This window comes from Candidatus Goldiibacteriota bacterium (assembly GCA_016937715.1).
In the GTDB taxonomy this organism is placed as follows: Bacteria; Oederibacteriota; PGYV01; order PGYV01; family PGYV01; genus PGYV01.
Genome location: JAFGWA010000059.1, coordinates 1 through 45,042, shown reverse-complemented (window position 1 = coordinate 45,042; position 45,042 = coordinate 1). Strand labels below are relative to the sequence as shown.

Sequence of the window (45,042 nt, the reverse complement as noted above, 5' to 3'; positions counted from 1 at the left end):
TAAACATAAAACAAATATCGAGAATTCGAAATTGGAAGATTAGAAGAAAAACACAGGGGTTGGGTGTGTTTTTTCAGTGCGTGCCGCGTAAGCATAGTATGTAAACGGCATAACGGATTTAATGCCACGCCGGCAAATCCGGTTGTGCCGCGGGTTCCCGATTGCCAATGAATTAACACAGTATAGATTTCAAGGTTGTTTGAATACAAGATTACCAATTTGCGGCGCGCACTGAAAAAATATACACAACACCTGGGAAACTGGATGCTTGGAGGCTTGGACGCTTAGCTGCTTGGAAATAAAAGCAAACAGCAAATACAACTGCCGCGGGCTAAAGACCCGCGTCTACCGGTACAAAACAAACAACCAAACAACGCGCCCTAAAAGGGCGCGGCTGCCAAGACAAAAATAAAAAAAGGTTATGTGTTTTCAGAAAAGCTTTACACTAAAAAACACATAACCCCTGTAAATTTTACGAAAGTATCATTTCCCATTCACTGACTTTGTTATCGCCAAAAAACAGATACCCTTTATTCATATAACTTCCGTCCTGCCTGAATTCAAAGGTTTCAAAACCGGTATATTTATTGTCCGTGGAGATGTATGTGGAAACTATATAGGTACCGGCTATTAAAAACTTTCCCTTAAAATTCCCGCTGGTAGGGTTTTTTGATTCCCATTCAGTTTCGTGTTTCCCTTTTTTAACCGGTTTCACCGTATAGCTGTTTTTTAATTCCAGCACTTTATTTAATTTAACCGGAAGCCTCATAGTGCTTTCAATCGTAATTTTTCCTTTTTTAAACAGCACTTCTGTTTCCCCTGTCGCCTTTATCTTTCTGCCCTTGTCGTCAACATACGTGCCTTTCGCGCTCCAAAGCCTCTGCTCTTCAAGAAAAATCCCAGCCATTGTACCCTCCTTATTATATTCTGTCTGCTTTTTTAACTATCTCTTTAATCTGCCCGTTTATTTCCAAAGACAGCATTTCTTCCAGCGAAAGCGGCATTACAATTGACCAGTTGCTGTTATCAACGCTGCCCGGTACGTTTATCCTTGTGTCGCGGATGTCCCATTTATCAAAAACATTTCCCAGCGACAGCCAGTCCACAATAAGCTGTATGGAAAATACGGACACGGTTTCATTGGCTTTTACAAGCGCGGCTTTTACAAGTTCTTTTTCAGTGGAATTATCATTACATCCCGTAAAGTACATAAACTTCTTTTTTTCAAACGCGGCTTCATTGAACATATCATAAAACATCCACGCTTTATCGCGCGAAGCATTCAGCGCCGACAGCACGTCTTCCGCGCTTTTAAGTTCTGTCTTAAACCTTATCCTGGCGGCGTTCTTTGCGGCCGGCTGAAAAAGCGCCTTTCTGACAGCGCCGGTTTCAAAATTATTCTCTTCACACAGTTTTTCCACAAGCAGCGCGTCCACTGTGCCGCACTCTTCTTTCCACCATAAAAGAAACGGGCTTGTGTCGTGGCTGGAAATTATGGCGGATGCGTTTACCCTGTACTGACCGGGATTTTTATAATCATAGGAATTTCCCCAGTCGCGCGTCCAGCGCTGCACATCCATTCCGGGGATGCCGTATTCCAGAAGCGTTTCATAGGAACACACCGGCACCACTCCCAAATCTTCCGCGCACGGAAGCATATCGCAGCTGTTTATCATTGCGTCAAGAATCTTCTGCCCCGCTTCTTTCCATTTGTCCTCTTCCGGCGGGTCAAAAGCCCCGTTTAAACCGTAAGTGTTGTCCGGCTCATCCGTGCTTATCGTCCACAGCCTGAAAAGACCCACAAAATGGTCAATGCGGAACATATCATAAAAGTTTTCGGAATATTTTACTTTTTCAATAAGGTAGTCAAAACCGTGTTTTTCAATGCGCTCCCAGTTATACGGCGGCATTCCCCATTTTTGGCCCTTTGCAAAGTACATATCAGGCGGCGCGCCGGAACTTAAATTTAATTTAAAGTAATTCTGGTTGGCCCACACATCCGCGCTGTCGCGCGACACCAGAAAAGGGATATCACCCTGTAAAAACACACCCTTATCATTGCAGTACTTCTTGGCATCGGCAAACTGCAGGTAAAGTTCATACTGCAGCCACCTGTAAAATTCAAAAGCCGCGCTTTCCTGTTCGCAGAAAAGTTTTACCGCGTCCTCTTCCCTTAGCCTGTAAACTTCTTCCCAGTCTGTCCAGCTTTTCTGTTCGTATTTATCCTTAAGCGCTTTGTATGCCGCGTAATCATCCAGCCAGAATTTATTGGCACTTTTAAATTTTTTATACTCCTTATTTTCAATATCAAAATCAGAGAAGATATCAAAGAGAATCCTTAATTTTTCGCCCTTTACCTTATAATTTACCCTTTTAGCGCCGGCCGGAAATTTAACTTTAAGTTTTACAATTTCAGCTTCGTGTTTTTTATTGCCTTTTATTTCATCTATTCTAAGATACATAGGGTCAAGCGCAAATGTGCTCTGGCAGTCATAAGGGGTAAAATTAAAACCCGCGTCATTCATCGGCAATAACTGAATTACGCTTAAACCCGCCTGTACGCACCAGTCAGCCAGCAGTTTTATATCCGGTATCTCGCCAATGCCCGTGCTGTTTTTGGAATATAAGGAGAATAAAGGAGCTAAAACTCCCGCCCTTCTTTTGGCGCCGAACCGTTCCCATTTGTCAGCTGTTTTCGATTTTAAGAATAAACCATACGTGTCTTCCGGGTATAAAGGCATATAACCTCCATTAATGATATGTCATACAGTGATATTATACAGAGCAGGCGGGAATTTGTATATTATTAATTCAGGCGGGTTTGTATTCTAACGTAGAGACGCAATACATTGCGTCTAAGATATTAAAACAAGACGCACCCTGACGCGTCTTTACATAAAATTATTAAAAATACAGCCGGTAATTTAAAACCGTCTCTTTTTTATCCCATCATTTTATCTATTAAATTATCCCATTTATTGTGAAGGGCATCCATATCTGATAACCTGTAAAAATCCCTGTTATACAGGTGATAAAGGCGCATTTTTGTTTTTTCCCTTAAATTATTCTCATGCGCGGCCTGTTTCTGCCTTATTACCGCGATAATAGCTTCCGCCGTTACCCCGCATATCTTTTTCCCTGAAAAATCCATAATCGTCATGTCAGCACCCTCTTCCTGCGTTATGCCTGTCTTTTTTATTTCCTGTCCACTTTTTTCATCCTGTCCATTGCGTCCCTTATATATTCCAGGCCATATTTCCATTTCTGCTGAAACATATTCAACCCGGTTAACCTTTCTTCAACATCTTCCAGCCTTTCTTCACTTAATGATTTAGGGTGATTTTTGTCTTTTCTTATTTCCGCCTGCGTTCTGTAGAATCCCATGGCCTTCACCTCCTATTTCAGCTCTTTTTACATACTAATTATACCCTTTAAAAACGGCAATAGCAAACAAAGGGGCTGTACAGGCATAAAACTGCGGGCTGATTTAGAAAGGGAAGTCCCCTCCCGAGGATTTTTTTTCATTTTTTACAGGTGTTAATTTCCATTCACCCGGCCTGTGTGCTTTTACAGGGTCGCCTGCTTTGACCTGCTTTTTTAAACCATCCACAAAAATGGCTTTATGCGGCACTGCGGGGCACACGTATTCGCAGGCGCCGCACCCTATACAGATGTCAGGGATTATTTCCGGCGCCGCCACATTATTATGAAGCACGGTGTAAACCGCCTTTGTGGGGCAGTGTTCCGTGCATACCGTACAGGGTTTGCCGTCGCTCCACGAAATGCAGTTTTCTTTTATAAGATGTACCCTGCCAAGCTGAACTGACTTTTTTTCTTTTATTGAAACCGGTTCAAGGGCGCCTGTCGGGCAGACTTTTGTACATTCATTGCAGCCGTACAGGCAGTAAGAAACCGAATAGTTCATAACGGGCTGCATAAGTTTTAACACGCCAAATTCAGCCATATTTGCCCCTATAACTTTTTGAGGGCATGCCGTCACGCAGGCGTGGCACGCGGTGCAATGGCTGTTATAATGATGAACAGACCCGGCTCCGGGAGGCAATACCGGCACGCTCTTTTTTACGGGAATTGCGGATTTAAAAGCAAAAATTTCTTTTGTAAAAAGCGTAAGCCCTGCCGCCGCAGCCGTAAAAACCGCCAGTTTTTTTATTGTCTTTCTTTTGGTATTATCCTTTTTTTTAACAGATACTTTTTCATAACCTATAGCATCATCTTTACACGCGCTTATGCAGTTAAAACACCCCACACACCTTTCAAAATCCACTTTTAAATTTTTATGGTCAATACATACGGCTTTGCACGCGGCTTCGCACCTGTTGCAGTGAGTGCATTTATCCCCGTCTATTTTTATCTTATAAACAGATTTTTTAGCGATAAGCGCAAGCACCGCGCCCGCAGGGCACAGCGTATTGCAGAAAAGCCTGCCTTTAAAAAACGCGGCAGCCGCCATAAACAATACAAAAAATACAGAATACCAGAAAACGCCGGCAGACACGGCAGAGCGCGATAAAAACGAAGCCGCGCTTCTTGATGCCGCGCTGTACGGTTCCAGAACCGCCATTACCGACACCACACCCGCCGCATATGTAAGAACGGCTGCAGCCAGAATTACGAGGTGAAAACCAAAGTACCCTTTTGAATATTTAAATTTATTTTTTGGATTAAATTTATACCTTAAAAATATAAAAAAATCCTGAAATATGCCCAGCGGGCACACATAGGAACAGTATACCCTTCCAAAAAACAAAGCCGCTAATACGGTTATAAACACCGCCGCAAAAGAGGCAATGGTGATTCCTCCTATGCTTTTTAAAAGCGCGGGCATAAACTGGCTTTTTGGCACAAACTGAAGCAGCGCGTTGTATTCATGCACCGCACCGGAAAAAAACACAGCAAAAAGCGCGCCGTAAATAAGCGATATTATTATTCTTGCAGGCTTCAAAGGGTTATCCTTCTTATATTTATTGAATCAAGGTTCATGGTGCCTATGCCCTTGGCATCGGCAATTTTTATATATTCAATACCCTCCGGGTCCGCCCCTGCTATCTTTGCGGATGCCGCGTCAGCTGCCACCATATCTTTGGACATTATAAGGGTTTTCATCAAAACCACATCTTCCTTTGATACCCCCCTTGGCCCGTTGGCTTTCATCACCCTGTAACAGTCCACAATATTCAAATCGGGTTTTCTGTACGCCGCAAAATCCGCTATGCACTGATGAAGGCCCGTGGCGTGCCAGCTCCAGCGGTTCCACACTATTCCCATAAGATTTTTCATTGCAATGGTAAGCCCGGAAGAACCGTGATTTTTTAACACCGGCACGTTTATAAAAACATCACTTTCAACCGCAAGCTTGTGCACCTTTGTTTCTTTAAGGGTTTTACCGCCCGGCACTTTCACATTAACATAATCCGACTCTGATGCCGCTGACACCACAAGCGCGCCCGCTTTCTTTGCCGCGTCTTCAATCCCGCTTGTCTTATATGTTTTTTTCCAGTTATCGCAGGTATGGTCAAACACATACACTTTTTTAGCGCCGGCATCAACACAGCTTTTTACCACCGCTTCCACAAGCTGCGGATTGGTATTGCCGCCAAGTTCCGGCGTTACATCCCAGCCTATGTTGGGTTTAACAACCACCGTCTGCCCCCTGCGGACAAACTGCGAAATACCGCCCATTGCAGCCAGGGCGGCGGCGTACATTTTTGCCGGTGTTGAATTTTTTACCGCCACAAGGTGCGGCGGTGTTTTGCCTTCAGCCGCGGCGCCGAATAATTTTGACGCCGGAAGCATTGTATACGCGCCCGCGGCGGCGGCCGCCTGAATTGATTTTTTTATGAATTCGCGCCTGTTCATTTTTTCACCCCTTAATATTTAATTTTTTAAAGCCCTGCCCGCAAGCAGAGAGATTTCAAAAAGCAGATATAACGGTACGGCAACAAGCATCTGTGATATCACATCCGGCGGGGAAAAAACCGCCGCTATAATAAATATGGCAATTATTATGTACGCCCTTGCCTTTGACACCATTTCATATTTAAGTATACCCGCTTTCATCAGCAGAAGCATGACAAGCGGCAGAAGAAAGACAGCTCCCGTTACCATAATTACCGATGATAAAAAACCAAAATAATCTGTCACGCCCCACACAGGCTGTATATTATCCTGCCCGGCAAACCCGGTAAAAAAAGAAAACGCCGCGGGAAGCATCACTTTATAGGCAAAAAAAGCTCCGCCATAAAAAACAGCAGGCGCGGCAATAAGCCCCCACGCGAAAAAACTTCTCTCTTTGCTGTCAAGCGCGGGTTTCACAAACCCCCACAACTGCATTAAAAAAAACGGCACCAGAAAAAACAAAGCCGCTGCCGCGGACACTTTAAGATAAGTTGTAAATTTCTCGTACACCCTGAAGTAATAAAGTTTTTCCGCCGCGCCGGCAATAGGGCGCTGAAGAAATTCCATTATCGCGCCGCAGTAAAAAAAAGATATAAAAAAAGCGGTTATAAAAAAAACTATAACCGCTATTATCCTGAAACGCAGCTCTTCAAGGTGTAAAACAAAATCCGGCGGATTTTCAGCCGCCGTTTTTTTATTTATCTTTTTTTTCGCCGCTCTCTTCATCTTTAATGTCCTTAACGCCTTTTTTAAATTCCGTCACGGCCTTTCCCATTGACTTCCCGATTTCCGGCAGCTTTTTCGCTCCAAAAATAACAAGCACCACAAGCAGTATAACTATAATCTCTCCGAATCCTATATTCAAAGCACACCTCCGTTATTGTTTTTCATTTTTTACAAAAAGAGTCTGTGTTGGGTACGCGAATTCTATCCCTTCTTTTTCAAACGCTTCATAAATTTTAAAATTTATAATCTGGTTAATATCCATGTATTTATTATAATCGTTTCCTTCCACATAGTATACCACTTCAAAATTAAGCGAGAAATCGCCGTACGCCGAAAAATGCGCCCTGTCAAACCTTGCCCCGCTTATCGCGGTTATTATCCCGCCTATTATTACCGGTATCTTTTCAAGTTTTTCTTTCGGCGTGCCGTAAACCACCCCAAGCCCGAAAAGCACCCTTCGTGTAACCATTTTTTTATAGTTTTTCACCTTTGAATTGGTCAGCGCGGAATTTGAAACAACTATTTCCTCCCCGCTTAAGCTGCTTATGCGTGTGGTTTTTATCCCCACATTTTCCACCGTTCCCATGACATCATCAAATATTATAAAATCTCCTATCTTGAAAGGCTTGTCAAACATAATAGAAATATAACTGAACAAATCCCCCAGAACCGCCTGCGCGGCAAGAGCTACCGCAATACCGCCTATACCAAGCCCGGCTACAACAGCCGACACTTTATACCCCAGATTATCCAGAACAAGGATTATTCCTATAATCCATATAACCGTTTTTATAAGCCCCATAATGCCTTTCATGCTTTTTGCCTTTATCTCATCATCTTCACCTTTAATCGCAACTTTAATAATCATAAAATTAAGCACCATAATAACAGCGCGTATTACAAAAATTGTAACCACTATTATGCCGGTTTTGTTGACTAAAGCTTTATATTGCCCGGCAACAGATAGGTTATTAAAAGCAAGAAAAAACAGCCCGACATAAATAAGGGGATATATTATCTTTTCAAAAAGGTCAACGGCAAAATCATCAACCTTCCAGGAAGATTTACTTATCCATTTCTTTATCCTTGAAACCACAAACTTATTAAGGGCAAACAGTAAAACCGCAGGCAACAGAAACATGCCGATAGACACCAGATACCTTAGCACCGTATTTCCCATAATCACTTTATCAAGAAAACTTTCCTGCTGAAAAAAATCAAACATAGTATCCTCCTTAAATCATTAATATAAAGAATTATAAGATAATACCCTGAAATGTCAACCTTGCAACGCCGGAAGATTAAAACGGCGCCTTTATCTAAGGCAGGCCGCCTTACCGAAGATATGCACTTTTTCATCCCTGCCTGACACCGCCTGTACACGGTATATATACAGCCCGGACGCCACAGGCTTTCGGTTTTTATTCCTTCCATCCCATAAAAAACTGTTTACACCCCGCAGCCCTTTAACAGGCTGTGATTCAAAAACAACTTCCCCGGATACTGTGTACACTTTCACCGTTACATCAGCTTCCGCGGTCAGATAGTAAACTATCTGCGCCTCTTTTATAAAAGGGTTGGGAAACGTACCCTTGCCCATAAGCATAAGCACGGGAGGTGTGGGCGTTGCAGTGGGTGTAATTGTCGCCGTCAGAGTGATTGTAGGTGAAACTGTAATGGTGCCTGTTGCGGTCACTGTCGGTGTAGCGGTTGTAGTGGCGGTTTTTGTGGGATAAAAGACATACTCTGTATCAGACGCGGTCTCTGTTACGTTATCAGCGGAAATATACGCCGTATTGCTTATAAATCCCGCGTAAGCGCTTGTTATTACAGAAGGAAAACATACCGTAAACGGCTGGCCTTTTCCCACACTGCTGAAAGTCCAGATTACCTGGCCGCCTGTATAACTGCCGCCGCCATAAGGTGCAACAGGCATTAATTCCGGCGGCAGCGGATCCCTTATAACAACATTTGAATAAGTGCTTATTGCTGTTCCAAGCGCAACCAGAAACGCATCCCAATCAGACGAAGGCGTCCAATAATCCAGCCATATGCCTCCGGTAAGTGACGGCAGGTCTTTTGGATTGGAATATGGCGCGTAGCTTCCCATATCCACGCATATCGCGTCAACCGTTATACCGTCATCAGTCAATGATTGGGCTGTATAAGTCAAAGAATAAACCCCGTTGCCTGTATCAATTGTTTTAACCTGAGCGTCGGTTACAAGTATTATTGTTTTTGAAGCGTCAGCCCTCCATGCGGATGACTGCGCGGACAAAAGACCTTCAAGCCCGCTTTCCGGGATATCTCCGCCTGACAGAAGCGAAATTCCGTTTATTGCCGACATAAAGTCCGCGTCAGACGGCATAAAACCATAATTGGTAATTGGCTCGCCTATATATACATCGCTGTACGTCACAAGGCCCTGCCTGTAATCAATGCCCTCCGACGCAAGCTGGCTTGTCATATAATTTATATTATTTTTAATATTGGATATCCCCGAACCCATGGATGCGCTTATATCTATAACCCACACTATATCCGCTTTGGGAACAGATGCCGAAGCTTCAATTTCCAGGCATACGGTGACTGTATCCCCTATAAAACCCACGGAAGGTTCAATGGATTTTTTAAGCGTTAACGGCCCGGAATATCCCGCAGCGCAAAAAAGTAAAAAAACAATAAAACTGAGAAAAAACTTTTTCAACTTCCCTCCCGTTTATCAACTCGCCTTTTGCCTGCATTATAAGTGCAGGAAGTTTTCTTATGCTATGCCGTATTCCTTTATCCTGTACAAAAGAGTCCTTCTGCTTATGCCAAGAATCTCCGCGGCTTTTGTCCTGTTGCCTTCGGTTTTTTCAAGCGCCTGCCTTATAAGCGACACTTCCGCTTCCACCTTTTTATCCTTGCCCGCCCTGAACATAAGGCTGTTGTCCGTTTTGCATTCGGCCTTGCTTAAATATCTTGCGGCAACTTCTTTTGTAACCACCGCGTCTTTTTCCATTATAAGAAGCTTCTGTATCACATTTTCAAGCTCCCTGATATTTCCCGCGAATTTGCATTCAGATATGTATTCAACAGCGTCTTCGGAAAACTTCTTCTGCTCTATTCCGTACTCGTCCGAATATTTTTTATTAAAGAAATTTATAAACAGCCCCGCATCCTCCCCGCGTTCCCTTAAAGGAGGCACGGCAAATTCCACCACATTAAGCCTGTAATACAAATCTTCCCTGAACGTCTTTTTTTCAATCGCCTCTTTAATATTAATATTAGTGGCGGCTATGACACGGGCGTCAATTTTCACGGGCTTTGTGTCGCCCAGCCTGTTTATTTCTTTATCCTGTAAAGCGGCAAGCAGTTTTGCCTGCAGTTCATTTGGAAGTTCGCCTATTTCATCAAGAAAAATGGTGCCGCCCGCGGCAAGTTCAAATTTACCGGGTTTGTCCATTGCAGCGCCGGTAAAAGCGCCTTTTCTGTATCCAAACAGCTCCGATTCCATAAGGGTTTCCGGAATCGCCGCGCAGTTAACCTTTATAAACGCTCCCTGCCTTCCGCTTTTTTCGTGTATTATTCCGGCCAAAAGCCCTTTCCCGGTTCCTGTCTCCCCGGTTATAAAAACAGGCCCCCCTGTTGTAGCCACGCGGTCAATTACACTGTTAATTTTTTCAATTTCCGGGTGGCGGGACTGAAAAAATATTTCATCTATTCCGCCGGAATACTGTATTTCCATATTGGAACTGCATCTTTCCGATACAGCCTTTTTTACAGTATTCACAAGTTCGGATTCGTCAAATGGTTTTGATATAAAGTCATATACCCCGCTTTTAACCATATTGACAGCGGTCTCTATTGACCCAAAAGCTGTAAGTATTATAAAAACAGGCCCCAGTTTTTTTGCCTTTTCAAAAAGGGTTATACCGTCCATTTTCGGCATATTTATATCGCTGATAACAAGGTCAATTTCATTGTCATTTATTTTTTCAAGCGCTTCCACTCCGTCAGCGGCTTCTATGATATCAGTAAACCCGTTTCTTGCCAGAAGCTGTTTTAAGACCTTTCTTATATTGTCCTCATCATCCACAATCAGCAGTTTTGCCATTATTTCCTCCCCCGGAAATTCCGGTTTTTATGACGGAAGCGAAACAGTAACTTCCGTAAAAGTCTCCCCGTCGCTGTCTATAATTAAAATCCCGCCGTGCGCCTTAACCAGTTTTTCTGATACAGGCAGCCCAAGCCCGGAGCCTTTAGACTTGCTTGTATAAAGCGGTTCTTTCACTTTTTCTATAAGCGCCTTATTTATGCCGCACCCGTTGTCCCTTACTTTTATTTCCACCGACTCTTTCTTTTTTACCGTCTCTATCTTTATCACCGGATTCTGCCTGCCTTCCATTGCTTCAACAGAATTTAATATCAGGTTTAATAAAACCTGTTTTAACTTGTCAGTATCAGCCATGACGTTTACAGGGCGGTATGTGCAGGCAAGCTGAAAATCAACTGCCGCGGCCTGCGGCTGCAGTTTGGAAAGTTTTACGCATTCATCCGCCAGCGCGCATAAGTCCGTCTGTTTAAGGTCAAGCCTGACCTCTCCCGAAAAGTCTTTCCACGTGTCCAGAATTCCCGTAAGCCGCCTTACTTCTTTTCTTACTATTTCCACATTTTCACGGTCGTCTTTTCTGTCAGGAATAATAAGCTGCACGGCGCCCCACAGCGCCGCAAGGGGATTTCTAATTTCATGAGCCATCTGTTTTGCCAGAAGCCCTATGCGCTTCATGTTCTCTTCTTCCAGAATTTTTTTCTTAAGGCGCATCGCGTTTAAAAGAACGGAAGTTTCCATAGCCGCCATATTAAACGCTTCACATTCATCCTGCGTAAAAGAAATGTCAGCGGTCTGTTTTTTGCCCGTAATAATACCCGTAACTTCCCCCCCGTGCTTAAGGGGCGATGCAATATCAGCGTTTAAAATATTCAGGAAGTTTTTCTCGGTTTCGTCCGATAAACCATATCTTACAGCCACCCTGTCAGGGACAGCCATCGCGTTCAGAACAAGAGGAAATCTGCCTGCTTTTTCCGGCTGAAGTATCGTGAAATACTCGCCTTCTTTTACATAGGAAACTGTTTCCGTTTCAAGATACTTTTCAAGCACGCCCTGTATGTAAAACAGTTTTTCTTCCTCATCCGCCTGCATGGTTTTTACGGCTTCAATGTGTTTTACCACAATTCCGGAAGGAGGGGTTCCGGAGGCCTGTTCAAAAAAATCCGAAAAAGAGTTTCTGGTGCGCGCCGAAAAAAACACAGCGCCGAAAGACAGGATGACAAAAACCGAAGCCATTGCCTTCCACTCGCTGTTAAGCATATGCTCCGCGGCAAGAAATAAAAAAGAGACAATAAGCGCCACAATGACGGAAGCCGCGAAATTTCTTATTATAATTCCCGTATCCAGAAGCCTTAATTTAAAAATGGCAAAAAATATCATTAACCCGTAAACCATATTGGATACTATTCCGGCGTGCTGTATTTTATGAAGGCCAAGGCCGCCTGTCAGATCAAGCATACCGCCGGCAAAAAGCACAAGGAAAGCGGAAATAACAATGCCTATTTTTATCCGCTCCTGCCGGAATTTAACAAGCCGGTAATTGCTGATAAGCACGTAAAACACGAAAATAAGCGCCGCAAAAATATACACCATGATGCCGGTCTGATACAGCATGGATTTTTCAAATTCTTCAAATACCGGATTGAAAAAAACCATCAAAGCCGCCCCTGCAAGGACAAACGCGGGCAGCGCGACAATGGATGTGTACTGAATTGTTTTTCTGTTTTCAAGACGGTAAAGCGCGCAGGTAAAAAACATACCCGCTGCCGGAATAAAGGACGTCACTATCCTGTTTATTATTTCAAATTCTTCAACGCCGTAATGCTGCCAGAAAAGCACGCAGCCTGCCCATCCGGAAAGCAATAAATTCAAAAGCGCAAAAGAAACGCTTAGCGGGTTAATTCCTTTTATAAGGGCTATTATTGCCAGAATGGCGTTAACAGCCGCGGCTATCGCAATAATATTATAAATCATTATAAATAACAATTTATCACCGCTTTAAGTAATTATCAAGGATAATAAAAGGCAATGTCACTCCATAAAAAAAAGCAGCAGGCCGGCATTTCTACCGGTCTGCTACACCCCTCGGACCCTGAACTGTGTTTCTTTATTTTCTGTATCGCCTCACTCCGGCTATTACTAAGCATAAAACATACCAAAAATTACCCTTTATTTTATTAGGTTTTCCAGGATAGCCGTTGCGCAATTTTATGCGCATTGCACACTTTTGGATTTTTTTTGCGCAGCAGGATGTTACTTTAATTATAAGGAATTTCTATCTTTACCTCTGTATAAGTGTTTCCATCACTTTCAATAATAAGCGTCCCATTATGAGCCGTCACAATTTTATCAGAAATAGAGAGCCCAAGCCCCGTTCCCTTTGCTTTTGTCGTAAAAAGCGGCTGTTTTAACTTTCTCATTATTTCGGGATTAATACCCGTACCATTATCCTTTACTTTTATCTCAAATGTTTTCTCTTTTTGAATAACCATAACTTTCACCAAAGGCAGGCGGCTTTTTTCACAGGCATCAGCCGCGTTTAACAGTATATTTAAAACAACCTGTTTCATCCTGTCTTTATCAAAATTTGCCATAAGAGAAGCCGCGGTCTTTTTAAAACTGAACTCAGCGTTTTTGCCTGTAAGGCGCGCCATCTTAACGCTGTCTTCCACAAGAGCTATCACATCACCGGAAAACTTTTCCACTCTTATATTATCTGAAAAATCTTTCCATGATTCAAGTATCCCCCTTAACCGGTTAATTTCATCCCTGATTATGGAAATGTTTTCCGCGTCAGTTTCGTTTTTCGGGTCAAGCAGCTGCGCAGCGCCCCAAAGCGCGGTCAGCGGATTTTTTATCTCATGCGCCATCTGCCTTGCCATAAGCCCTATGCGTTTCATGTTTTCTTCCGCGTCAAGCGTGCGCCTTAAAAGATAAGAATTAAGGCAGGCGGATATTTCTGCCGCGCCGTCCGCGAACAGGGATATTTCATTTTCCATAAAAGAAATATCAGCTGTCTGTTTTTTTGCGGTTATGGCCCCTTCTTCATCTCCCGCGTATATAAGCGGCGCCGTTATATCCGCTCCAAAAATTTTAAGGCTGCCGTCTTCCGCTATGGTTTCATACTTAAGCGTTATGCCGCTTAATTTACCGCTGTACTCCACGGTCACTCCCGCATCCGGCCCTATGCTCCATGACGGCACATAATAATTACCTTCTTTTATATAGACAATAACATCCATTTCCATTGTTTCAGACAGCAGCGCTATTATAGCTTTTATTTTTTCTTCATCGTTTATCTCTGAAACCTTCAGTTTTTTAAGCTCCCGCGCGGCCAGTTCGGTGCCGGACGCGCCGCTTACGGAATCAACAAAAAGTTTTATCACCCCGTGAAGAAACCTTGCATAGTAAAAAACGGCAAAACTGAGGATAAAAAGCGCCATCACTCCAAAGAACCTGTCTTTGCCGTAAAAGTAAGCGGCTATGGCATAAAAAACTGTTGCAGCGCCGGCGGCTATGGAATAAATAATAAGATTTTTCAGCACCACTCCGGCATCAAACAGCCTGTGCCTGAAAATAGCGCCAAACAGAATCAGGCAATATATGGCATTTGCTATATTCGCCATATGGTTAAACCTGTGAATCCCGATAGCGCCGGTAAGTTCAAAAAGAGCTCCCGTAAAAAGCACGACAAACGCGAATATAACGTATTTTATCTTTATCTTTTCCTGCTTATACTGCACTCTGCGGTATTTAAACAGAAGCACCATAAACCCCGCAATACTGAAGACAAAAATGTGCATAAGCACCCACACTTTAAACGGCGGCGTATTATAAAAAGAATCAAGCGCCGGCGAAAAAAACGTGGATATACTGTACAGCGACAGCAGCGCGGAAAAAATCAGCGAGACTTTCAGCAGGGAAACGCCGGGCCCTTTTGTGATTTTGAAAAAAGTAAGTATCAGAAAAATTCCGGCAGCCGGTATGAAAGCAACCACAACCGCGTTAATTTTTTCAAGATATTGTATCCCGCCGGGGCCCTGCCATAAAATTACAAGGGCATTCCACGCCGCAAGCAGTATACTTAGAATGGCAAATGAAATATTAAGCCTGTTTTTGCCTTTGGTCAAAGCCAGGATACCAAGGACCGCGTTTACAGCGCCTGTTGCCGCGATAAGATAAAAAATTGTGCTGTTATATGATTCCACCATTGTGTTCATGTCCATACTTTATCACCCCTTATGCCTATTTTCAAGTTAAAGTAAAAAGGCGGGGATTGCCCGCCCCGCCCTTTTACATCCTTTAGTTTTAGAACCTTATTGAAGCCAGAACCCCGAATACCGGAAATTCAAGCCCATGTTCGCCGTCATTTGGAACAATTTTCTGCTGCGACAGGGATTCGGAATATGACACGGAAGGCTGCGTGCCTATAGGGATTACCATAAGGTCAAAAGAATAAGTCTTGTTAAGTATGGCCCCCGCTTTTACAAGCACCCCCGCGTGCCCGCCGATGATTATGTCATAGTAAGCGCCCACGCTTAAACGGAAATCAAGCGGTTTTACAGGCATTATTATCGCAAATTCAGCTTCCGGCATAAAATCATACAGCCCAAAAGACCAGCTTGTGTCAAAGTTTCCCAGCGATTTCTTATTCACGCCTTCGTACGCAAGATAAACAAGGGGCAGTGTGAATTTTGACGAAGCTAAAGGAAGGCTGTTCACCGCGCCTCCGGCTCCAAATATCCAAAAACCCGTCTTATTTTCTTTTTCCGCGTATACATCCCTTTCCCAGGACGGTACATTTTCATTTGTATCCAAATATCCCTGCGCTAAAACCGTGCCGTATAAAGCTCCCGCCGCAACAACTGTCATTAATAACTTTTTTGCCTGAATTTTAATTTTCATTTTTATTCTCCTTTTTCATTTTGTTTTTGCCCTGAAAGCGCGTTTTTCAGCACTTCAAGTTTTTTTATAGACTCTGATGTTTCAAAAATTACAGAATAAAAATCCAACGCGGTTATCACCCCCAGTCCGGCGTAAGCGCCGATTTTCGCGCCTTTATCCGGGTGAAATATGGCGGTTAAAAGCGCCGCTGTTTTAGCCAGGGCAAAAAATCCGCCTGCAAGGTTTTTTCCTATAGCGAAATTCCCGCTGTAAGCCGGTATCATGCAAAGAACCGCCTGATTGACAGGGTCATTGGTAATTTCCTGCGCAAGTTTTTCCTGAACCCAGACGCCTATAGGCTTATTTCCTGTCATATAGTGGTCATAGTATTTTGACATTCCCATCAATTCCCATGTATTAAAGCTTCTGAAACCCGCGTTATCAGCCAGAAAATTAAAAAGATCAAGCGTATACGTAAGTTCCGTAATGTACCAGCCGTCCTTTTTCCACCCTTTTACTATCCTGCTTTCAGACGATATTTTTCTTTTTGTCTCTTCATCAAAATTAAACTTAAAATCCAGAAACCGGTCTATTGAATAAATCATTTCTTCCCTTGCGTACTGCAGCGATTTGTTCTGCGCGGAGCTGATATCAGAACCCGGTATTTCCGCAGTACCCCTGGAATTAATTGTGTAAATTTTATTCCCGGTTGTGGACGCGCACCCGCACAGGATAATTACCGCCGCCGTAATCATTGCCAGTTTTGTTTTTTTCATTTTGTTTTCTCCTTTTCGTATTTGTAACAACTGTGTAATAGCAATTGCCGTGCCGCGGTTTTTATTCATATTTTAAAGGGAATTTAAGGTGTGTTTCCGCGCAACACATTGCGCGCACGGCAAATGTCAGCGTGGGAAAATCGCGGCTCGACAGCCCGGAAGAACAGCGGTGTAAGCTATAGGCAATTAAGCATAAGCATAATCATAAAAAGATCAGACGGTGGCAGCATTCGGTAGTTATATTTGATTTGAATTGTTTATTGCCCTGGTAGCCGCACCCTTTTAGGGTGCGTTGTTTAGATTTTGCTTTTGCTTATCTGATTATAGCTTAATCTGCTATATTTATATTTAACTGCCACACCCTAAAGGAACGCGCCTACCGGATCTAAACCAAGCTTCTGAGCCGCTGAGCTGCCGAGCTGCCATTATTTGCGGCGCGTGCTGAAAAAATATACACAACACCTGTGAGGCGGAGGGACGGATGCACAGAGGGACAGAGGGACGGAAGATAAAAGATACCAGTTTAAGCTATAGGCAGATAAGCAGAAGCGGAAAAGGCAAATAAAACATGAGGGACAGAGGGACGGAAGCACGGAGGGACGGAAGCAAAACAAAAACAAACTACCGCACCCTAAAAGGATGCGCCTACCATTGCATATAACCAAACCCGGCAAACACGAGGGACGGAAGAAAAAACAAACATAAAACAAGTATCGAAAATTCGAAATTGGAAAATTAGAATAAAACCACAGGGGTTGGGTGTGTTTTTTCAGTGCGTGCCGCGCAAATACAGTATGTACCCGGCAGGACGTATTTAATGCGACGGCGGCAAATTTGTATGTGCCGTGAATTCACGGTTGCCAATGACGTTAACACGCACAAGACTTCAAACTTATTTGGATACAAGAACACCAATTCGCGGCGCGTACTGAAAAAATACACACAAGCCCTGTAAAGCCGAGGGACGGATGCACAGAGGGACAGAGGGACGGAAGATAAAAGATAACAGTTTAAGCTATAGGCAGATAAGCAGAAGCGGAAAAGGCAAATAAAACATGAGGGTCGGATGCACAGAAAAATAAAAACCAGCGGTTTAAGTTATAGGCAGTAAAGCAAAAACGAAATCTAAACAACGCGCCCTAAAAGGACGCGGCTACCAAAACAAAACCAAAAATTAAATATATAACTTCAAATAATAAAAAAGGGGTTGGGGATATTTTCCAGAAAAGCGGGTATTTGAATTTTATCGGGTGAAGTTGTCCATAAACTTTATCATCTGCTCGTTTATAAAAGCAAACCTGTTCTTTTTTTCCATTACGGTATCAAACGTGCGGACATATTTACCCGGGACAATTTCATCTTCACACATGCTGTAAAGTCCTTTCACGCTTTCTTCGGTACATTCAAGATGAAACTGGAACGCGGCTATTTCATTTCCAAAAACAAAACCCTGATTCTCGCACGCGTCGGAATACGCTATACGTTCGCATCCGGCAGGCACTTCAAATGTTTCACCATGCCAGTGAAAAGCTGAAAACTCATGGGGTATTCCTTCAAAAATCTTCATGTTCCTTCCGGCTTCAGTAAGATAGGTATTATGCCACCCTATTTCTTTTTCCCTGTTGGGGTATACTTTCCCCCCAAGGCATTCAGCCAGAATCTGCGCGCCTAAGCATATGCCAAGCACTTTTTTGCAGGATGATACCGCCATTGATATAAAACCTTTTTCACCGGACAGCCACGCGTATTTATCTATATCATTCACGCTCATGGGCCCGCCCATTATTATAAGCATATCAAAAGCGTCCATATCCGGAAATTTTTCATTTTCATATACCCGTGTATACGTAAGATTATGGTCCCTTGCCTTTGCCCACGGTTCTATTGTACCGGGCCCTTCAAAAGGCACGTGCATTATTATATGTATATTCATTTTTCACGCCCGTTTCCGTTTAACCTTAACATGACATACACCAGAAACAGAAAGTTTATCATAATCATAACGCCCAGTATCAGATCAGTTGCGGCCGACTTATTTTCCGCTTCTTTTATCCTTTTTAATGTCAAAGCTTCCCTTTCATCAATCATCTTTTCTTCAAGCACCCTGTCAAGGATCTCCCTTGTTTTCTTAATATCTTTCTGCTGCTGTGCCGCGGGTATGGGTGTGGCAGTCAAAACCGGCGATGCAACAGGCGTTTTTTCTATATTTTCTATAAGCACCATTATTTTATCCTCTTTTGCCCGCGCAAGCGGAATAACCGAAAACAACAGAATAATTATTACTGCTGCTGTCATTTTTTTCATTATGCACCCCTTTGCGTTTTATTTTATTATACACCAAAAATTTCTATATTTTATTAAATCTTAACCGCCAAAAATGTTTATACACCGCCGAGACCGTAAAAATACCCGCCATAAAAAGAACAACCGTCGCGCCCAGCGGCAGGTTTAACGCGAAAGCCAGCAGGCTGCCCAGTGCTCCGCCGATAAATCCCGCGGCGGCTGACAGTATTAAAAAAGATTTAAAGCTTACGCACGCCTGTTTTGCCGCGGCTGCCGGCAGTATTATCATCCCGAATATCATAAGCCCGCCCGCCGTATTAAGCCCGGCAGACACCACCGCGCCGGTTAAAAGAAGCATCAGATAATATATCCGCCTTTCTTTAATGCCGTTTGCCAGGGCCATTTCCCTGTTAAAAAGCACAAACATAAGTTTGCTGTAATAGTAAATAATAAAGGCAAGTTCCAGCACAAGAACAAAAACGGAAAACAAAATATCCATCCAGCCGGACAAAAAGACATTGCCCCACAGCACCGAATACAGCATCTGCCTGTGCCCTTCAAAAAGCCCCACGCCTAAAAGCGCAAGCGCCATTAAAAAAGCGAACATAACGCTTAAAATTGAATTAACCGAAGACTTTACTTTGTCAGAAACCGGCCCTAAAAGGGCGGACATTAAAATAGACGCGGCGAAAGCCGAAACTTTGCCCGGCAGGCCAAAAACAACACCCCATACACCGCCTGCCATTGCCGCGTGCGACACCGCCACACCCACAAAAGGAATTTCCAGAAGCAGAATAAACGCCCCCGCAAGCCCGCACGAAGTTCCGGTAATAACACAGGATAAAAATGCCTTTACGTAAAGTTCATCCATATATTTTTTCCATCGCGTTTTTTCCGCCAAACAGTTTATCCGCCCTGCCATCAAAGGAAATTTCCCCTTTTTTCAGCACAACCACGCGCGCCGAAGAAACCGGCATACTGTCTATCATATGCGTGACAAATATAACTGTGATATTATGTTTTTTATGTATTGAATCGGCAAGCTTAAGAAAAGCCATATACGCGTATGGGTCAAGGTTAAGGTTGGGTTCGTCAAGCACCAGCAGTTCCGGTTTTCTTACAAGCACCATTGCAAGCATCACTTTCTGTTTTTCTCCCCCGGACAATTCACAGAAACGCGATTTAAGAATTTTACTTATTTTAAGTTCATCGGCTATTTCACCCATATCTTTATCCATACCCGCGCTTTTCGCGGAACTTTCTATCAGTTCTTCTGCGGTTGCGGGAAAACCCGTTTCTTCACGCAAAGACTGCGGAATATAACCGCACTTTCCCCCGTTTAAAAAGACTCTTCCGCCTGACGGTTTTATAAGCCCAAGCAGGCATTTTACCAGCGTGGTTTTGCCGGAACCGTTCGGACCTATAAGGGTTATAAACTCCCCTTTTTTTATTTCAAGGTTAACCCGCGACAATATTTTTTTTGAACCTATTGTTACATCAAGGCCTTCAACAGAGGCAAATACATTATTCATTGACTGCAGCCCCCGGCTGCCTGCTTTATAAGGTTAAAGTTGTATCTCCATAACGCAAGAAAATCGCTGTCATCCCCGGACGCGCCGGGGAAATTAAGAAGCACCGCTTTTTTTACTTTAAGTTCCCTGTTTATTATATCCGCTGATGTGTCGTGGCTGCCGTTTAAATTGCTTAAAATAACCGCGGCACGGCCGTTTCTGCTTTTTTTTATTATTTCCGATATTTCTTTTGCCGTAAGGTTTTCCGCTTCACCGAATAACGCCACAGGTACAAATCCAAAATATTCCGCCAGGTCTTTCTGAACGGCGCTGACAACGGCTTTTACCTTCTTTTTTCTCATGCAGCTTATGTACATCTGGTCATCCGTCACATTTTCCATTACAGAAAAAACCACAGCCTGCCTGTTTTTTTCAAACTCTTCAAAATTTCCCGGATAATAACCGTTTAAAAGCGCCGCCATTTCTGACAGCCCGTTAAAATACCCTTCCGGCGTAGTAAGCGCGGATGCTTTTAAAACTTCCACTTTGGCTTTTTTATTTATCTTCTTTATCGCCTGCGCCAGCGCCTGCTGGTACGGGTGTATTATCACAAGTTTTGCTTTTTTTACGGCAAGCGCGTCCTGCGGTTTTAAATCAAAATGTCCCGGACAGGCATCCGGCGGGATAAGCACGGTATTTTTTATCCCCGGCGCTATATCCTTTGCCAGCGACGCAATCATGGATGTGCCGCATAAAACATTCTGCTGTGCGGTTTTGTCCCCGCACGATGAAAATATTATTACAGCTGCAAGTAAAACAAATATCTTTTTCATAAACACCCCATATAATTAATTTAATTTAAAGACGATGGCTATCTGCAGGGCAAACGGTTCCGCTTTTATTGCATCAGGAAGCGGCGGATAAGGCGCGGCGCGCCGGATATTCTGCACCGCCTCTTTATCAAGCATTTCATTCCCCGACGACGTTAAAAGCCGCGCGTCTGCCACGGTTCCGTTACGGTTAATGGAAAAAGCCACCACAGACTTTCCCGCAATTCCCTTTTGCCTGGCCTGCGGCGGATAAAAACGGTTTGCCTGTATCCTCTGTTTTACAGCGTCATTGTACGCGTAGACTGAATTCTGTGTTTCAATATCTCCGACGGCAGCAGCCGTGCCGCCGCCCATATCATCATTCTCTGAATTTTCGTTGCGCGCGGCCGTGTCATTTTTTGCCAGTTCTGTCTTATGTCCGGTCTTTGCGACATACGGCATAAGTTCAAGCGTGACATCCACCGGCTGATTTACAGCCGTATGTTTTCCTTTAAATAAAGAAAACATGCCGGATGCAGTGCCTATTATTCCCGCGTGCAGCAGCGCTGAAATTAATAACGCCGCGGCGGATACAGGTAAAGCTTTATTTTTTTTCACATTTATCCTTTATATTCAGCTGTACAGGAACCTTTTTATTTTCTTAGAAGGCGTCTTTTCAAATTCCTGCGCGTGTATTTTAACGGCGGATACCTGGCTGTAAACCGGCAGCTGCGCGTTAAGTTTTTTTCTTATATTTTCCATCTCTTTTTCCAGCCCTGCTTCGTCAAGCCCGTCTTTATCAGCCGCGTCCATATCCGGAAAAATAAGCGCTGTTATTTTTCCGCCCCTGTCCACCACAACGCATTCGCTGACATAACGCATGACTGAAAGTTTTGTCTCTATCTCTTCGGGATAAATATTATGCCCGGAAGGGCCAAGTATCATGTTTTTTGACCTGCCGCACAGCGCGATATTGCCTTCGCTGTCCATGGTGCCAAGGTCGCCTGTCTTTAACCAGCCGTCCACAATTGTATCACGGGTGGCCGTCGGATTCTTATAATACTCTTTCATAACGCTTTCGCCTTTAAGCAGAATCTCGCCGGGGACCTTTGCCGGGTCCGGCGAATCTATCCTTGCCTGAAGGTAGTTTATAAGTTTTCCCACTGTTCCTTTTTTATGTTCTTTCCAGTTCGCGTAAGAAACAAGCGGGCCGCATTCTGTCATGCCATACCCAATGGTAAAAGGAAATTTTATCGACTTAAAGAAATCATCCACTTCGGGGCTTAATGACGCGCCGCCTATTATTATTTCCATGAAGTTTCCGCCAAAAACATTCACTATCTTTTTTCTAATCACCGCTTCAATACCTTTACCCACAACCGGCACGCTTAACAGAAATCCTGTAGGTGTCCCGTCTATGCTTTTTTTTATCTGATTTCTGTAAATTTTTTCAAGCACAAGCGGCACAGAGAGGATAAGCCTTGGCTTTATTTTTGCAAACGCCTCTACCAATACCGTGGGCGAAGGCAGCCTGTCTAAATATGTAATGTGGCATCCCGCCGCTGTGGGAAATAAGAATTCAAACGCGCAGCCAAAAGAGTGCGCCAGCGGAAGAAACGACAGCACATTATCGCCCGGTTTTAAAGGCATGTTATCCATGGCAAACCTTACGTTAATATAAAGGCTGCGGCGGCTTAACACCACACCCTTGGAAAGCCCGGTGGTACCGGACGTGTACACAATGGCGGCGGTTTCACTGTCAGCGATGTCGCGCATGAAAAAATGTTTGGCTTCTTTCTCCGGTTTTTTCCTGCCAAAGATATTTTTTACCGCGGACACGGCTTTCATTAATAAAGCTGTTTTTTCATTAATGTATTCCCTCTCCATTGTGTCTATCCTGTACGCGGCGGCAAGTTTTTCGGTTTCAGTCAGATCAAGCTGTCCAAGTATCTCTTCAGAAGCGAATAAAAGCACGGAGTCTGAATGGTTTATTATATGCTGAATTTCCGACGGTTTAAAGTCCGCCAGAATAGGCACTATCACGGCGCCGTATGTTATGGCAGAAAGGTAAGTAAGCACCCAGTTTGTGCTGTTGCGCGCGGCAAGGGCTATCTTGTCCCCTTTTTTCAATCCCGCTTCGGAAAAAGATTCATGCATCTTGGCCACTTTTTCCGCGGCTTCAGCGTAAGTTATTGGTTCTTTGCCGTAATCCGAAAAAGCCGGCAGGGCCGCGTTCTGTTCAAAACTCTGCCTGTAAAGTTCCGATAATGTCTCCGCCATATACCCTCCGGTTATCCAATAAACTTTTATCCCATATCCCATAAATAAATACAAACAATGTCAATTGTTAGCATCACTTGTCATCTTTATTTATGGTTTATGGCTTTATATTTATTAACTTCTTTTATGCTTTATTTATTGGTTATGGGATATCTGTTTATGGGATAATTTATTACAACCCTTCCACATTCATATCTTTCGGATATGTCACTTTTACCCTGTATGTTATAACCTTTTTCTGCCCTGCGCCAAGCTTGAATTTAAGCGTGCAAATTCCCTTTTCATCTTTTTCCACGCACTCTTCGCTTGCTTTGTAAACTTCAACTTTAATCTTATCGTGCTGCGATACGGGCATAGGCTCTTTAATTTCAAGCTGTGCCTCTTTTTTATTGAAATTTTCAACTGTTATCTTAAAGCCGTAATCAGCGCCGTTGTCATTGCCAAAAAGGCCGCGGTCCCCGGTTTTCTTATCTGTTATTTCCCTCTTTATTTTTATGTTCTCGTCTATTCCGAAAGAGACTGTAAGCTTGTCCCCTGTGTTTATCACTTTTCCTATCTGCTGTTTGCCGGAATAGTCGCCGTCAAGATACACGGCCATCTCGCCCGGCATAAGCGACAGTTCGTCCTTATTTTCTATTTCCGCGGTAAGGTAAGCCGCATCGTTCCGCGAAGGCACGGCCGAATAATACATTCCGGCAGTGTCAAATTTCATGTTTTTTAAAAATACGCTCTTGGGCTCCCCGTTTGACGGGACATTGAACCTGCCCTTCATTTCCACCTTCATTGAAAGTTCGTTTTCCATTATAGCGTTGTACGCCGCGGGCGCTTCCGCGTAAGCTTCTTGTGCTTCAGCCATTACCGCGGTGTCCATTGCCATCGCCGCAGGTGCGGCTTCCGGCCTGCTCATCATCATCTTAGCTTTATAAACCTGGCGCTCCCTTAAAATCCACGGCGCGGGTTCAGGAATATTTATATTGTGCTGCTTGTTTCCGGTGGAAACCGTAAGTTTCACGTTTTTCCATTCCTCGCCGGACTGCTGGTAAACCACAGCATTATAAGCCACTTCAGCCGCGGAAACGGCAGGCGTATAATTCGCTTCATACGAAGGGTACCAACCCGAGTTATATACGGCGTACTTAACGGTTATTCCCGCGTCAGCTAAAACAGCCGAAGAATCCACCCTTATAAAAAGCACCTTATTTCGCTTTAAGTTTCCAGCGCGGACTGATGAAAGTTCAGATTCAATCACAGCTGCTTTTTCTTTTAATTCCTTAAGTTTCTTTTCACCCGCGCGTTTATCTTTGTATGCCTGCTCTAACCCTTTGACGGCAAATTTAATTATTGAATCCAGGTTGGTTACAGATACGTCTTTTGTTGCCAGCGCTTTTGAAACTTCATCCGCGGACTTCGCGTTAATTGATTCCAGCGCCTTTATCTTTGACTCATTCACCTTAATTTTATCTTCATACGACACTATTTCAGCTTTTATCGCTTCAAGAGAGGCCCTTAATTCTTTTTCTTTCTGCTCAAAAACAGCCTTGGATAGAACTTCTTTATACTCAAACTCTTTTATTAAAAAAGCTCCGTCGCCGGCTTTTTTCACCGAAAGGGTGTTTTCCACCATTCCCACGGGAAGGTCGGTTATTGCAAGAAGGGTTTCGCCTTTGGCAAGGGATGCGGTAAAATTTCTTTCCACGTATGCCGTGTTTGAATACACGGTAACGCCGGATATGGGCGCCTTAATTTCTGACGCATTTTCAAATCCCGGTATGGCCGCGTACAGCGAAACACACGAAAATAAAGACAGTATCATAATAAGCTTTTTCATATTATTACCTCCAAAAGTAATTAATACGCTAATTTTACACCCGTTAAACCTTATTTTCAATTTAATAATATGCAAGTATGCTATTGCTTTATACTGCGGATAAATTATAATTAAAGATATACGAAGTTTGTCCGATATATAACAAAGAATCTGCAATAAGGAGCATTAAATTGGCGCTAAAAAACTGTGAAAGATGCGGAAGGACAATGGATACAGGCCAGTCATCGGCAACTGTGTGCCCTGACTGCCTTATGAAAGACGGCATGGACCTTGGAAAAGTGACTTTATACTTAAGAAAAAACCCCCTTGCCAGCGTGTCTCAGGTCTGCAAAGATACCGGCGTCCCCTTTTCAACGGTCAACCGGCTTATAGATAAAGGCACGCTTAAAATTTCAAACAGGCCCAACTCTTCTGTGTGCAGGTTCTGCGGAAAACCGGCAAAAGACAGCGTATGCCCTTCCTGCCGCGACAAACTGAAAAATTCCGGCATAATAAAATAAATTTTGCCAAATATCCAACCGTCCAAGCCTCTAAGCATCCAAGCGTCATTTTATTATATGTCCGGCACAGGCAATTCATTTAAGACTGCCGTCTGGGCGGGCGAAAAATTAAAGGAACACGGCTGTGCTGCGTCTGTTACGCCATTTGAAAAAGCATCCCTTAAAAATAATCCTCCGTCAAATGAAAATCTTACCGGGCTGTTTTTCCCGACTCACGCGTTTACCGCGCCATGGCCGGCTATAAAATTTGCCCTTAAAATGCCGCGCGTGAAAAAAGCGCCCGCGGTTATTATCGCGTGCCGCGCAGGAGCTTATTACGGGCCGCTCCCGCTTCCGGGAATGGAAGGCACTGCGTGCCTGATTATCGCGTTAATACTTCTGCTTAAAGGTTATGACATACGGGGTTTTGCCGGAATGGACATGCCGTCAAACTGGCTGGCAGTACACTGGGGGATGACGGAAAAACACGCGCAGTATTTTTACGGCAAAACAAAACGCGAAATTTCCGCGTTTATAGGCATGATTACTTCAGGCAAACGGGTATTTAAGGGTATACCATCATGGATAATGGGAACAGCGCTTATTCAGATAAGTTTCATGTATCTTATCTTCGCGCGTTTTATGCTTTCAAAAATAATGTTTGCCGATGAGAAATGCACAAGCTGCGGCATCTGCGCCGCCAACTGCCCTTACGGCGCTATTATAATGAAGGGTGAAAAGATAAAAAAACCATATTGGACGTTTAAATGCGAAAGCTGTGAAAGGTGTATCGCCTTCTGCCCGGAAAAATCAATTCAGGCCGCGCATTCATATATTATTGTTTTGTGCTGGGTTCTTTACGGCTTGGCAGCGTCCGTAACAGCACAGGTAGTGCTGCCCCTGCATATGTCGGAAAATTATATTACCGCAATGTTATTTCAAATCGCGTACACACTTGGATTCTTTTATATAGGCTATCACATATTATTTTTTCTTACCCGTTACAAACCTTTCGCGTGGTTTTTTTCCCATACCACCTTTACAAAGATATACCGGCGCTACCATCAACAGGACACGACTTTGCGGGACTTGAAGAACGGGAAATAGAATGCCGAGGGACGTAAGAACAGCGGTTTAAGCTATAAGCAATTAAGCAGAAGCGGAAAAGGTCAGAAAAACATGATGGACGGATGGACGGGAAAAATAAATCTAAATCTACTACCGCGGGCTAAAGACCCGCGTCTACCAAACCTCCAAGCCTCCAAGCATCCAAGCCTCCAAGCATCCAAGCCTCCAAGCATCCAAGCCTCTAACCTTCCAAGCATCCAAGCATCTAACAAAACATCTTTTATTATCCCCTTATATACGGTATATTTATCATTATGATTAACGAAAACACTCCCCACGAATATGACAGCGAAACAAAAAACGCGGCGCTTATATCGGCTATGATAGCGGCTTTTTCCATGTCATTTATGGGTTCTTCGCTTAATGTGGCATTACCTTCAATAGGCAAAGAATTCGGCGTAAGCGCCCTTTTTCTTGGCTGGATAGCCACATCCTACCTTTTAAGTTCGGCAATCTTTCAGGTACCATTTGGGCGGCTTGCCGACATTTACGGAAGGCGCAGGTATTTTACCGCTGGCATGATAATTTTTACATTATCATCACTTGCCACCGTTTTTGTTACAAACGTCGTTTTATTTATTACGCTGCGAGTGGTTCAGGGCATTGGCGGGTCAATGGTATTTGGCACGGGTGTGGCAATTTTAACATCTGTTTTTCACGCCAAAGAAAGGGGCAAAGCGCTTGGCCTTAACGTTGCCGCGGTTTACACGGGGCTCTCCGCAGGGCCTTTTCTGGGCGGCATTCTTACGCAGAATTTGGGATGGCGTTTTATATTTCTGGTAAATACGCTGATGTGCGCGGCGGCTGTTTTTTTTGCCGCCTTTAAAATGAAAGGCGAATGGGCGGAATCGGGCGGCGAATCTTTTGACCTTATCGGCTCTTTAATTTTTGCGCCCGGAATGTTCTTCTTAATATTCGGACTGTCTTCATTGCCTTCTAAAACAGGCGCCGCGGCGCTTATACTTGGCATACTTCTTCTTGTGCTGTTTGTTATTGTGGAGTTTAAGATAAAACACCCTGTCATGAATATGAAGCTGTTTTTTCACAACGCGGTCTTTGCCTTTTCAAATCTGGCCGCGCTTATACATTACGCCTCTTCTTTCGCGGTCTCTTTCCTTTTAAGTTTATACCTGCAGTACGTAAAAGGTTTCTCTCCGCAGGCAGCAGGGCTGGTGCTTATGATACAGCCTGTAATTATGATGACGTTCGCGCCTGCGGCAGGAAAACTGTCGGACAGGTTTAACCCCGGTAAAATCGCGTCGTCCGGAATGGCAATGACGGCAGCCGGCCTTTTAATGCTTGTCTTTATAAACGCGCAGACCCCCGTATATTACACGGCAGCCGCGCTTATTTTTATAGGCTTTGGGTTCGCGTTTTTCTCTTCGCCAAACACCAACGCGGTTATGAGCAGCGTGGAGAGAAAAGACTATTCAATAGCGTCAGCCGCGCTTGGAACAATGAGGGTGACAGGCCAGATGACCGGCCTTGCCATAGGGATGATGGCGCTTTCAATATTCATAGGAACCGCGAAGATAGAACCTTCAAATATGGGCGAATTTATAAAAGCCGTACAGGCTGCGTTTATGCTGTCAGCCGCGCTGTGTATTGCTGGGATTTTCGCGTCACTTCAGAGGAATAAAAAATAAACTTCAGCTTTTATTCAGCGGGTCAGCAATTCCGGCTTCTTTAAACCCTTTAGCCCTAAGTTTACACGCAGGACATTTACCGCACGGCAATTTATTACCTTCATAACAAGTGTGAGTGTATTTCATCATATCAAGTACTCCCAAATCCTTCGCCAGAAACACCGTCTGCATCTTGTTTTTGTTCAGTAAAGGAGTATGAATTTTTACAGTGTATTCCATCCCAAGAGACAGGCTTTTTTCCATTGAACGAATAAACTCTCCCCTGCAGTCGGGATATCCGGAATAATCCGCCTGCGACACGCCTATTACGATATTTTCCGCTTTGTTAACATAGGCATAAGCCGCGGCAGCAGTTAAAAACAGGATATTCCTGCCCGGCACAAAAGAAGCCGGAAGTTTTTTATTTATTTTATCGTGTTTGTTTATTGATGATATTTTGTCAAGCAAAGCGGAATTTTGGATGGCTTCGTACTCTTTAACAACAATAACCGTGTGTTTTACCCCGGCAAGTTTGGCAATTTTAGCCGCGCTTTTAAGCTCTATTTTATGGCGCTGTCCATAGTTAAAACTTACAGCCATAACGGTTTTAAATTTCTTTTTCGCCCAAAAAAGTGCAGTCGTTGAATCCTGCCCGCCGGACAACAACACAACGCATTTTGAATTATTTTTTTTCATTTATCTCCGCCTTAAGTGTTTTAAGGATTTTACTATTTAAAACCTTTACGGTCAACAACCATTGGTGTAGGTGTTTATAACCTTTTTAATGTAGAGACGCATCATGATGCGTCTAAGATTTCGTTTTTGAAAAAAACCGAGACGCAATATATTGCGTCTCTACGTTATAAAAGAAATTTATCGCTTCTGCTTATCTGCATTATGCTTAATCTGCTATGGTTTCCGCCTTGGTAGCCGCGTCCTTTTAGGGCGCGTGGTTTTTAAATTTCTAAAACAGCCATCACGGCTTCGCCGTTATGATTTATGCCCGTTATTCTTATTCCGTTATTCACCCATTCAATTTTTTCTATTTTCATTATCGCTTTATCAAATATTTTAACAGTCTTACCGGGATTCTTTGGTTCATTATGAAAATTTAAAACAACCAACTTATTACTTTCAATACCTGCAACTATAAATGCCACTACATCCGAGTTTTTCCATGCAAAATCTGATGATATGCCTATATCGCCGCTTTCAAATTTATAAACTTGAACTATTGATTTTTCGTCAAATTTCAAACCTTGATTACCAGCCAGGGATAACAGATTAACCGCCGGCTTTATGAATTCAGGAGCCCCTCTTGGCGGTAATTGTATATAAATTATTTTATCTGCAGATTGTGAAATACCGAAACTCGCCCCTAATAAATTAAGAATAACACTTCCATCTTTTAACGAAAAAAAATCCAGTTGTTCATATCCCTTGCTTTTGTCGCAGCGACAGAATAGTATATTTTTATTCACAATATCCAAATCTAATAATTCATAGCAATTTACACCGCTATTTACTGTAAGTTCTAATCGCCCGTTTTTGGCATTATGGACATATACATCATAAATTCCAACGCTTTTTTTCTTAGCATATAATATTTTCTCTTTAAACAAGGAAAACTTGACATTAAGTTTTTCATCCGCGTCATCATTGATAATAATGGTGTTTTTAGCTTTCTTTAAAAAGATTTTGTTACCACTGACAATTAATTCGCCGTCAACAGATTCAGCACGCAGTGATGAAAAGGATAACGCAACAAAAACAATAGCCGCAACAGTTGAAAATATTGTTATTCTTTTCATCCCAATTCCCTTTGTTTTGATATTTTACAATTATAATGACATGTTAGCATAATTTCTTAAAAAAAGTGGTGAGATTTAGGATTAAAAACAAAATCGTATATTTTTAACGACGTATTCAAAAACCAACTGCCGCGGGCTAAAGACCCGCGTCTACCAGGGCAAATACAAAACCGAGACACAATGTATTGTGTCTCTACATTAACAAATTATTAATTAAAACAAACATTTAAAATCCGCAATTACGATTTTCCCGTCTTTTAAAACAGCAAAAGCAATTTCAAAATGGTTTTTATCATTATAGTGAACTTTTTTTATTCCCAGCTTGCTGTCATAAACTACATTTATTATACCGGGGGCATTATTAAAGGTTTTAAGCCTGGATAACGCAAGGATGATTCTGCAGAATATTTTTTTCTTTTGCCCTGTCAGCATATTATATTTTAATAACGCCTGCTCCAAAAAAGATATTAACTCCATATTACTTTTTTGCCATTATTCTTGGTTTGGAGGGTATTTTTTTGCCTGTTACTTCAGAGAAACCTTTAGCTGATTTTAATTTTTCTTCAAAGTTATCAAACGCGGATTCAAAGTTAAACGAATCTTCTTTAAGCTCCACAATCCTCATCTCATCCAGCATGGCGCGTTCAAGTAATTTGTGTATTTTATACCCTTTTTCATCACAAAAGTTCCTGAATTTATCCCTGACGTCCTTATCTATCTTGTTTGTAAAGGTCGCAAGTTTCGCCATATCATTCACCCCGTATATTGTCAGTTTTTGTTTCCATACAAAGTATACCCGCACCATAATTCAAATTCAAGTACAAAATAATTATTTCTTACGTGTTTTTTATTTCTAAAAAACGTGTTGTTTAACCCAACTGTCCCTGCTTCTTTCGCTCGTAAACTCGCTTCATCGCAGGGATCTACGCTCACAGGCTCGCTTCGACCGCGGGCTAAAGACCCGCGTCTACCAGGGCAAATACAAAAACGAGACGCAATATATTCCGTCTCTACGTTATAGAGCACACCATAAACAACGCACCTTAAAAGGTGCGGCTACCAGTTCTAAACCGTCCCTCTGTCCTTCCGTGCATCCGTCCCTCTATCTTACCAAGCCTCCAACCATCCAAGCCTCTAAGCCTCCGGCTTACAAAGTTCTTGCCGCCGTTAAACATATCACTTTCCCCGCGCCGGATTTTTTTAACACGCGTGCGGCCTCGTTTAACGTGGCACATGTGGTGGCGACGTCATCAACCAGCGCGATTGGCATGCCTGTTACGTCACACGAAACTTTAAACGCGCCCTTTACGTTTTTTGCCCTGTCTTCCCTTTCCAGAAACCTCTGCTGCTGCGTCTCTTTTACCTTTATCAAAGCGTTAATTACTTTATTGCCGCTTAGCTTTGCCACCTCTTTTGCCAGCACTTCGCTTTGATTATAACCGCGTTCCGCCCCTGTTAACCTGCTTACCGGTACAGGTACAAAAACAAATCCGGTTAAATCCACATCCGCATTATTCATAACATATCGCGCAATCACTTTACCGGCTTTGGTTTTCTGATGAAATTTCAGGGAGTGTATAAGCGCCCTAAGCGCGCCTTCGTACGCGCCGGCGGAGCGCGCGTAATCAAAGTGCCGTTTATTCACCCTGCATGGCCCGCATTTATCCACGTGTTTTGAAGGCAGTGAAATACCGCATACTTTACAGTAGTTTTTACCGATTGGTTTTATGGACTTGTAACAGGAAGGGCAGACATACCCGTATTGAAAATCCTTTATATACCTGCCGCAGTTTGCGCATTGTGTGGGATAAAAAAGGCTTAAAAGCCCGTTTACAAACTTCATCTTTGGCCCTCTATGTTTTAATATCTTACAGCAGCGCTTTACACAGCGCTATTATCTTCCCCGCTATTATTTCATTTGTATAATTTTCGCATACCCGTTTGTATCCCTTTTCAATAAGCGCGTTATATAACTCTTTATTATTTAATTTTTCTATTGCCTCGGCAAGGCCAAAAGGGTTGCCTTCCCTGAAAATAAGGCCTGCGTCTGCTATGACATTTGGTATTTCACCGGAGTCAGAGCCGATTACGGCTATTTTTGAAGCGAACGCCTCTATCAATACCCTGCCAAACTGTTCTTTCCAGCCATGAGTGGTAATTGACGGCAGCACAAGCACCTGCATATTTTTTATAAACGCGTTAAGCCGCGCTCTGTCCATAAACCCGTGAAAAATAACCCGCTCTGATACATTATACTTTGCGGCGGAGCTTTTAAGCGCGTTTACATATTCTTCATCTCCGGTACCTATAAGATTTAAGTTAATACCTTTAACCTTTGACACCGCTTCAATAAGCGTGTCTATTCCTTTTTCTTCTATAAGCCTTCCTATATATACAACTTCTTTAATACCTCCGCCAAAACCGCAAGCCGGAGAAAAATCATTAACATTTAAACCGTACTGCGGTATTACTTCAACAGAGTTTATAAAACCTTTTACTTTAAGAATGTCGGCGCCTTCTTTATTGCCTGCCACCGCCGCATCCGCGTTTTTAAGGCAATATCGCTCTATTTTATTGTAGATAAAGTTGTAGCCGCGGTGGATGTTTTCCCAGGTGAAAAATACGGTTTTTTTGCCCGCTTTTTTCGCGGCTTTTATAAACTGCGCGCAGGCGGGGATAAAAGCATCCTCTTCAAGGTAAACAATATCCGGATTGTATTTTTTTATTATTTCGGACGCGTTAAGGTAAAAATGCATAAGGTGGTTTTTAAACTGTACCACTTTCCCGGTTTCATACGTTATGGATGTATTGCCCGTATAAACAGGCGCGTCTATTCCGCCTTCCGGCCAGTAAGGAGGGGTTACAAGCACAATTTGTACGCCAAATTTTTCCGCCATCAGACACAGCTTCTGCTGGTGATATTCAAGAACCGAGCTGTGCGATACAAAAAGTATTTTCAAAGCGTGTTATCCTATATCAGTAAACAGGTTCTTGTGTTCTTTCACCCAATCGTAAAGTTTTCTTACACCCTGCTCGGGGGAGGTTTTAGGCTGCCACTTTAACATCTTTTTTGCCTTTGCTATATCACAGACAAAAACAGGCTGGTCTCCCGGGCGCCACGGCCCAAACTTTGTCGGTATCTTTCTGCCGAAGAATTTTTCCAGAAATGCCAGAAGTTCCAGAAGCGACATTGTGTTTTTGGGCCCGCCGCCGATATTAAAGGCCTGCCCTTTTACTTTATCTATGTTTTTAATCGCCGCTTCATACGCGTCAATTAAATCATCTATGAACAATACATCGCGCACCTGTTTGCCGTCGCCGTAAATTGATATTGTCTTGCCAAGTGTTGCGGCAATGGTAAACCATGCCACCCATCCCTGGTCTTCTATGCCAAACTGGCGGTAGCCGTAAATACAGCTCTGCCGGAACACAACTGTCCTTATGCCGTATATCCTGCAGTAATCTATCATGTACTGATCCGCGGTTCCCTTGCTGCACCCGTAGGGGGAGTGAAAATCCAAGAGCCTGCCTTCGCTTATGCCTTTTGGGTAATCCCTGTAAGCGTATTTGCCTTTTTTTTCAACTATCTTAATATCGGTCATTCCGCCGTAAACTTTGTTAGTGGAAGAGTAAATAACCACAGGGTCTGCTTTTGTGTTTCTTATGGCTTCCAGCAGATTGAAAGTGCCAAGCGCGTTAATTTCAAAATCCTCGCGCGGGTCAGTGACAGAAGTGGTAACCGCCACCTGCGCCGCGTAGTGCAGCACCACGTCAAAATCTTTGTTCTTTTTAAAGACTTTTAAAAGGTCATCATATATACGGGTATCGCCTTTTATGAATGTCAGGTTTTTATATTTTTTTAACATTGAAAGGTTCCAGTCCGTACCCCTGCGCGACAGGTTGTCAAACACGTACACATCGTGGCCTTGTTTTAAAAACCGCTCCGCGGCATTAGCGCCAATAAACCCCGCCCCGCCTGTAATTAATATTTTCACATTCCACCTCAAATTTTTAATATTTTTATTTTCTCTCTTCCATCTGTCTTTCGCTTTATCTATTGGTTATGGGATATCCGTCTATTGGATAACGCTTTATCTATGGGATATGGGATAAAAGTTTATGGGATAAATACTTATTCCCCAAACTTCGCCCTTATATACCTTTTAAGCGCATCGCGCCATCCCGGCATTATATCCTTGTCAATCAATCCTAAGTGATAATTTCTTAAAGCGGAAAAAGCCGGCCTTTTAGCGTCCCTTTTCCACTGACTCTGGTTTACCACTTTAACCTTGCCGGGTTTGTGCATTATTTTTATTATCTCTTCCACCATCTCCACGCGCGAACAATATCCTTTATTGGAAGCGTGAAAGACACCGCACTCTTTTGACGTAATCATAAATTTTATAAGTTCCGCCAGGTCCAGCGAAAAAGTTGGGGAGCTTACCATATCTTTTACCGCTATAATTTCATCGCCTTTATTAACGCCGTTTACAACGTAATCCACAAAATGGTTGCGCCTTTCGCCAAACACCCACGCCGTCCTTAAAATTACCCCGTCTCCCAGTATCTCCCTTACAAACCTTTCGCCTTCAAGTTTTGTTTTACCGTAAAAATTACACGGGTTTGGGGTGTCAAATTCGGTATATGGTTCGTTTTTTGTCCCGTCAAAAACATAATCAGTGCTTATGTGAATCATACGGGCGCCGTGTTCTTTGCAGGCTATCGCGATATTTTTAGGGCCAATAGCGTTTACTTTCATCGCGTGGTCATTATCTTTTTCACACGCGTCAACATCTGTGATAGCGGCGCAGTTTATAACCACATGCGGTTCTTTTTTTGCCATGTATTCAAGAACTTCGCCAAGGTCTGTTATATCCACGTCCTTGCTTGAAAGCGCGCTTACCGCGTATGTTTCATCGCATACTTTTTTTACATCCGAACCTAAAAGGCCTGTACCGCCAAAAATAGCTACTTTCATCTTTCCTCCGTTTTACTTATATGCTTTCTTAAAATAATCCTTAAACGCTTTGCCTTTTAACGCGGACCACCAGTTCTTATTTATTACATACCAGTTGATTGTAAGTTTTAAAGCTTCGGTAAATGTGTGCTTTGGCTTCCAGCCAAGCTTTTTAATTTTAGCTGACGACAGCGCGTAACGCCTGTCATGGGCAAGCCTGTCTTTAACAAACTTCATGATGGACACGGGCTTTTTAAGCTGCTTGATTATGGTCTTTGCCACAAGTATATTGGGTTCTTCCACGTTTCCGCCCACGTTATAAACCTCGCCGGGCTTTCCTTTTCTGAATACCGTTTCAAGGGCGGCGCAGTTGTCTTCCACGTATATCCAGTTGCGAACCTGTTTCCCGTCGCCGTAAAGCGGAAGTTCTTTTCCTTCTATCGCGTTGGTAATAAAAAGAGGAATGAATTTTTCCGGGTGCTGAAAAGGTCCAAAGTTATTTGAACTTCTTGTGACAATAACCGGAAGATTGAATGTTTTAAAATAAGCAAGCGCGATAAGGTCAGACGCGGTTTTGGACGCAGCGTAAGGGCTTGTGGGTTCAAGCATGTCTGTTTCCACAGACTTGCCTTTCTTTACGCTGCCGTAAACTTCATCAGTGGAGATATGAACAAACCTTTTAACGCCGTGTTTTTTCGCGGCCTCAAGCATGTTCATTGTGCCGCGAACGTTTGTATCAACAAAAACACCCGGGTCAAGAATAGAACGGTCCACATGGGATTCCGCCGCAAAATGTACAACGGCATCAACACCCGCAACCGCCTTGTCAACAGCCGCAACATCACGGATGTCGCCTTTAATAAATGAGAAATTTGGATAGTTTTTAAATTCGGTTATGGTGTCCGGGTTTGAAGCATAAGTCAGCGCGTCAAAAACCGTGATTTTATATTTCGGATACTTCTTAAGCATAAGACGTGTAAAACAACTGCCGATAAATCCCGCTCCGCCTGTGATTAATATTTTCAAGTTATCCATTCTCCCTATTCGCTTTTGTTTTGTTCTTTCACCTTTCACCTATCGCCTATCTCGTTCTATGTACCGTTCTGTCACCTTTCTACTATCGCCTTTCTCGTTCTATGTTTTCCCAATCTTCCAATTTCTAATCTTCGGTTTTTGTTTTTTTTAACAAATTGCTATTTCACTTCCACTGCCGCGGGCTAAAGACCCGCGTCTACCAAACCCATTGCCTTCCTGAGCCGCCGTTCTTTTTCGCCCCGGTAGCCGCGCCTTTTAAGGCGCGTTGTTTTAAACCAACTGCCGCACCTTAAAAGGTGCGCCTACCAGATCTATTTCCCGCCGGGCCGCTGTTCTTCCAAGCCTCTAAGCATCCAAGCCTCTAAGCATCCAGAACTACCGATCTTTCCTGCTCCAGTCGTACGGTATTTCGCTTCCGTGCGCGGGCAGCCTGAATTCGTCCGGTTCTTTCGGGTTGTATGTTTCCGTGGGGGTATTGATTATAATTGCTTCATATTCCGAAGCCCCTTTAAACCCGTGATAAACATTATTGGGAATCTGCACCATCTGCATATTATGTTCGCCTATAAAAAATTCGTTTATTTCGCCTTTTGTCTTTGAACCTTCACGTGAATCATAAAGCACAAGCTTTATCATGCCGCGCACGCATACAAAACTGTCAAACTGCTTTTTATGGTAATGCCACGCCTTGGTTACACCGGGCATTACAGTTGTCATATATACCTGCCCGAATTTTATAAACATCTCATCGTCATTGCGCATCATTTCGGCAAGCCTGCCGCGTTCATCACACATTACCTTAAGCTGTTTTATCTTCACTCCGTCAATCATCTTATCCTCCGCAGAACTTTATATTTTATTCGCGCCGCTTTTTTTCACAAGTATGTTTGCTTCCAAAAGCGCGTCTTTAGATTCACCGCTGTCCATCCACCATCCGTCAAGCACATCATGGGTCATCATCTTTCTGTTTATGTAGGCGTTGTTTACGTCGGTAATTTCAAGTTCTCCCCTTTTGCTGGGTTTTAATTTTCCTATTATATTAAAAACTTCCGGCGGGTAAAAATATATACCGATAACAGCAAGGTTAGAAACAGGGTCTTTGGGTTTTTCTATGATTCTTTTAACTTTCCCGTTAACCACTTCAGCCACGCCGTATTCTTTTGGATTATCAACTTCTTTAAGGATTATTTTCGCGCCCTTTTTCTGTTTCTTAAAATCCGCGGCTGCTTTTTTTATGTTCTTTTCAATTATATTATCCCCAAGCACAACCACCATTTTATCATTTCCCACAAATTCCTGCGCGGTCCGTAAAGCGTCTGCTATCCCGCCTTCGCCGTCCTGATAACCATAATGAAGGCGCTTTAATCCAAACTCTTTTCCGTTTCCCAGAAGCCGTAAAAAATCCCCCGAATTACTCCCGCCCGTTACCACCATAATATCTTCAATCCCCGCGTTTACAAGCATCTGAATAGGGTAATATATCATCGGCTTATCATAAACCGGCAGTAAGTGTTTATTGGTGATTCTTGTAAGGGGATGAAGCCTTGTACCAAGCCCCCCGGCCAGAATTATCCCTTTCATACATACCTCCAAACTTCATTTTTACCTATATTTACAATGATTATAACAAATAGGCAGTATTTTGCAAATGGTTAAAAGGGGTGCATAATCACCTAAACCATGGTTAAACAGATTATATTTGCCAATTCTACTTATTTAATCCAGTTTCCCGCAAGACCCATTCTTCAAAACTAACACTTTGATTCTTATAAGTAATAGTTTTCGTCCAAGGCGCGATAAAATCCTTACCACAAACTAAATCAATTTCTTTTGTACAATTATTAAAAATAATATCCAATTCTTCTTTATCAGTTTGAGGGAAGGCATAACCCAAAGATACAACTTTATCCGCAGATTTTATTTTTTCATTGCACTTTATATACACCGAGCTATACACATCTCGAGGTATGCCAAACCACTTCATAACATATTTAATGTATGAAACTTCTACATAACCATTCGCCCAATATATAGAATCTGTAAATCCTTTATCCTTATCATAAGAATGTAGATTAACCGATCCCATTGGCTTTAAAAGCTGGCATTCAAATTCATCCTTGACATAAACCTCACCATATCGAGCGCCATTTCTGGCTTTATATCCATTGTTTATTAATGCATCTTCAATAATTAAATCGTAATTAAAAGATATAATGATATCTTCCGGTTTAAAAATTTTTGTCACAAACAAATCATGAAATCTAATAGTTGAGGCATGATGTGACCTGTCATAAAAATACCATACAATCATCTGCATTAACTGTCTATCGTATTCATCAGAATAATTTTGTTCTGTATACCAATTTAAATACGTTTCAATACTAGTACTCATTGAGACCTTTTTGAATTTTTCAAATCTTTCCAGAAATGGTCTATGAAAATCATTTGGCAACTCATAACCGACTTTTTCTTTAGAACAATCAACATCTAAAGCCGAACTTGCAATTTTTTCGTTTATAACCGTATCAAGGAAATTATGAGTAATTGGTATACCCGTATATTTCGAAGCCCCAGAACCAAATATGTAAACCGTACTCATAGTTTTCTCCTCTATTAGTATTTATTGACATTTATTTCTTTACCCACAAAATCACATCACAGTTATCCCACGGTATAGATTCAGTACGTGTCAAACCTACGCTAACAAACCCAATACGCCATTCAAACATTTCCGCCATACACACCTGCATATTTTTACCTTTAAATTTAAACGTAAAAAAGAGAAATTCATCCTCATCATTCTTTACATAAAGACGGTAAGGTTCAACCTGCCAATTCACTCTATAAGCTAATTTGCTGTCAGGTTGTCTAATATATGACTTATCTATTGTAAAGATTTTCCGCCCCTCCACATACCACTCACCGATAATTTTCTTTTTCATTGAATTAGTTTTTAACTCTTCAAAAAAACCAATTTCACCACAATACGCAGAAATAACACACAATACAAAAAAACATATCATCCATAAACTTTTGTTATTGAATATTAGTTTTCCGCTCAAGCATCACCTCATAAACATAATTTTTGCACCATAGAAAAATAACCAGAATAACTCGCGGCTCATGCCAAGCCTTAAAAACAGAATGTAAATCTATTACTGCTTTTAAAAAATATTTCTTTTCCTGTATCTTTCCGGTGTTTCAAAAACCGATAAATTTTGGCTACAACTTCAAAATCAAAGCCGATTTTCGCTTAAAAAAATCACAATATTACTTTCTCCCCAAATCCGGAATCTGCCATTCCGTTTCTGTAAGCTCATCGACAATACTTTGCCTGTTTTTTAATATCTTTTCAAAAAACACTTTCATATCTTCATTATTTTTGTCTTCCAGATACATACGTTCAACATATTTAACAAGCAGCATACCTTCCGGCTCATTTTTAAACAACATTACATTCCTTTCCGCAATTGTCCATTCTTTATCAGAGAGCACAAAATCATAAATAGCCTGCTGTGTATCATCTTCTTTTACATATACCACACCGTTTGCTATCGGGTCTCCGTCTGCATTTCTTTGTTTAATTTCTTCGTGTTTAGCAAAAGCCTGAGATTTCGCGCTCCCCAAATCACCCTTATAATAATAAACGGCAACCATTTTTTCAAAATTCTTAAACGTTGTATCTTCAGGTATGAATTCAGCAAGGAATTGACCGTTGTTACTTTCAAGGCTTGCCCTTACAAACGTTTCGTCCTGAAATTTTATCTCTTTCGTGTATTCTCTATTTACGGATGACGCAATAAAAAGAAACGAAAAAAGCAAAACAAACACAATACTTTTTCTCACAATCTACCCTCCCGTGATTATAAATCTTTTAATTATTGTACGTTCGACTCTCCAAACCGTCAATTTGAAATACCATTTAAACAGCCCTATTTATCACCCTGATAAACTCCAAGCAGTTTCTGAATCTGTATAAAGTAAGATTTATAATATTTTCCATCGGCTTTAAGTTTTGGCCTGTTAACTTCGTTCAGCTTAACTTTATACTCCGGATTAAAAATAATATGTGAGAAAAACTGATAAGTCAGTTTTTCAGCCTTTGACAGCTTTTTAAAATCAACCTTTTCAAGTTCTTTGTCCTTTGCGCGGAAGATATAAGCCTGAATTCCCCTGTCAAGGTCGTAAGTATAATAAAACAGCCTTTCCTTAAAATTCGTGGGGTCTTTAGACGTATTGCCAAACTCCAGCCATGGAAGTGTATCGGCAACAAAATGCATAATCGGCTCTTCCTCTACATGGAAATAATTATAACTTCCCATATTATAGTCATTCTTGACCAAATCGCCATTTTTATCATATACAGCTTCCGCATAACCGCCTTCAACCTTTTCTTTGGAAATAAAAGTTTTGTTTCCCGTTTCACCGCGCATTTTATGAATGTTATTCTCAAACGTATTTTTAAGGATAAATTTAACGGCTGACAGTTGATATTCATCAGGAACATAAGAACGATCAAATTTTATCTTTTTAAAATTTTCAGAGTTATATATATACGCAAACATTCCTTTTGCATATACCCCTGATACAAACAAACACATAAACATAACAGCCAGCTTAACCACCCGCCCATATCGTTTCATTTTTTCTCCTTTTATTAAAAAATTAAAACAACCCGTACCGGGCTTCTCGCCTTCACAATGCTCCGGCGGATAAATGAAAATAAAAAACAAAAAAATATTACCCTCAAAAAGCGCCATTAGCTGCTGCTTCTACGATCAAATTATAATTTTTTTACTGCTGATTTAAAATTAAAAATACCACTTGCTATCAACCACAACCATTATAGTTTCCCAATCACTCAGATTCTCTTCAAGCAAGTAGTAATAACTAATATGTTTTACCGCAATGTTGATATCACCGTAGTCCAGCTTATATCCGGCGCCAAAATTAATATTTAATATCCCTGTATTAGCCTCACCTTCGCTTATATAATCAATCAACTCATCATCTATATTATAATATTCATCTGACTGAATTGCATAACCGACTCCGGTTCTGAAAGTAAGTTTTTCTGTTGCAGCCCATTCAAGCCCCAGTTTTCCCGTATAACAATCCGTTTTAAGGTTATATCCCTGATTATAATAGAAATTATTCTTGTTGCTTCCCCAATAATTAAACTCTGCAGGTATTAATATATTTCCCGGCACTTTAACAGAAGCGCCTGCCGAAATGCTGTATGTCGTCTTTTTAGCGCCATTTTTATCTGAATACAAATTGTATTGTCCGTCTATTCCCACATTAAAAATGCCAAGATTCTTTTTTAAAACAGACTTAACGTCAAGTAATAGCGTATCATCAAAGATTATTTTTTCGTATGTTCCATCAAACCAATTTTCTCTATATTCCGCATATCCAAACCCCGCCCCTATGTTAAACAAAAACTCTATGTCTTCAGGGGCTGTTTTAGATACCGCAAAGCTTAACCGTAACGTTTCATCATTTAAAGTCTGCGTACTAAGTACATCATTATATGAATATGAAACCGCAGTTTTATTCCCCACAGCCAAAGAAAACAGCCAGTCAGTTTTGTCCTCCGGAAGCAAAGACAGAGAAGCATGATAAAAAGATTTGCCGACATTTTGATGCATTTGCGTATCATCGACGAAATAATAAGCCCCGCTAAGACCCGCTGACAGCCTTCCGATTATTCTTCGGGCAATTTCAACAGCCCCGCCTAAATATTTCTCCCTATAAGGAAACCCCGCGTATGGTTTAACCGAAACAACCGTATCTTTGTCAAACCAATACACTATTCCAATGTCCCCTGTATATATTAAAGTCTCTGCATACAGTTCCTTTTTGTCTATAAGATGCGTTTCCCATCCAAAATCAACAGCAAAAATGTTCTGCACAGGCCTGTTAAGCAAAGACGACACATAACCGGCGTAATAGCTGTCATTCATCCTGCTCTGGCCAGGTATGGCCGTGCTTTGATCCCCCAACGACGAAATACGCGCCGCCCCGCCGTCATAATACGAATCCGCAAATACGGATGTACTGATAATAATACACGCAGCTAAAATTAATATCCTTCTCATCTTCCCTCCGCTTTTTCAGTCAAACATAACAAACTTGAACCGGGTAGTACCGCCACCCGGTTGATTCTTTTCTCATTCTTGTTGCTTTATAAAAACCCGATACACTTTATCAAGACACAATAAAAAAGTACTTTCTACTTTCAAGGTCCGGCGCCTGTTTGCATTCTTTTTTTATGACATCCGAACCTTTACAAACCGTATTAAAACCCTTCAAAATCATTTAGTATACTTACAAGTATAGTAATGCAAAGTATATTAAACATCAAATACGAGTAAAACACTTATATTTAAAATTTCCTGTTTAAAACAATATTAACCGTCATCAGCCTTTACGCTTTTATCAAACTCCTGCTATTATATTGCTTTCAAAGCCCGCAGCCGTTTTTTCTTTTTTCTTTATTCCGAATACCATACATCATCATAAGTATTAGAACCCGCGGCAACCCATATTTTTTTATCAAACGCAAAACAGGCAAATCCGCCCCTTCCGCTGAATCCAGCATCGCTTGTGGACCGCACCCAGTTTATACCGTCCACAGACCACCATACATCCGCAAGCATACTTCCGTTATAACCGCCTATCACCCAAATTTTATTATCATAAACAATAGTTTTATGCAGATACCTGCCGGAAAAACCGGCAGCCGAAGTTTCAAGAGTCCATGTAATTCCATCATAAGAACTCCAGACATCGTTTTTATAAGTTGATACGTTATTCCCGCCTATAACCCACATTTTATTTTTGAAAACAACACTGCTGTGTCCTCTGCGTGTGGAAAAAGCGGAACTTGCTGTTGCATTTGTCCATGTTGTACCATCTACACTGTTCCAAACATCATTTTTAAATACCCCTCCTGTTGCAAATCCGCCTATAAGCCAGATCTTCCCGTTATAAACCAAAGAACTGTGGTTCAGCCTGGCACCAAACCCCCCATTTGAGGTATTTTGAGTCCATGTCACTCCGTCAGAAGAACTCCATACATCAGGACAATAATTACCTGTAACAGCATTGCTATAACCGCCAATAATCATCATTTTATTATTATAGACCACCCCGGAATGGCTGTGCCTTCCGGGAAAAGCAGCACTGCTTGCCACGTTCTGCCAGTTTATGCCATCAGCGGATTTCCACACATCCTTTTTATATTCACCTGATATCAGCCATATAAAACCGTTATAAATTAACCCGACAGTACTTTGCCTTATTCCATATCCTGCATATAAAGAACCGCATTTCCAGGCAGAACCGGGCTGAGGCGTGGAAGTAACTGTATATGTAGGTGTATTTTCATATGTTGAAGTCATTGTACTTGTGGGAGTAAAAGATAAAGCTTCAACCGCATATGTTTCCTCTGCCTGACGGGTTTCCGTCTGCCTTATTTCTGTTACAACAGTCTCCTGTATTGCCGCTGTGGCACGGACATCCGGAGCTCCGGGAACGGTAGGATCAACTGTTTTTTTGCACCCATAAACAAAAACAATAATTACAATTACTGCAAAAATAATTCCTGATATTTTCTTCATTTACCCTCCTGTCCCTATACAGAGATTAATATTTTTTACTTATACACTTTTTTATCTTACCCGTTTCTTATCCCCGCAGCTTATAAGGACGGTTTTTACGCTTTTGGGCATTTGTTTTTTAACTGCCACACCCTCATTCTGATTTTCCATTTTCCCTCCCGCATGTTAATATAACAACAAATTAAAATAATTATACGCCTGAGAGGCGAAATTTGGAATATAAAAAAACAGAATAACGGATAAAATTAAAATTACAGGATTTTAGCGGAACTTTACACCCAAATTACTTTTATCTCCCCTTCCACTTCCTTAAATTCCTTATCCCATACCGCCAAAAACATTACAATCAGACAACGTGTCTATCGCCTTTTTATATATTTGATTATAACTTTACGATTAAACGGCTGAAACTTTTTCCTTTATAATTTTATCTTCCCCAGCATTTCCCGCAGTTTTGGCACATCCTTTGTCGCGGTTAAATAAACCGCCTCTATATCAACGCCAAAATAATCATGGATTAACTTATCCCTCATACCGGCCATATCTTTCCAGGAAATTTCCGCATGGCTGTTTTTCATTTCATCAGATACTTTTTTTGCCGCTTCCCCTATAATCTGAAGCTGCCGGATAACAGCGTCAATAACCAAATTTTTTAATTTGAACGTTTCGTAATCTATCCCGTTTATATATTCAGTTACCCTGTCACAGGAATCAATTATATGCTTTATATATAAATTATTATTTTTCATTCACTTACCATCAGAAGTTCATTTTCAATGCTTTCTCTTATGTACGGGCTTAAAGACCCGTCTGTAATCAGATCAACTTTAGTATTAATTGCTTCCCCAAGCTCCCGCTCTATTCTGGACAGTTCCATAAGGCTGTGCGGCGAGGCAAATTTAACAAGAATATCTATATCACTTGTTTTGGTTTCAGAACCTATGGCATATGAACCAAAGACAGAAACTTTAACAGCGCCTTCTTTTTTCAGCATTTGGCTTACTATTTTTAGCTTTTCTTCCCTGCTCATATTTCACCTCTTTAACAATTTTACCTTAATATAGCGCAGTTGGTCAAGTTAAGCCTTATCCTTTACAGTTACCTGCAAACCTAATTACCCCTTACAAATATCTTGCCCCTGCGGAGAAGTTTTGTGTTCTGCCCGTGTTCATAAATAAGATAATAATAAATTCCGGGGGAGACTTTATCGCCCCATTGATTAATGCCATACCAGTAAATCACAGGTTCTTTCGGCCTTGCAGACCACACATATTCC

45 protein-coding genes are annotated in these 45,042 nt (G+C 42.1%); 3 read left to right on the top strand and 42 right to left on the bottom strand.

The annotated features are described in order from the left end of the window. Positions 1-472 precede the first annotated feature (472 nt). From JXR81_06825 to JXR81_06715, 23 genes are all read right to left on the bottom strand, one after another. Positions 473-907 carry a hypothetical protein gene (locus JXR81_06825; GenBank protein ID MBN2754566.1) on the bottom strand — a complete coding sequence of 145 codons (435 nt, stop codon included), beginning with the start codon at positions 905-907 and terminating at the stop codon, positions 473-475. Positions 908-920: 13 nt separating this feature from the next. Next, positions 921-2,741 carry a 4-alpha-glucanotransferase gene (gene malQ, locus JXR81_06820; GenBank protein MBN2754565.1) on the bottom strand — a complete coding sequence of 607 codons (1,821 nt, stop codon included), beginning with the start codon at positions 2,739-2,741 and terminating at the stop codon, positions 921-923. Between the two features lie 200 nt (positions 2,742-2,941). Beyond that, entirely contained in the window at positions 2,942-3,160 is a 219-nt protein-coding gene (locus JXR81_06815) for a hypothetical protein (GenBank protein ID MBN2754564.1), read from the bottom strand. Positions 3,161-3,195: 35 nt separating this feature from the next. Further along, positions 3,196-3,384, bottom strand: coding sequence for a hypothetical protein (locus tag JXR81_06810; protein MBN2754563.1), 189 nt, complete (start codon positions 3,382-3,384; stop codon positions 3,196-3,198). A 103-nt stretch (positions 3,385-3,487) separates the two neighbouring features. Beyond that, positions 3,488-4,963, bottom strand: a complete 1,476-nt coding sequence (locus JXR81_06805; GenBank protein MBN2754562.1) for a 4Fe-4S dicluster domain-containing protein — start codon at positions 4,961-4,963, stop codon at positions 3,488-3,490. Next, positions 4,960-5,877: a DUF362 domain-containing protein gene (locus tag JXR81_06800; GenBank protein MBN2754561.1), complete on the bottom strand. Its 918-nt coding sequence runs from the start codon at positions 5,875-5,877 to the stop codon at positions 4,960-4,962. The genes JXR81_06805 and JXR81_06800 overlap by 4 nt, the downstream gene beginning before the upstream one ends. A gap of 18 nt (positions 5,878-5,895) precedes the next feature. Next, the gene (gene tatC / locus JXR81_06795) at positions 5,896-6,642 is read right to left on the bottom strand and encodes a twin-arginine translocase subunit TatC (protein MBN2754560.1); all 747 of its coding nucleotides are present in this window, start codon (positions 6,640-6,642) and stop codon (positions 5,896-5,898) included. Then, complete coding sequence (gene tatA, locus JXR81_06790) at positions 6,611-6,781, bottom strand: twin-arginine translocase TatA/TatE family subunit (GenBank protein MBN2754559.1); 171 nt, start codon at positions 6,779-6,781, stop codon at positions 6,611-6,613. The genes tatC and tatA overlap by 32 nt, the downstream gene beginning before the upstream one ends. 12 nt (positions 6,782-6,793) lie before the next feature. Next, complete coding sequence (locus JXR81_06785; protein ID MBN2754558.1) at positions 6,794-7,867, bottom strand: mechanosensitive ion channel family protein; 1,074 nt, start codon at positions 7,865-7,867, stop codon at positions 6,794-6,796. A 90-nt stretch (positions 7,868-7,957) separates the two neighbouring features. Further along, the gene (locus JXR81_06780) at positions 7,958-9,349 is read right to left on the bottom strand and encodes a VWA domain-containing protein (protein ID MBN2754557.1); all 1,392 of its coding nucleotides are present in this window, start codon (positions 9,347-9,349) and stop codon (positions 7,958-7,960) included. A 57-nt stretch (positions 9,350-9,406) separates the two neighbouring features. Beyond that, positions 9,407-10,741: a sigma-54-dependent Fis family transcriptional regulator gene (locus JXR81_06775; GenBank protein ID MBN2754556.1), complete on the bottom strand. Its 1,335-nt coding sequence runs from the start codon at positions 10,739-10,741 to the stop codon at positions 9,407-9,409. Between the two features lie 27 nt (positions 10,742-10,768). Then, the gene (locus JXR81_06770) at positions 10,769-12,709 is read right to left on the bottom strand and encodes a GHKL domain-containing protein (protein MBN2754555.1); all 1,941 of its coding nucleotides are present in this window, start codon (positions 12,707-12,709) and stop codon (positions 10,769-10,771) included. Between the two features lie 284 nt (positions 12,710-12,993). Continuing rightward, positions 12,994-14,961 (bottom strand): GHKL domain-containing protein, encoded by a 1,968-nt coding sequence (locus JXR81_06765; protein ID MBN2754554.1) that lies wholly within the window; start codon positions 14,959-14,961, stop codon positions 12,994-12,996. Between the two features lie 82 nt (positions 14,962-15,043). Further along, a complete protein-coding gene (locus JXR81_06760; protein MBN2754553.1) occupies positions 15,044-15,640 on the bottom strand; it encodes a hypothetical protein in 597 nt (198 codons plus the stop codon). Between the two features lie 2 nt (positions 15,641-15,642). Continuing rightward, positions 15,643-16,395, bottom strand: a complete 753-nt coding sequence (locus JXR81_06755; GenBank protein ID MBN2754552.1) for a hypothetical protein — start codon at positions 16,393-16,395, stop codon at positions 15,643-15,645. A 1,243-nt stretch (positions 16,396-17,638) separates the two neighbouring features. Then, positions 17,639-18,328 (bottom strand): type 1 glutamine amidotransferase, encoded by a 690-nt coding sequence (locus tag JXR81_06750; GenBank protein MBN2754551.1) that lies wholly within the window; start codon positions 18,326-18,328, stop codon positions 17,639-17,641. Further along, complete coding sequence (locus tag JXR81_06745; protein MBN2754550.1) at positions 18,325-18,699, bottom strand: hypothetical protein; 375 nt, start codon at positions 18,697-18,699, stop codon at positions 18,325-18,327. The genes JXR81_06750 and JXR81_06745 overlap by 4 nt, the downstream gene beginning before the upstream one ends. Positions 18,700-18,742: 43 nt before the next feature. Beyond that, positions 18,743-19,579 (bottom strand): metal ABC transporter permease, encoded by an 837-nt coding sequence (locus JXR81_06740; GenBank protein ID MBN2754549.1) that lies wholly within the window; start codon positions 19,577-19,579, stop codon positions 18,743-18,745. Continuing rightward, positions 19,542-20,210, bottom strand: a complete 669-nt coding sequence (locus JXR81_06735; protein MBN2754548.1) for an ABC transporter ATP-binding protein — start codon at positions 20,208-20,210, stop codon at positions 19,542-19,544. The genes JXR81_06740 and JXR81_06735 overlap by 38 nt, the downstream gene beginning before the upstream one ends. Continuing rightward, a complete protein-coding gene (locus JXR81_06730) occupies positions 20,207-21,022 on the bottom strand; it encodes a zinc ABC transporter substrate-binding protein (GenBank protein MBN2754547.1) in 816 nt (271 codons plus the stop codon). Before JXR81_06730 ends, JXR81_06735 begins: the two co-directional genes overlap by 4 nt. Before the next feature lie 15 nt (positions 21,023-21,037). Further along, positions 21,038-21,616, bottom strand: coding sequence for an energy transducer TonB (locus tag JXR81_06725; GenBank protein MBN2754546.1), 579 nt, complete (start codon positions 21,614-21,616; stop codon positions 21,038-21,040). Between the two features lie 15 nt (positions 21,617-21,631). Further along, positions 21,632-23,278, bottom strand: a complete 1,647-nt coding sequence (locus tag JXR81_06720; protein ID MBN2754545.1) for an AMP-binding protein — start codon at positions 23,276-23,278, stop codon at positions 21,632-21,634. 172 nt (positions 23,279-23,450) lie between these two features. Further along, on the bottom strand, positions 23,451-25,106 hold the full coding sequence (locus tag JXR81_06715) for a DUF4139 domain-containing protein (GenBank protein MBN2754544.1): 1,656 nt from the start codon (positions 25,104-25,106) through the stop codon (positions 23,451-23,453). 170 nt (positions 25,107-25,276) lie between these two features. Here JXR81_06715 and JXR81_06710 point away from each other — a divergent pair, with 170 nt between their 5' ends. From JXR81_06710 to JXR81_06700, 3 genes are all read left to right on the top strand, one after another. Beyond that, positions 25,277-25,606 carry a hypothetical protein gene (locus JXR81_06710; protein MBN2754543.1) on the top strand — a complete coding sequence of 110 codons (330 nt, stop codon included), beginning with the start codon at positions 25,277-25,279 and terminating at the stop codon, positions 25,604-25,606. A 57-nt stretch (positions 25,607-25,663) separates the two neighbouring features. Next, on the top strand, positions 25,664-26,692 hold the full coding sequence (locus JXR81_06705; GenBank protein ID MBN2754542.1) for a 4Fe-4S dicluster domain-containing protein: 1,029 nt from the start codon (positions 25,664-25,666) through the stop codon (positions 26,690-26,692). 275 nt (positions 26,693-26,967) lie between these two features. Next, positions 26,968-28,359, top strand: coding sequence for an MFS transporter (locus JXR81_06700; GenBank protein ID MBN2754541.1), 1,392 nt, complete (start codon positions 26,968-26,970; stop codon positions 28,357-28,359). A 3-nt stretch (positions 28,360-28,362) separates the two neighbouring features. On the opposite strand, the gene queC is transcribed toward JXR81_06700, so the two are convergent. The 19 genes from queC to JXR81_06605 all read right to left on the bottom strand — a co-directional run bounded on the left by queC (position 28,363) and on the right by JXR81_06605 (position 44,796). Beyond that, entirely contained in the window at positions 28,363-29,034 is a 672-nt protein-coding gene (gene queC / locus JXR81_06695; GenBank protein MBN2754540.1) for a 7-cyano-7-deazaguanine synthase QueC, read from the bottom strand. A 260-nt stretch (positions 29,035-29,294) separates the two neighbouring features. After that, positions 29,295-30,149, bottom strand: coding sequence for a hypothetical protein (locus JXR81_06690; GenBank protein ID MBN2754539.1), 855 nt, complete (start codon positions 30,147-30,149; stop codon positions 29,295-29,297). Between the two features lie 213 nt (positions 30,150-30,362). Then, the gene (locus tag JXR81_06685) at positions 30,363-30,626 is read right to left on the bottom strand and encodes a hypothetical protein (protein ID MBN2754538.1); all 264 of its coding nucleotides are present in this window, start codon (positions 30,624-30,626) and stop codon (positions 30,363-30,365) included. A 1-nt stretch (position 30,627) separates the two neighbouring features. Then, the gene (locus tag JXR81_06680; GenBank protein MBN2754537.1) at positions 30,628-30,897 is read right to left on the bottom strand and encodes a hypothetical protein; all 270 of its coding nucleotides are present in this window, start codon (positions 30,895-30,897) and stop codon (positions 30,628-30,630) included. Between the two features lie 399 nt (positions 30,898-31,296). Beyond that, on the bottom strand, positions 31,297-31,992 hold the full coding sequence (locus JXR81_06675) for a ComF family protein (GenBank protein ID MBN2754536.1): 696 nt from the start codon (positions 31,990-31,992) through the stop codon (positions 31,297-31,299). 25 nt (positions 31,993-32,017) lie between these two features. Then, positions 32,018-33,109, bottom strand: a complete 1,092-nt coding sequence (locus JXR81_06670; protein MBN2754535.1) for a glycosyltransferase family 4 protein — start codon at positions 33,107-33,109, stop codon at positions 32,018-32,020. Positions 33,110-33,115: 6 nt separating this feature from the next. Further along, entirely contained in the window at positions 33,116-34,144 is a 1,029-nt protein-coding gene (locus tag JXR81_06665) for an SDR family NAD(P)-dependent oxidoreductase (GenBank protein ID MBN2754534.1), read from the bottom strand. Between the two features lie 137 nt (positions 34,145-34,281). Continuing rightward, positions 34,282-35,127: a dTDP-4-dehydrorhamnose reductase gene (rfbD, locus tag JXR81_06660; protein MBN2754533.1), complete on the bottom strand. Its 846-nt coding sequence runs from the start codon at positions 35,125-35,127 to the stop codon at positions 34,282-34,284. A 12-nt stretch (positions 35,128-35,139) separates the two neighbouring features. Next, positions 35,140-36,132 (bottom strand): dTDP-glucose 4,6-dehydratase, encoded by a 993-nt coding sequence (gene rfbB / locus JXR81_06655; protein ID MBN2754532.1) that lies wholly within the window; start codon positions 36,130-36,132, stop codon positions 35,140-35,142. A gap of 384 nt (positions 36,133-36,516) precedes the next feature. Next, the gene (locus JXR81_06650; protein MBN2754531.1) at positions 36,517-36,972 is read right to left on the bottom strand and encodes a dTDP-4-dehydrorhamnose 3,5-epimerase family protein; all 456 of its coding nucleotides are present in this window, start codon (positions 36,970-36,972) and stop codon (positions 36,517-36,519) included. 18 nt (positions 36,973-36,990) lie between these two features. Next, positions 36,991-37,722 carry an NTP transferase domain-containing protein gene (locus JXR81_06645; GenBank protein ID MBN2754530.1) on the bottom strand — a complete coding sequence of 244 codons (732 nt, stop codon included), beginning with the start codon at positions 37,720-37,722 and terminating at the stop codon, positions 36,991-36,993. A gap of 127 nt (positions 37,723-37,849) precedes the next feature. After that, the gene (locus JXR81_06640) at positions 37,850-38,740 is read right to left on the bottom strand and encodes a hypothetical protein (GenBank protein MBN2754529.1); all 891 of its coding nucleotides are present in this window, start codon (positions 38,738-38,740) and stop codon (positions 37,850-37,852) included. Positions 38,741-38,771: 31 nt separating this feature from the next. Further along, positions 38,772-39,203, bottom strand: a complete 432-nt coding sequence (locus JXR81_06635; protein MBN2754528.1) for a hypothetical protein — start codon at positions 39,201-39,203, stop codon at positions 38,772-38,774. 208 nt (positions 39,204-39,411) lie between these two features. After that, positions 39,412-39,987 (bottom strand): hypothetical protein, encoded by a 576-nt coding sequence (locus JXR81_06630; GenBank protein MBN2754527.1) that lies wholly within the window; start codon positions 39,985-39,987, stop codon positions 39,412-39,414. Positions 39,988-40,073: 86 nt separating this feature from the next. Further along, positions 40,074-40,784 (bottom strand): hypothetical protein, encoded by a 711-nt coding sequence (locus JXR81_06625; GenBank protein ID MBN2754526.1) that lies wholly within the window; start codon positions 40,782-40,784, stop codon positions 40,074-40,076. A 168-nt stretch (positions 40,785-40,952) separates the two neighbouring features. After that, entirely contained in the window at positions 40,953-42,242 is a 1,290-nt protein-coding gene (locus JXR81_06620) for a hypothetical protein (GenBank protein MBN2754525.1), read from the bottom strand. A 396-nt stretch (positions 42,243-42,638) separates the two neighbouring features. Next, a complete protein-coding gene (locus tag JXR81_06615) occupies positions 42,639-43,766 on the bottom strand; it encodes a hypothetical protein (protein ID MBN2754524.1) in 1,128 nt (375 codons plus the stop codon). Between the two features lie 419 nt (positions 43,767-44,185). Then, positions 44,186-44,515, bottom strand: coding sequence for a DUF86 domain-containing protein (locus JXR81_06610; GenBank protein ID MBN2754523.1), 330 nt, complete (start codon positions 44,513-44,515; stop codon positions 44,186-44,188). After that, complete coding sequence (locus JXR81_06605) at positions 44,512-44,796, bottom strand: nucleotidyltransferase family protein (protein MBN2754522.1); 285 nt, start codon at positions 44,794-44,796, stop codon at positions 44,512-44,514. Before JXR81_06605 ends, JXR81_06610 begins: the two co-directional genes overlap by 4 nt. Positions 44,797-45,042 lie beyond the last annotated feature (246 nt).

What these genes read in the sequence shown, in the direction of transcription:
- JXR81_06775 (MBN2754556.1), bottom strand. Translation starts at nt 10,741, where the DNA reads ATGGCAAAACTGCTGATTGTGGATGATGAGGACAATATAAGAAAGGTC.
- JXR81_06750 (MBN2754551.1), bottom strand. Translation starts at nt 18,328, where the DNA reads ATGAATATACATATAATAATGCACGTGCCTTTTGAAGGGCCCGGTACA.
- JXR81_06720 (MBN2754545.1), bottom strand. Translation starts at nt 23,278, where the DNA reads ATGGCGGAGACATTATCGGAACTTTACAGGCAGAGTTTTGAACAGAAC.
- JXR81_06620 (MBN2754525.1), bottom strand. Translation starts at nt 42,242, where the DNA reads ATGAGAAGGATATTAATTTTAGCTGCGTGTATTATTATCAGTACATCC.
- JXR81_06800 (MBN2754561.1), bottom strand. Translation starts at nt 5,877, where the DNA reads ATGAACAGGCGCGAATTCATAAAAAAATCAATTCAGGCGGCCGCCGCC.
- JXR81_06700 (MBN2754541.1), top strand. Translation starts at nt 26,968, where the DNA reads ATGATTAACGAAAACACTCCCCACGAATATGACAGCGAAACAAAAAAC.
- JXR81_06610 (MBN2754523.1), bottom strand. Translation starts at nt 44,515, where the DNA reads ATGAAAAATAATAATTTATATATAAAGCATATAATTGATTCCTGTGAC.
- JXR81_06810 (MBN2754563.1), bottom strand. Translation starts at nt 3,384, where the DNA reads ATGGGATTCTACAGAACGCAGGCGGAAATAAGAAAAGACAAAAATCAC.
- JXR81_06760 (MBN2754553.1), bottom strand. Translation starts at nt 15,640, where the DNA reads ATGAAAATTAAAATTCAGGCAAAAAAGTTATTAATGACAGTTGTTGCG.
- JXR81_06745 (MBN2754550.1), bottom strand. Translation starts at nt 18,699, where the DNA reads ATGAAAAAAATGACAGCAGCAGTAATAATTATTCTGTTGTTTTCGGTT.
- rfbD (MBN2754533.1), bottom strand. Translation starts at nt 35,127, where the DNA reads ATGAAAGTAGCTATTTTTGGCGGTACAGGCCTTTTAGGTTCGGATGTA.
- JXR81_06785 (MBN2754558.1), bottom strand. Translation starts at nt 7,867, where the DNA reads ATGTTTGATTTTTTTCAGCAGGAAAGTTTTCTTGATAAAGTGATTATG.
- JXR81_06680 (MBN2754537.1), bottom strand. Translation starts at nt 30,897, where the DNA reads ATGGCGAAACTTGCGACCTTTACAAACAAGATAGATAAGGACGTCAGG.
- JXR81_06730 (MBN2754547.1), bottom strand. Translation starts at nt 21,022, where the DNA reads ATGAAAAAGATATTTGTTTTACTTGCAGCTGTAATAATATTTTCATCG.
- JXR81_06765 (MBN2754554.1), bottom strand. Translation starts at nt 14,961, where the DNA reads ATGGACATGAACACAATGGTGGAATCATATAACAGCACAATTTTTTAT.
- tatC (MBN2754560.1), bottom strand. Translation starts at nt 6,642, where the DNA reads ATGAAGAGAGCGGCGAAAAAAAAGATAAATAAAAAAACGGCGGCTGAA.
- JXR81_06645 (MBN2754530.1), bottom strand. Translation starts at nt 37,722, where the DNA reads ATGAAAGGGATAATTCTGGCCGGGGGGCTTGGTACAAGGCTTCATCCC.
- JXR81_06650 (MBN2754531.1), bottom strand. Translation starts at nt 36,972, where the DNA reads ATGATTGACGGAGTGAAGATAAAACAGCTTAAGGTAATGTGTGATGAA.
- JXR81_06690 (MBN2754539.1), bottom strand. Translation starts at nt 30,149, where the DNA reads ATGAAAAGAATAACAATATTTTCAACTGTTGCGGCTATTGTTTTTGTT.
- JXR81_06735 (MBN2754548.1), bottom strand. Translation starts at nt 20,210, where the DNA reads ATGAATAATGTATTTGCCTCTGTTGAAGGCCTTGATGTAACAATAGGT.
- malQ (MBN2754565.1), bottom strand. Translation starts at nt 2,741, where the DNA reads ATGCCTTTATACCCGGAAGACACGTATGGTTTATTCTTAAAATCGAAA.
- JXR81_06615 (MBN2754524.1), bottom strand. Translation starts at nt 43,766, where the DNA reads ATGAAGAAAATATCAGGAATTATTTTTGCAGTAATTGTAATTATTGTT.
- JXR81_06640 (MBN2754529.1), bottom strand. Translation starts at nt 38,740, where the DNA reads ATGAGTACGGTTTACATATTTGGTTCTGGGGCTTCGAAATATACGGGT.
- JXR81_06770 (MBN2754555.1), bottom strand. Translation starts at nt 12,709, where the DNA reads ATGATTTATAATATTATTGCGATAGCCGCGGCTGTTAACGCCATTCTG.
- JXR81_06715 (MBN2754544.1), bottom strand. Translation starts at nt 25,106, where the DNA reads ATGAAAAAGCTTATTATGATACTGTCTTTATTTTCGTGTGTTTCGCTG.
- JXR81_06685 (MBN2754538.1), bottom strand. Translation starts at nt 30,626, where the DNA reads ATGGAGTTAATATCTTTTTTGGAGCAGGCGTTATTAAAATATAATATG.
- JXR81_06605 (MBN2754522.1), bottom strand. Translation starts at nt 44,796, where the DNA reads ATGAGCAGGGAAGAAAAGCTAAAAATAGTAAGCCAAATGCTGAAAAAA.
- JXR81_06625 (MBN2754526.1), bottom strand. Translation starts at nt 40,784, where the DNA reads ATGAAACGATATGGGCGGGTGGTTAAGCTGGCTGTTATGTTTATGTGT.
- queC (MBN2754540.1), bottom strand. Translation starts at nt 29,034, where the DNA reads ATGAAAAAAAATAATTCAAAATGCGTTGTGTTGTTGTCCGGCGGGCAG.
- JXR81_06705 (MBN2754542.1), top strand. Translation starts at nt 25,664, where the DNA reads ATGTCCGGCACAGGCAATTCATTTAAGACTGCCGTCTGGGCGGGCGAA.
- JXR81_06815 (MBN2754564.1), bottom strand. Translation starts at nt 3,160, where the DNA reads ATGACGATTATGGATTTTTCAGGGAAAAAGATATGCGGGGTAACGGCG.
- JXR81_06755 (MBN2754552.1), bottom strand. Translation starts at nt 16,395, where the DNA reads ATGAAAAAAACAAAACTGGCAATGATTACGGCGGCGGTAATTATCCTG.
- JXR81_06675 (MBN2754536.1), bottom strand. Translation starts at nt 31,992, where the DNA reads ATGAAGTTTGTAAACGGGCTTTTAAGCCTTTTTTATCCCACACAATGC.
- JXR81_06825 (MBN2754566.1), bottom strand. Translation starts at nt 907, where the DNA reads ATGGCTGGGATTTTTCTTGAAGAGCAGAGGCTTTGGAGCGCGAAAGGC.